Annotated in this window: 49 protein-coding genes, 1 other RNA gene and 1 riboswitch; of the genes, 45 read left to right on the forward strand and 5 right to left on the reverse strand. The window is 58.8% G+C overall.

What is annotated here, in order from left to right; all coding sequences use genetic code 11:
* The first annotated feature begins 466 nt into the window (after positions 1 to 466).
* The 3 genes from addB to F591_RS0102440 all read left to right on the forward strand — a co-directional run bounded on the left by addB (position 467) and on the right by F591_RS0102440 (position 10,742).
* On the forward strand, positions 467 to 4,150 hold the full coding sequence (gene addB, locus F591_RS0102430) for a helicase-exonuclease AddAB subunit AddB (protein WP_019532993.1): 3,684 nt from the start codon (positions 467 to 469) through the stop codon (positions 4,148 to 4,150).
* Positions 4,147 to 8,412 carry a helicase-exonuclease AddAB subunit AddA gene (gene addA / locus F591_RS0102435; RefSeq protein ID WP_019532994.1) on the forward strand — a complete coding sequence of 1,422 codons (4,266 nt, stop codon included), beginning with the start codon at positions 4,147 to 4,149 and terminating at the stop codon, positions 8,410 to 8,412. The genes addB and addA overlap by 4 nt, the downstream gene beginning before the upstream one ends.
* A 92-nt stretch (positions 8,413 to 8,504) precedes the next feature.
* Positions 8,505 to 10,742 carry a stalk domain-containing protein gene (locus F591_RS0102440; protein WP_019532995.1) on the forward strand — a complete coding sequence of 746 codons (2,238 nt, stop codon included), beginning with the start codon at positions 8,505 to 8,507 and terminating at the stop codon, positions 10,740 to 10,742.
* Positions 10,743 to 10,747: 5 nt separating this feature from the next.
* Here F591_RS0102440 and F591_RS0102445 read toward each other — a convergent pair whose 3' ends face one another.
* Positions 10,748 to 12,676, reverse strand: a complete 1,929-nt coding sequence (locus F591_RS0102445; protein WP_019532996.1) for an FAD-dependent oxidoreductase — start codon at positions 12,674 to 12,676, stop codon at positions 10,748 to 10,750.
* 277 nt (positions 12,677 to 12,953) lie between these two features.
* Here F591_RS0102445 and F591_RS0102450 point away from each other — a divergent pair, with 277 nt between their 5' ends.
* The 24 genes from F591_RS0102450 to rnpB all read left to right on the forward strand — a co-directional run bounded on the left by F591_RS0102450 (position 12,954) and on the right by rnpB (position 34,815).
* Positions 12,954 to 13,301 (forward strand): histidine triad nucleotide-binding protein, encoded by a 348-nt coding sequence (locus tag F591_RS0102450; protein ID WP_019532997.1) that lies wholly within the window; start codon positions 12,954 to 12,956, stop codon positions 13,299 to 13,301.
* Between the two features lie 140 nt (positions 13,302 to 13,441).
* Positions 13,442 to 13,615, forward strand: a complete 174-nt coding sequence (gene rpsU, locus F591_RS0102455) for a 30S ribosomal protein S21 (RefSeq protein ID WP_010491812.1) — start codon at positions 13,442 to 13,444, stop codon at positions 13,613 to 13,615.
* Positions 13,616 to 13,625: 10 nt separating this feature from the next.
* The gene (locus F591_RS0102460; RefSeq protein WP_019532999.1) at positions 13,626 to 14,069 is read left to right on the forward strand and encodes a GatB/YqeY domain-containing protein; all 444 of its coding nucleotides are present in this window, start codon (positions 13,626 to 13,628) and stop codon (positions 14,067 to 14,069) included.
* 273 nt (positions 14,070 to 14,342) lie between these two features.
* Complete coding sequence (locus F591_RS0102465; RefSeq protein WP_019533000.1) at positions 14,343 to 15,761, forward strand: NfeD family protein; 1,419 nt, start codon at positions 14,343 to 14,345, stop codon at positions 15,759 to 15,761.
* 8 nt (positions 15,762 to 15,769) lie between these two features.
* Positions 15,770 to 16,759 carry a flotillin-like protein FloA gene (gene floA, locus F591_RS0102470; protein WP_019533001.1) on the forward strand — a complete coding sequence of 330 codons (990 nt, stop codon included), beginning with the start codon at positions 15,770 to 15,772 and terminating at the stop codon, positions 16,757 to 16,759.
* 33 nt (positions 16,760 to 16,792) lie between these two features.
* A complete protein-coding gene (locus F591_RS0102475) occupies positions 16,793 to 17,287 on the forward strand; it encodes a hypothetical protein (RefSeq protein WP_026326324.1) in 495 nt (164 codons plus the stop codon).
* Between the two features lie 743 nt (positions 17,288 to 18,030).
* Positions 18,031 to 18,309, forward strand: a complete 279-nt coding sequence (gene yqfC / locus F591_RS0102480; protein WP_019533002.1) for a sporulation protein YqfC — start codon at positions 18,031 to 18,033, stop codon at positions 18,307 to 18,309.
* A 20-nt stretch (positions 18,310 to 18,329) separates the two neighbouring features.
* On the forward strand, positions 18,330 to 19,517 hold the full coding sequence (gene yqfD, locus F591_RS0102485) for a sporulation protein YqfD (protein WP_019533003.1): 1,188 nt from the start codon (positions 18,330 to 18,332) through the stop codon (positions 19,515 to 19,517).
* A 53-nt stretch (positions 19,518 to 19,570) separates the two neighbouring features.
* Entirely contained in the window at positions 19,571 to 20,533 is a 963-nt protein-coding gene (locus F591_RS0102490) for a PhoH family protein (RefSeq protein ID WP_019533004.1), read from the forward strand.
* Positions 20,534 to 20,553: 20 nt separating this feature from the next.
* Complete coding sequence (locus F591_RS0102495; protein WP_019533005.1) at positions 20,554 to 22,791, forward strand: HD family phosphohydrolase; 2,238 nt, start codon at positions 20,554 to 20,556, stop codon at positions 22,789 to 22,791.
* A gap of 52 nt (positions 22,792 to 22,843) precedes the next feature.
* On the forward strand, positions 22,844 to 23,392 hold the full coding sequence (gene ybeY, locus F591_RS0102500; protein ID WP_019533006.1) for an rRNA maturation RNase YbeY: 549 nt from the start codon (positions 22,844 to 22,846) through the stop codon (positions 23,390 to 23,392).
* Positions 23,389 to 24,093 (forward strand): diacylglycerol kinase family protein, encoded by a 705-nt coding sequence (locus F591_RS0102505; protein WP_019533007.1) that lies wholly within the window; start codon positions 23,389 to 23,391, stop codon positions 24,091 to 24,093. The genes ybeY and F591_RS0102505 overlap by 4 nt, the downstream gene beginning before the upstream one ends.
* A 15-nt stretch (positions 24,094 to 24,108) precedes the next feature.
* On the forward strand, positions 24,109 to 24,525 hold the full coding sequence (gene cdd / locus F591_RS0102510) for a cytidine deaminase (protein WP_019533008.1): 417 nt from the start codon (positions 24,109 to 24,111) through the stop codon (positions 24,523 to 24,525).
* Positions 24,525 to 25,436, forward strand: coding sequence for a GTPase Era (gene era / locus F591_RS0102515; protein ID WP_019533009.1), 912 nt, complete (start codon positions 24,525 to 24,527; stop codon positions 25,434 to 25,436). Before cdd ends, era begins: the two co-directional genes overlap by 1 nt.
* A 275-nt stretch (positions 25,437 to 25,711) precedes the next feature.
* Positions 25,712 to 25,876 carry a YqzL family protein gene (locus F591_RS29925; protein ID WP_083935269.1) on the forward strand — a complete coding sequence of 55 codons (165 nt, stop codon included), beginning with the start codon at positions 25,712 to 25,714 and terminating at the stop codon, positions 25,874 to 25,876.
* A gap of 28 nt (positions 25,877 to 25,904) precedes the next feature.
* Entirely contained in the window at positions 25,905 to 26,654 is a 750-nt protein-coding gene (recO, locus tag F591_RS0102525; protein ID WP_019533011.1) for a DNA repair protein RecO, read from the forward strand.
* Positions 26,655 to 26,911: 257 nt separating this feature from the next.
* A complete protein-coding gene (locus tag F591_RS0102530; RefSeq protein ID WP_019533012.1) occupies positions 26,912 to 27,709 on the forward strand; it encodes a pyruvate, water dikinase regulatory protein in 798 nt (265 codons plus the stop codon).
* A 114-nt stretch (positions 27,710 to 27,823) separates the two neighbouring features.
* The gene (locus tag F591_RS0102535) at positions 27,824 to 28,294 is read left to right on the forward strand and encodes a YaiI/YqxD family protein (protein ID WP_019533013.1); all 471 of its coding nucleotides are present in this window, start codon (positions 27,824 to 27,826) and stop codon (positions 28,292 to 28,294) included.
* 40 nt (positions 28,295 to 28,334) lie between these two features.
* Positions 28,335 to 30,167, forward strand: coding sequence for a DNA primase (gene dnaG / locus F591_RS0102540; protein ID WP_019533014.1), 1,833 nt, complete (start codon positions 28,335 to 28,337; stop codon positions 30,165 to 30,167).
* Between the two features lie 53 nt (positions 30,168 to 30,220).
* Positions 30,221 to 31,342 carry an RNA polymerase sigma factor RpoD gene (rpoD, locus tag F591_RS0102545; protein WP_019533015.1) on the forward strand — a complete coding sequence of 374 codons (1,122 nt, stop codon included), beginning with the start codon at positions 30,221 to 30,223 and terminating at the stop codon, positions 31,340 to 31,342.
* A gap of 172 nt (positions 31,343 to 31,514) precedes the next feature.
* The gene (locus F591_RS0102550) at positions 31,515 to 32,360 is read left to right on the forward strand and encodes a hypothetical protein (RefSeq protein WP_019533016.1); all 846 of its coding nucleotides are present in this window, start codon (positions 31,515 to 31,517) and stop codon (positions 32,358 to 32,360) included.
* A 1-nt stretch (position 32,361) separates the two neighbouring features.
* Positions 32,362 to 33,135, forward strand: coding sequence for a tRNA (adenine(22)-N(1))-methyltransferase (locus tag F591_RS0102555; protein WP_019533017.1), 774 nt, complete (start codon positions 32,362 to 32,364; stop codon positions 33,133 to 33,135).
* On the forward strand, positions 33,102 to 34,217 hold the full coding sequence (locus F591_RS0102560; RefSeq protein WP_019533018.1) for a Nif3-like dinuclear metal center hexameric protein: 1,116 nt from the start codon (positions 33,102 to 33,104) through the stop codon (positions 34,215 to 34,217). Before F591_RS0102555 ends, F591_RS0102560 begins: the two co-directional genes overlap by 34 nt.
* A 176-nt stretch (positions 34,218 to 34,393) precedes the next feature.
* Positions 34,394 to 34,815: RNase P RNA component class A (gene rnpB, locus F591_RS29400), an RNA gene on the forward strand.
* Between the two features lie 149 nt (positions 34,816 to 34,964).
* Here rnpB and F591_RS0102565 read toward each other — a convergent pair.
* Entirely contained in the window at positions 34,965 to 36,863 is a 1,899-nt protein-coding gene (locus F591_RS0102565) for a S8 family peptidase (protein WP_019533019.1), read from the reverse strand.
* A gap of 221 nt (positions 36,864 to 37,084) precedes the next feature.
* Between F591_RS0102565 and F591_RS0102570 the strand changes: the two genes are divergently transcribed.
* The 17 genes from F591_RS0102570 (at position 37,085) to F591_RS0102660 (ending at position 53,579) form a co-directional block, all read left to right on the forward strand.
* Complete coding sequence (locus F591_RS0102570) at positions 37,085 to 37,585, forward strand: YpuI family protein (RefSeq protein WP_019533020.1); 501 nt, start codon at positions 37,085 to 37,087, stop codon at positions 37,583 to 37,585.
* Positions 37,586 to 37,701: 116 nt separating this feature from the next.
* The gene (locus tag F591_RS0102575) at positions 37,702 to 37,908 is read left to right on the forward strand and encodes a DUF1540 domain-containing protein (protein ID WP_019533021.1); all 207 of its coding nucleotides are present in this window, start codon (positions 37,702 to 37,704) and stop codon (positions 37,906 to 37,908) included.
* Positions 37,909 to 37,947: 39 nt separating this feature from the next.
* Complete coding sequence (locus F591_RS29390) at positions 37,948 to 38,385, forward strand: hypothetical protein (protein ID WP_019533022.1); 438 nt, start codon at positions 37,948 to 37,950, stop codon at positions 38,383 to 38,385.
* A gap of 305 nt (positions 38,386 to 38,690) precedes the next feature.
* Positions 38,691 to 39,389, forward strand: a complete 699-nt coding sequence (locus tag F591_RS0102585; protein ID WP_019533024.1) for a response regulator transcription factor — start codon at positions 38,691 to 38,693, stop codon at positions 39,387 to 39,389.
* A complete protein-coding gene (locus F591_RS0102590; RefSeq protein WP_019533025.1) occupies positions 39,386 to 40,858 on the forward strand; it encodes a HAMP domain-containing sensor histidine kinase in 1,473 nt (490 codons plus the stop codon). Before F591_RS0102585 ends, F591_RS0102590 begins: the two co-directional genes overlap by 4 nt.
* A gap of 29 nt (positions 40,859 to 40,887) precedes the next feature.
* Positions 40,888 to 41,964, forward strand: coding sequence for a LolA family protein (locus tag F591_RS0102595; protein WP_245580969.1), 1,077 nt, complete (start codon positions 40,888 to 40,890; stop codon positions 41,962 to 41,964).
* 4 nt (positions 41,965 to 41,968) lie between these two features.
* Positions 41,969 to 43,684, forward strand: a complete 1,716-nt coding sequence (locus F591_RS0102600; protein WP_019533027.1) for a M56 family metallopeptidase — start codon at positions 41,969 to 41,971, stop codon at positions 43,682 to 43,684.
* A gap of 117 nt (positions 43,685 to 43,801) precedes the next feature.
* A riboswitch (cyclic di-AMP (ydaO/yuaA leader) is annotated at positions 43,802 to 43,950 on the forward strand.
* 222 nt (positions 43,951 to 44,172) lie between these two features.
* Positions 44,173 to 45,312: a KamA family radical SAM protein gene (locus F591_RS0102605; RefSeq protein ID WP_026326326.1), complete on the forward strand. Its 1,140-nt coding sequence runs from the start codon at positions 44,173 to 44,175 to the stop codon at positions 45,310 to 45,312.
* Positions 45,313 to 45,401: 89 nt separating this feature from the next.
* A complete protein-coding gene (locus F591_RS0102610) occupies positions 45,402 to 46,112 on the forward strand; it encodes a lytic transglycosylase domain-containing protein (RefSeq protein ID WP_019533029.1) in 711 nt (236 codons plus the stop codon).
* Positions 46,113 to 46,203: 91 nt separating this feature from the next.
* Positions 46,204 to 47,394: a cysteine desulfurase family protein gene (locus tag F591_RS0102615; protein WP_019533030.1), complete on the forward strand. Its 1,191-nt coding sequence runs from the start codon at positions 46,204 to 46,206 to the stop codon at positions 47,392 to 47,394.
* The gene (gene thiI, locus F591_RS0102620; protein ID WP_019533031.1) at positions 47,391 to 48,602 is read left to right on the forward strand and encodes a tRNA uracil 4-sulfurtransferase ThiI; all 1,212 of its coding nucleotides are present in this window, start codon (positions 47,391 to 47,393) and stop codon (positions 48,600 to 48,602) included. Before F591_RS0102615 ends, thiI begins: the two co-directional genes overlap by 4 nt.
* A 440-nt stretch (positions 48,603 to 49,042) precedes the next feature.
* Positions 49,043 to 49,705: a TerC family protein gene (locus tag F591_RS0102625; protein WP_019533032.1), complete on the forward strand. Its 663-nt coding sequence runs from the start codon at positions 49,043 to 49,045 to the stop codon at positions 49,703 to 49,705.
* A 216-nt stretch (positions 49,706 to 49,921) separates the two neighbouring features.
* Positions 49,922 to 51,763 (forward strand): translational GTPase TypA, encoded by a 1,842-nt coding sequence (gene typA, locus F591_RS0102635; protein WP_019533034.1) that lies wholly within the window; start codon positions 49,922 to 49,924, stop codon positions 51,761 to 51,763.
* 131 nt (positions 51,764 to 51,894) lie between these two features.
* Positions 51,895 to 52,173, forward strand: coding sequence for a YlaH-like family protein (locus F591_RS0102645; protein ID WP_019533035.1), 279 nt, complete (start codon positions 51,895 to 51,897; stop codon positions 52,171 to 52,173).
* 6 nt (positions 52,174 to 52,179) lie between these two features.
* A complete protein-coding gene (locus tag F591_RS0102650; protein ID WP_019533036.1) occupies positions 52,180 to 52,671 on the forward strand; it encodes a hypothetical protein in 492 nt (163 codons plus the stop codon).
* A complete protein-coding gene (locus F591_RS0102655; RefSeq protein WP_019533037.1) occupies positions 52,664 to 52,945 on the forward strand; it encodes a hypothetical protein in 282 nt (93 codons plus the stop codon). Before F591_RS0102650 ends, F591_RS0102655 begins: the two co-directional genes overlap by 8 nt.
* A 181-nt stretch (positions 52,946 to 53,126) precedes the next feature.
* Entirely contained in the window at positions 53,127 to 53,579 is a 453-nt protein-coding gene (locus F591_RS0102660) for a pyridoxamine 5'-phosphate oxidase family protein (RefSeq protein WP_019533038.1), read from the forward strand.
* Positions 53,580 to 53,628: 49 nt separating this feature from the next.
* On the opposite strand, the gene F591_RS0102665 is transcribed toward F591_RS0102660, so the two are convergent.
* Positions 53,629 to 54,165 (reverse strand): YhcN/YlaJ family sporulation lipoprotein, encoded by a 537-nt coding sequence (locus F591_RS0102665; RefSeq protein WP_019533039.1) that lies wholly within the window; start codon positions 54,163 to 54,165, stop codon positions 53,629 to 53,631.
* Between the two features lie 104 nt (positions 54,166 to 54,269).
* On the opposite strand from F591_RS0102665, the gene F591_RS0102670 reads away from it, so the two are divergent.
* Positions 54,270 to 55,607: a PhoH family protein gene (locus F591_RS0102670; RefSeq protein WP_019533040.1), complete on the forward strand. Its 1,338-nt coding sequence runs from the start codon at positions 54,270 to 54,272 to the stop codon at positions 55,605 to 55,607.
* Positions 55,608 to 55,877: 270 nt separating this feature from the next.
* Here F591_RS0102670 and F591_RS0102675 read toward each other — a convergent pair whose 3' ends face one another.
* Positions 55,878 to 56,399 (reverse strand): hypothetical protein, encoded by a 522-nt coding sequence (locus F591_RS0102675; protein ID WP_019533041.1) that lies wholly within the window; start codon positions 56,397 to 56,399, stop codon positions 55,878 to 55,880.
* 113 nt (positions 56,400 to 56,512) lie between these two features.
* Entirely contained in the window at positions 56,513 to 57,634 is a 1,122-nt protein-coding gene (locus F591_RS0102680; RefSeq protein WP_019533042.1) for a hypothetical protein, read from the reverse strand.
* Positions 57,635 to 57,671 lie beyond the last annotated feature (37 nt).

Raw genomic sequence — 57,671 nt, forward strand, 5'->3', positions numbered from 1 at the left:
TTTCATTGCGCCGCGACGCTCATTCGGCATGGCCGCTCTGTCATACTAAAGCTTGGGAAGGACTTTTCCAGCCGTTATGTCTGGAAACGAATCGAGGTTCGAGTGGCGCAGTTAGAATGATGATAGCAAAATTTTACATGGAAATAAGGACTGCCTCTTCATTGGGGAGGGGGAAAGACCATCCGCCGCAAGCTTCCGTCTCCATCAGGCATGGGAAACTCCTACATTTTTACATCTTAAGTCGCCATTGCTTTAGCATCTTGCATTGATCTTATGCGCTTTCGAAATTCAGGTTTAGATAAGAATGTACAGATGGAACGAATGTTCCCATCACGGTTGTTCGTATGGTATAATGGGCCCAAAACCTTCCTTTTCCTGTACGGGCGGATTTTGCTAGAATGATAGCATGCAGTCTTATTTTTCCGTCCTCGGAAGACAAACCAATAGGAACCTGGAGTGAGGGCCGATGGCTTTTCGATTTGTGCTGGGAAGAGCGGGGAGCGGGAAGACGGACTATTGTCTGCAAGCGATCAAGAACGAGCTGCTCATGCGCCCGGAAGGCTCGCCGCTGATCTGGCTTGTGCCGGAGCAGGCGACGTTTCAGGCGGAGTATGCGCTCATCTCTTCGCCGGAGCTGGGGGGGACGCTCAGAGCCCAGGCGCTCAGCTTTCGCCGGCTGGCGTGGAGGGTGATGCAGGAGACGGGCGGGACAGCCCGGCTGCCGATCGACGAAACCGGCAAGAAGCTGCTCATTCACCGGATCATACATAAAAACCGCGAGAAGCTGCGTCTGTTCGGAGCCTCGGCAGAGCAGATGGGCTTTCTCGATCATGTCAATCAGCTGTTCAGCGAATGGAAGAGATACTGCGTCACGGCGGAGGAGCTTGCCGCTTTGGCGGGAGAGCAGAGCCGCAGGCTGCCGATATCCGGGCCGTTGGGCGACAAACTGCACGATCTGCGCGTCGTATATCTTGATTTTGAGCAGGAGCTGTCCCGGCTCTATTTGGACGGGGAAGATTATTTGACGCTGCTGGCCGGTCAAATCGAGCATTCCGCATATGTGCGCGATGCGGATATTTGGATCGACGGCTTTCATGGCTTTACCCCCCAGGAATTCGCCGTGCTGGACAAGCTGTCCCGGTTCAGCCGCAGCGTCACCATGACTCTCTGCCTGGATCGGGAATACGGGGCGGGCGAGGAGCTGCATGAGCTCGATTTGTTTCATCCTGCGGCGCGGACGATGAAGCGGATGGATCAGCTGCTTGCCGAGGCCGGGGTAGAACGGCTGCCGACGGTCGAGCTGAACGCCGATCCGCTGGCAAGGTTCCGCGACAATCCGGCGCTCGCTCATCTGGAGCGGGAATGGGGGCGCAGGGTGAAGAGACCTTACCCAGGCGATGCCGAAGACGGCTCGGCTCCCCTGCGCGGCGTTCATTTGACGGCTGCCGCGAATCGCCGGGCGGAAGTGGAGGCTGCCGCTCGCGACATACTCCGGCTCGTCCGCGACGAAGGGCTGCGGTGGCGGGATGTCGCCATATCCGTGCGCAACATCGAGGCGTACGGCGATTTGCTGGCCGTGACGTTCGTGGAATACGGCATCCCCCACTTTTTCGATCAGAAGCGCTCCGTATTGGGCCATCCGCTGATCGAGCTGATTCGCTCGGCGCTGGAGACGGTCTGTGGACAGTGGTCCTACGATGCCGTGTTCCGCTGCGTGAAAACGGACTTTTTCCTCCCGATCGGAAAGGAAGAGGCTGACGGGGACGTAAGGATCGATCGGCATGCGATGGATCAGCTGGAGAACTATGTGCTCGCCTTCGGCATTCGAGGCTCCAAATGGACAGAGCGCGACGATTGGCATTACACGTATCAATCCGATCTGGAGAGCGCGGAAGAAGCGGGGGCGGCCGCGGACTCCTTATGGCTGCGAACGATCAACGCCTGCCGGCGCCGGGTTGCGGCGCCGCTGCACAAGCTGCAGCAAAGCCTCGGCGCAAGCCGGCGAATCCGCGACAAGACGGAAGCGGTGTACGCGCTGCTGACCGAGCTGAACGTCCCGGAGCGGCTGGAAGCGTGGAGCCGGGAGGCGCTTCAGATGGGCCGGCCGGAGAAAGCGCGCGAGCATGCCCAGGTATGGGAACGGGTCGTCGACGTGTTCGATCAGCTCGTCGAGCTGATGGGCGAGGAGACGGCGTCGAACGACGTGTTCGCCCGCCTCGTGGGTACGGGTCTCGAAAGCATCAAGCTCGGTCTCGTGCCGCCGACGCTCGATCAAGTGCTGATCGGGAGCATGGACCGCACCCGCGCGGGGCAGGTGAAGCATTTGTTCGTGCTCGGCGTGAACGACGGCGTTCTGCCCGCGAAGATAAAGGAAAGCGGCGTGCTGACCGAGCAGGAGCGGGAGCAGCTTGCCGCGGCAGGAATGCCGCTGGCCGAAGGGGCGAAGCGCAGGCTGCTGGACGAGTCGTTCCTGATGTACTGCGCCTTCTGCACGCCGCAGGAAGGGCTGTGGCTGAGCTATGCTTTGGCCGACGAGGAAGGCAAGTCGCTGCTGCCTTCCGACGTCATCCGCCAGATGAAGCGGATGTTTCCGAAGGTGCGCGAAAGATTCGCGCTCGGGGAACCTTCGCCGGAGTCGGCGCTGACCGAGCAGATGGAATATGTCGCCAGCCCGGACAAGGCGCTTTCTCATCTGATTGTTCGCCTGAAGCAGTGGATGAAGGGGACGCCGATGAACGGCGTCTGGTGGTCGGTGTACAACTGGTACGCCCGCCAGCCCGAGCTGGCCGGCACGCTGTCTGTACTGCTGAAGTCGCTGACCTATGCGAACGCCGAGGCTCCGCTGCGGCGGGAAACGAGCCTGCTGCTGTACGGGGATACGCTGGAGGCCAGCGTGTCGCGCATGGAGCGGTTCGTCTCGTGCCCGTTCTCGCAGTTCGTCTCGCACGGCTTGCGGCTGAAGGAGCGGCGCATATTCCGGCTGGACGCGCCCGATATCGGCCAGCTGTTCCACGCCGCGCTCAAGTCGTTCATGGACGACCTCGAGCGGGACGGGGCCGACTGGGGGGCGCTGTCGCCGCAGGAGTGCGAGCAGCGGGCCGCGTATGTGATCGACCGGCTGGCGCCGCGGCTACAGGGGGAAATTTTGCTCAGCTCCAAGCGTTACGGCTACATTGCCCGCAAGCTGAAGCAGGTGATCGGCAAGGCGGCGGCGATGCTCGGCGTGCATGCCCGCCGCGGGGCGTTCCGGCCGATCGGGCTCGAGGTCGCTTTCGGCAAGGGGCAGCCGATACCGGCGATGGCTTACCGGCTCGACAACGGCGTGCGCATGGAGCTGCGCGGCCGCATCGACCGGATCGACCGGGCGGATACGGAAGAGGGAACATGGCTGCGCATCATCGATTACAAGTCGAGTGCGAAGCCGCTCGATTTGACCGAGGTGTATTACGGCCTGTCGCTGCAAATGCTCGCGTATCTGGACGTCGTGCTGACGCATGCTCCGGTCTGGCTCGGGAAGGAAGCGCAGCCGGCGGGCGTGCTTTACTTCCACGTACATAACCCGGTGTTGGGCGGGAAAAACCGGCTGACTCCCGAAGAGGCGGACGCCGAGCTGAAAAAAAAATTCAAGATGAAGGGGCTGCTCGTGGCTAATCCCGGCATTGTGCAGCTGATGGACAGCGGCCTGGCCGACGCCGGCGGGCGCTCGGAGCTGCTGCCTGTCGCGATCAAGGCCGACGGCAGCTTCTACAAGACGTCATCCGTAGCGAGCGAGGCGCAGTGGAACACGATTCGCCGTTACGTCAGGCGCACGATCCGCGAGATCGGCACGTCCATGACGGAAGGGCGGATTGACATCGCGCCGTTCCGGATTGGCCAGGAGACGGCCTGCGACCGCTGCGCCTTCCGGCCGGTGTGCCAATTCGACACGCAGCTGGACGGCAACGCCTACAAGCTGCTGCCTTCGCTGGGCAAGGAGGAAGTGTGGGCGATGATGGAGCAGAAGACCGCCGGCGCGGAGCAGGGCATCATTCTGCCGCGCGAGGCGATTGGCGCGGCCGCCGATCCGCTCGCCGCGCTGCGCGCCGAAGCGCCGGAACGAGCAGGATCGGGCGGACAGCGTAAAGCCGCGAAAGGAGGAGACGGCCTGTGAGCGAACGGATACCGAAACCTGAAGGCGTGACATGGACTGACGAGCAGTGGGAGGCGATCGCTGTGCGCGGCTGCTCGTCGCTCGTTGCGGCGGCGGCCGGATCGGGCAAGACGGCTGTGCTGGTGGAGCGCATTATTCGGCGCATCTCCGATCCGGCCGATCCGCTCGACGTGGACCGGCTGCTCGTCGCCACCTTCACCAACGCGGCCGCGGCGGAGATGCGCCACCGGATCGCGGAAGGGCTGGAGAAGGCGCTGGCCGCGGACCCGGCGTCCGACCATTTGCGCCGCCAGCTGGCGCTGCTGCCGCGGGCGTCGATTACGACGCTGCACTCCTTTTGCCTGGAAGTGGTCGAGCGGCATGCGCAAAAGATCGGGCTCGATCCGGGCTTTCGCATCGCCAATGAAACGGAAATCGCGCTGCTTCGCCAGGAGGTGCTGGAGGAGCTGTTCGAGGAGGAGTACGGGGCCGAGGGCGAAACGGGCGGCTTCTGGCGGCTGGCGGACATGTTCAGCGGCGACAAAAACGACGACGCCTTGTTCGCCCTGGTTCAGCGCGTATACGACTTCAGCCGCAGCCACCCTTGGCCCCGGCTGTGGCTGCGCGAGGCGGCCGAGGCGTTCGCCCGCGGGCTGACGGAGGACGATCCGTGGACCCCGCAGCTGCGCCGCCATCTCGAGCTGACGCTGGAGGGCGTCAAGGCGCTGCTTGCGGACGCGCTTCGTCTGACCGGTCTTCCCGGCGGACCGGAGCCTTATGCCGCGACGCTGGAGGACGATTTGCAGACGATCGCCTATTTGCAGGAGAGGTGCGGGGCAGGAACGTGGGAGCAATTGTACCACGCGTTTCAAGGAGCCGGCTTCGGCAAGCTGAAGGCATGCCGAGGCGATCAATACGACAAGGAGCTGCAGGAGAAGGTGAAGGAGCTCCGCAGCGACGCCAAGGATAAGCTCGCCGCCCTGAAGGAGGAGCTGTTCGGCCGGACGGCGGAGCAGTTCGACGAAGAGCTTAAAGCGATGGCGCCGCTGATGGACGCGCTGGTTAAGCTCGTCGAGACGTTCGACTGCAAGTTTCGCGAAGTGAAGCGGGACAAGCGGCTGGTCGATTTCGCCGATCTCGAGCATTATTGCCTGCACATTTTGCGTGTGGAAGGCGAAGAGTCGGGGCGGCTTGTTCCTTCCGCCGAGGCGCTGGAATACCGCGAGCAGTTCGCCGAGGTGCTGCTCGACGAGTACCAGGATACGAACCGCGTGCAGGAGGCGATCGTTGCGCTCATTTCCCGCTCGTCGCCTGGCAACCGGTTCATGGTCGGCGATGTGAAGCAGAGCATCTATCGCTTTCGGCTGGCCGAACCGACCCTGTTTCAGGAGAAATACAAAGCGTTCGTGCCGGGAGGCGGCGAACCGGGAGCGAGGATCGATCTGGCCCGCAACTTCCGCAGCCGCAGGCAGGTGACCGACGGAACGAACTTTATTTTTCGGCAGGTGATGCGGGAAAAAGTCGGCGAGATCGATTACGATGGGCAGGCGGAGCTCGTTTTCGGGGCCGCATACTATCCCGAGGATGCCGGAGACGAACGAAGATGGGCGCCTGAGCTGATTGTGATCGACCGCTCGTCTGCCGATTCCGATTCGGAAGCAGAGCCGCGCGCGGTCGAAGCGGGGGAGGGCCGGGAAGACGAGACCTCCGGGTTCGATCCCGCGGCGGAGCTGAAGGAGCTGGAGACGGCGCAGCTGGAGGCGCGGCTCATCGCGGCGCGGATTCGCGAGCTGACCGGCATGGACGGCGGGCGCCGCTTTCAGGTATTCGATAAGGACGCCAAAGGGATGAGAGATATCGCCTTCCGCGATATCGTCATTTTGCTGCGCGCCACTCAGCAGTGGGCTCCGGTGCTGATCGAGGAGCTGAAGCGGGTCGGCATTCCCGCGTACGCGGAGCTTAGCACCGGCTACTTCGAGGCGATCGAGGTGCAGGTGATGCTGTCGCTGCTGAAGCTGATCGACAACCCGTATCAGGACATTCCGCTGGCGGGGGTGTTGCGCTCGCCGATTGTGGGGTGCAGCGCGGAGGAGCTGGCGCTTATTCGGTCGGCCAGCCCTGGCGGCGCCTACTACGATGCGGTGAGGAAGTTCGTCCGGGCCGGAGCGGAGAAAGACAGCGACTTGCAGGCCGACGGCCACTCGAAGTCCGACGGCAACCTGCGGGCCGACGGCAGCCCGCAGAGCGGCGGTCGCCCGCAGGCCGACGATTCGCATACCGGTGGCGGGCCGGAAGGCGATAGCGGACTACTAGCTGCCGCAGGGCCGGAGGCAGAGGTTGGCCTGGCAGCGGCAGAGGGGAGCGGGGCACCGGCGGAGCAGGATGGAGCTTTAGCGGCGAGCGACAGCCCGGGGCAAACCGGCGCGCCGGTAACCGTGGCCATTCCGGCTGAGACGGCCGCCCGGGACGACGCGCACGGCTTGCTGCGCGCCAAGCTGCGCCGCTTCCTCGAGCAGCTGAAGCTGTGGCGCATGGAGGCGCGTCAAGGCTCGTTGGCCGAACTGATCTGGCGTATTTACCGGACGACGGGTTACTTCGATTTCGTCGGCGGATTGCCCGGCGGCATTCAGCGGCAAGCCAACCTGCGCGCTCTGTATGACCGCGCCCGGCAGTACGAAGCGACGTCATTCCGCGGGCTGTTCCGCTTCCTGCGCTTTGTGGAGCGGATGCAAGACAGCGGCGGCGACCTCGGCACCGCGCGGGCGCTCGGGGAGCAGGAGGACGTCGTGCGCATCATGACCATTCATAAGAGCAAAGGGCTGGAATTTCCCGTCGTCTTCGCGGCCGGTCTGGCCAAATCGTTCAACCGCCGCGATTTGACGGCGTCCTTCCTGCTGCACAGGGAGCTCGGCTTCGGCCCTAAATTGCTCGAGGCCGATACCCGCGTCAGCTACCCTACGCTGCCGTGGCTGGCGATTCGCCGCAAAATCGAGCTGGAGACGCTGGCCGAAGAAATGCGGGTGCTCTATGTCGCGCTGACCCGGGCCCGGGAGAAGCTGTATTTGATCGCGACCGTCAAAGATGCCGGCCGGCAGTTTTCCGCCTGGGAGCGGTTCGCGAATCATGAGGGGCCCGCCCTGCCCGACGATGCAATCGCGGCCGCAAAATGCTACCTCGATTGGATCGGCCCCGCGCTCGTGCGCCATCCCGAAGGCCAGCCGCTGCGGGCTGCCGGCGGCATGGCGGCAGGCGGACTGCGGCTGGCGGCAGGCGATCCTTCCATATGGACGGTGCGCATCGTCCGCCCGGAGCAGTTCGCCGCCTTGAGCGAAGCGGCCGCTGCCGGCGATGCGCTGGACGAGCGGCTGCAGTCGGTGCTGCGGCTGGAGCCGGTGGACGAGACCGAGCGCTGGGAGCATGAGATATGGCGCAGGCTGTCCTGGACGTATCCGTACGAGGCGGCATCCGGCATGCTGTCCAAAACGTCCGTCACCGAGCTGAAACGGCTGTCCGAGCATCACAAGCTGATGGCTTCGCTGTCGGAGGGAGGCGATGCCGACCTGGCGCTGCCGGAAGGCGGGCTGCTGCTGCCCGGGGGTCTGAAACTGGCCGGATCGCCGGCACAGCCGAAGGCGCGGGAAGGCGTTGCCGCTGCCGGGGGCGGTTCCAATTCCGCGCCAGGGCAATCCGGGCCGGCGAAGGCCGCTGCGGAGTACCGCCCGGCGATCGTGCGCCGGCCGCGGTTCCTGGAGCAGCGGAAGATGACGGCAGCCGAGCGGGGCACCGTCTTCCACTCGGTCATGCAGCATATTCCGCTCGATCCGCCTCCTACGGAGGAGACCGTACACGCGACGCTTCAGCGGATGGTCGAGCGGGAGCTGCTGACAGAGGAGCAACAGGATGCCGTGGATGCGGCTGCGATCGCCGCGTTCTTCCGCACGGAGCTGGGGCTTCGCCTCGTCGGAGCGCGCCAGGTGCGCCGGGAGGTGCCTTTCAGCTTCGGCTTGCCCGCATCCGATGTTTACGGATTGCGGGCAGGACCGGAAACCGTCGATGTCATCATGCTGCAGGGCGTCATCGACTGCGTGTTCGAGGAAGAGAGCGGGCTGGTGCTGCTCGACTATAAGACCGATCAGCTGAAAGGCCGCTCCCCGCAATCGATCGCCGAAGGCTATCGGCTCCAGCTGGAGCTGTACGCCCGGGCGGTCGAACGGATCTGGAAGCGCCCTGTCATCGGCAAATTCATTTATTTGTTCGACGGTTCGCATATCGTCGAGCTGTGACTTGGCATACTTGTCCGGGCCGCGGCGTATGTACATTATTAAAGAGGAACATGCGGCTTGCTGCGCAGGCCGTTTGCGAGGAGGCAACAACGTTGAATCACGACATCGGAGCCCGCCCGGCGCAGGGGGGCCGGACTCGTCCGTTTTTCGCGGCCGGCATGGCGCTCAGACGGCTGATCTTATGCGCTGCCGCGTCGGTCCTCCTGGCGTCGTCCCTTGCGCCGCTGCCAGCGCAGGCCGACGCCATTTGGGACCGCTGGAAGGCGGCGGACGCGGCCGTAGCTGGCGGAAAACCCGCCGAGGCGGTACCGCATTGGAAATTTCTCGTCGAGCATTATGCCTCCGCCGGCGAATGGGAGAATGCGGCGCTTTTCTCCGGCCGCTTGAATCAATATTACGATAGCGTGCGCGACTACGAGCAGGCGATCCATTATTACGAGCTGGAGAACGAATATTGGCTGAAGCTTGGAAAAGACTGGGGCGCAGTCGATCTGCAGCGGGCCGATCAGCTGCGAACGATCGTGGAGGCTTACATGACCGTAGGCGAGTCGGAGACGCTGCGCCGGCAAGCCGCCTCGTCGGCGGCGAAGCTGGCCAAATTCGAGCCGGAGTATGGCCTTTATATCGGCATGTACTCGGAGCTTGATCCGAAGATGGGCAATTACTATACCCGTTCGGAATCGATATATGGCAAAAACCACGCCATGTATTTGGCATACACGCAGGTCGGCAAGCCGTTTCCGCGGCAGCATGCGGCCAGGGCCAAGGAGGCCGTCGCCGCGCTGCAAATCGGCTGGGAGCCGGAAGGCGGCCTCGAGGCCGTGACTGAAGAGGTCGTTACGGCATGGGCCAAGGAAGCGAAGGCCGCAGGCATCCCGATCTTTCTGCGCTACGCCAGCGAAATGAACGGAGCATGGGTCGTATGGCACGGCGATCCGGCGCTATATATCGAAAAGTTCCGTCTAGTTCACGATATTATGGAGCGGGAAGCGCCGAACGTCGCCATGGTGTGGAGTCCGGGGGACGTTCCGATGTATTCGATCGACGCCTATTATCCGGGCGACGAATACGTCGATTGGGTAGGGGTCAGTATGTACACGTCGCCTTACGAGAACGGCGACCCGGCGCAGGGCAGCATGCTCGCCACGTCGCCTGTCGAAAGGCTCGATTATTTGTACAAGACCTATGCCGATCGCAAGCCCTTGATGATCAGCGAAACGGCCGTCTCGCACCGGGCGAATATGACCGGCGAGTCGTTCGCGGAGTACGGCCTGATGAACCTTCAGCGGCTGTACGAGGTGATGCCGGCCAAATATCCGCGGCTGAAGGCGATCACTTATTTTAACGTCAACCTGGAAATGCGGGAATCCAAAAACAATTACTTGCTTCAGGATAACGAAGAGATGCTTGCGCTCTACAAACGGATGATCGCATCTCCGTTTTATTTGACGAAGGTCGAGCAGGGAGCGCGCCCGCAGGACGGGATCGGCCATGTGCCGCTCGCTGCCGGGGAGTCGTTCGCGCAATCGACGAAAATTACGCCTTTTGTCAAAATCCCCGAGGTTTATATCGGCAAAATCGAATACCGCCTCAACGGCAAGCTGCTGGCCGAGCAAACCGAGCTTCCGTACGGCATCGAGCTGCAAGCCGGGGACGTGCCGGAAGGCTCCGTGCTGGAGATCAAGGTGTTCGATCAAGCGGGCGAGGAAAAAGCGCTCCGCCGCTTCCCGTTATCGTCCCGCGTATCTGTCGAAGTGAACGGAAAGGCGATCGCGTTCGATCAGCCGCCGATAGTTCAGGATGGCAGCACGCTGGCGCCGCTAAGAGCCGTCTTCGAAGCGATGGGCGCCGAAGTCGAGTGGGATGCCGCGACGAAGACGATCGCCGCTCGCAAAGGAGAAGCGCAGATTACGCTGCAGATCGGCAGCCGGACGGCATACCGGAACGGCCGGCCCATCGAGCTCGAAGCGCCGGCTCAGCTTGTCGGCGGCTTTACGATGGTGCCGGCCCGGTTCGTGGGGGAAGCGTTCGGCGGCTCGGTCGAATGGGACGGGCGCAGCCGGACCGTGCGGATCACGCTGCAGGATGAGGAGGCAAAGCTGCGTTCATCCGCGGCCGGCTCCTCCGCCGCGCCCGCAGGAGCCTCCGCTGTGGCGGAGAGCGAAGCGGCTTCCGCAGCGGAAGCGGAAGCGCCCGCAACTGCTGCGGGCCAAGCTGCGGGACGCAGCAACCCCGGTTCCATTCCGGAACCGGGGTGGTTTCACCGCCTGCTGACGGCGCTCGCCGCGTTGGCGCGCGGGCTTGGAGCATGGCTTGCAAAGCTGCTCTGAAGCGGTCAGGCGCGCAGCCGCTCCTGCTGCTGCAGCTCTTGAACAATGGCCATCGCAGCCTTCCTGGCGCTGGAGAACGCGCGTTCCGCCAGCTCGCCCTTGCCTTGACAGCCGTCGCCGCAGAAGTAAAACGGCACATTTTCCACGCGCGTCGGCAGCAGCCGGTTGCTGACGATGTTTTTGACGCTCGATACCATCGCTTTCTTCGATACCCGCTTCACTTCCGTTTCCTCTCTCCAGCCGGGGTAGTACTTGTCGAACAGCGACTCCATCTGGTTCGTCCGATCTTCCAAATACGTCTTTCGATCGCTCTCGTCCGCAAAGTTATCGTTCAAGTAAGCGATGCCCTGCAGCAGCTGGCCCCCTTCGGGAACGAGCGTATGGTCTGTGGCGGATACGTCGGTGATGAACAGCTTGTTGTCCATATCGCTGATATAGCTGAACGGCCGGGCGACGACCTTGCGCAGCCCGACATCGTAGACCATGACCTCTGTCGCGGTATTGTTTTCGTACGGGGCAAGGAACGGCTCCCAGGGCGTGCCTTTTAGCAGCTTGCACACCTGCTGTACCGGCATCGCAAATACGACCCGGTCGAACGCCGACTCCTGCGATTTCGTCTTCAAAATAAACTGGCGGTCGGCATACCGGATTTCATCGACGCCTTCCCGCAGCGCAATGTTCCATCGGCCCGACGTTTCGATTTTTTGCTTCAGCTGGTTCGTAATGACGGCCCAGCTTCCGAGCACGTAGTTGACGGGACGGCTGGACAGGAACAGGTTATGGTAATAGCGGCTGATTTCCTCGCCGGGCACCTTGCGGGCTTCTTCGGGCGTAATGAAGAAGTTCGAGCAGACGAGATGCTCCCACAGCTCCTTGACGTCTTCGTCGGCATCGGAATGGGCCAAATAGTCGCCCAATGTCGCGAAATTTTTGACGTGGTGAATATTGGCGATAATCGCGGCAATTTCGCCGACGAAGCGCACTTTTTGCTTCGTGTTCAGCAGCTCCGTTTTCATCAGATTGACGAAATCGAGCGGCGCTTCCGTCAACTGGCCGTTTTTGAAATACAGCACCTTCCGCTTGTCGACCTGCCGCGAGCTGAAGGACAGGCCAAGCTCTTTCTCCATGCGCGACAGCTCGTGACGGTCGATGCCATAGACTGCATGAGCGCCGTAGTTCAGCGTAAATCCCGCCTTTTCGTAAGTAAACGCGCGTCCGCCAAGCTGCGGACTTCTCTCGAACACGACACCTTCCACGCCGCTTTGCTCTGACAAATATGCCGCCGCGGTAAGACCGGCAAGTCCTCCTCCAATAACGGCAACCTTCATTTGAGTAGCTCCTTTCGCTTCCGGCTTCCAATCCACCGGTTCGATCGATTGATTCGTTCGGATTCCCGACCAGGCCCAGGCCAGCTGCCGGCGCATCAGCTCCGTCAAGTCCTCACCCGGATGCGTGCTCCAATAGAGCAGCGAGCCCGTATATACTGTCGTCAGCATCCGCACCTTGTGGGGCTCCGGTAACCAGCGCAGCAAGCTTTCGTGCATCAGCCGCTGCTCTTCCTCGAGGGCGCTGCGGAGGCTTTCCTGCTGCAGCGACAGCGCCAATATGCTGCGCAGCAGCTTCGGGCGGCCGCGCAGCTGTTCGGCCAGATCGAGCAGCAGAGCGTTGATATGGCTTTCCAGCGACGGCACCCGGGAAGGGGGGATGCTTGCCCATTCGCGAATGACAGCGCACTGCCTGCGGGGAATTTCCTGCAATATTTCATCCTTGCCTTTAAAATAATGATAGAATGTGCCTTTGGAGGTATTGGTGGCCCCGATGATGTCGTCCACCGACACCTGCTCGTAGCCCCGTTCCACAAACAAACGGAGCGCGACTTCCATCATGTATTCCCGTTTTTTCTGCGTCGCTTCGCGCATGGAACGGCTGCTCATGACGATCGAATCTCCTTCTCGCGTTCGGGAAGCGTCTGCTGACGCGTACCTCTCTCATGTATTATATGACGAAATTAGACCGTGAGTCTATCTTGAAAATTTGGCGGTATACGCCGACAAAATTTCAACACCGAAGGTGACGACCGATGACGACAGGAATCGCTCGTCATAGGCGGGTTTATATTTGAGAATGGCCGTTTAAGCCGATATTTTCCTTTTGGAAGCAAGTCATGTATATTATTTATATAGAAAGTAAACTATTTCGGGGAGGATAAGCATGGATTGCATCTTTTGCAAAATTGTCGAGGGCTCCGTTCCTTCGAAAAAAGTGTTCGAAAACGAGCATGTTGTCGCTTTTCATGACATTCAGCCTGCGGCGCCCGTACATATTTTGATTATTCCGAAAAAACATATCGCTTCTATGAATGATGTGCAGCAGGAAGACTGGCATTTGCTCGGAGAGGTGCACCGGGCCGCGCAACATATTGCCGCCGAGCTGGGGATCGCCGAAAGCGGCTACCGTCTGGTGAACAATTGCGGCAAGGACAGCGGTCAAATCGTGTTCCACATTCACTATCATCTGTTAGGAGGCAAGCCGCTCGGCCCGCTGCTTGCCGGGGCGTGATCCAGGCGAAGGGGCGGCCGGCTGCGAGGTTCGTTTTTGCTTCGTATTCAGTTGACACGTCGTTTTGTTTTCGCCTATAATGGAGCTTGATGAATGTCTTTTTTTCGTCTTGGACGGTCGTTCGGAGGGAGGGAAAACTGGTGTCAGAAACTCGAGTTCGCAAGAACGAAACGATAGATGCTGCACTTCGTCGCTTTAAGCGTTCCATCGCGAAAGATGGCGTATTGGCAGAAGTGAAGAAACGCAAGCATTACGAAAAGCCAAGCGTCAAGCGCAAGAAGAAGTCTGAGGCTGCTCGCAAGAGAAAGTTCTAGGAGGCTTATCATGAGCTTAAGCGACAGATTGAATGAAGACATGAAGCTTGCGATGAAGAGTCAAGACAAGTTTAAACTCTCCGTAATCCGTATGGTTCGTGCAGCGATCAAGAATCTTGAGATTGATCAACGTAAAACCTTATCCGAAGATGAAGAGCTTGACGTCTTGAGTCGCGAGATCAAACAGCGCAAAGATTCCCTCCAGGAATTTGAAAAAGCAGGCCGCGATGAATTAGCGGCAAATTTAAAGCAAGAAATTGCGATTTTGATGGAATATATGCCGCAGCAATTTACGGAAGAAGAAGTAAAAGCCATTGTATTGCAGACCATCCAAGAAGTGGGAGCTTCTTCCAAGGCGGAAATGGGCAAAGTCATGAGCGCTTTAATGCCGAAGGTCAAGGGACGGGCGGACGGCAAGCTGGTCAATCAGCTTGTCCAGCAGTCTTTGTCATAGTTCGGTCAGGGAACACTCCTTGTACAAGGGGTGTTTTCTTTTTTTTTTTGAATCAAATCGGCCGTTTCTGCGTATTAAACATTGTACGACTCTCCGAAGTTGAGCAGTTAAGGGAAAGCGCATGTTTTTTATCGTGACAGAAAGTTCACCTTCGCTAAACGTTCAAGCAAAGTGCGACTTTCTGTACCAGGGAAAACTACCGCTAAACCGCGGTCGCTCATCTTTGAATGGACGTCGATAGACGTTTTTCTTATTGCAAGGGGGTGAAATCGTATGCGGGAAAGACATTGCCAGGTATCGGCTTCTTGGCAGGGAAGTCGTTTCCGGATCGTCATTTGTGTATGGCTGGCTTGCCTGTTGCTTGCAGCTCTGCTGCCGTTCGGCGGTATGGCTAAGGCCGAATCCGCGCCTGCTTCGGTGGCGCAATCGGCGCCCGTTGTCGTCATACCCGTGCATCAGACGATCAACACGGGGCTTTACAGCTTCATGCAGCGGGCTTTCCGCGAAGCGGAAGAAATGAGCGCAATGCTTATCGTGCTGGATATCAATACGTTGGGCGGGGAAGTCGAGGCCGCGGAGAACATCGGGCAGCTGATCAGCAATAGCTCCATCCCGACGGTGGCCTATGTGCATGGACGGGCCGTTTCGGCGGGAAGCTATATTGCGTTGAACGCGGGCCGGATCGCCATGGAGCCGGGCAGCACGATGGGAGCGGCGGCGGTTGTCGACATCGCCGGAGCGGAGGTGGAAAATCCGAAGGTCTTGGCCCATTGGACAAGTGAGATGCGCGGAGCGGCAGAGCTGCGCGGCCGCAACCCGCTTATTGCGGAAGGCATGGCCGACAAAAATATCGTTGTAGACATGCCGGAAATCGGGCGCACCGTGCAGAAGGGCGAGATCGTATCTCTGACGGCGCAGGAAGCTTTGAAGGTGGGATACGCGGAGACGGTTGCCGAAACGCTGGATCAGGTTATCGATTTTGCGGGAGCAAGCGGTCATCCGGTCGTATCGCTCGAGCCGAGCGCGGCGGAGAAGCTGGCTAGATTTCTGACGCAGCCGTGGGTTGCGACGCTGCTGCTGATTATCGGGCTGGCGGGCGTCGCCATCGAGCTGTTCGTCCCTGGCTTCGGCGTTCCGGGCATTCTCGGTCTGCTCGGTTTCGGGCTCTATTTCTTCGGGCATTTTATCTCCGGCTTGGCGGGAATGGAGGCCATCGCCCTGTTCGTCGGCGGGGTGCTGCTCCTGGTGCTCGAAATTTTCGTGCCCAGCTTCGGTATTCTAGGCATTTTGGGCACCTTGGGGCTGATTGGCGGCGTTGTCATGGCAGCCCAGGATACCGGAAGGGCGGCGCTTAGCTTGACCGTCGCTTCGCTGATCGCTCTGGTGACGGTGATGATTTTCGTCAAAATATTCAAGCGCCGGGGCGTCTGGAACCGATTTATTTTGCGCGAGCGGCTTACATCGGAGGAAGGCTTCAATTCGTTCAAGCCGCGCAGCGAATTGGTCGGACGCACGGGCAAGGCGCTAACGCCATTGCGCCCATCCGGCATGGCGCTGCTCGGAGACGAGCGGATCGACGTCGTTACGGCGGGCGAGTTCATCGCGGCCGGGCGTCCGGTTGAAGTGATTCAGGTAGAAGGAGCTCGGATCGTCGTTCGCGAGCTGCACCAAGATTCCAAGGAGGGAATGTAAAATTGGGTATGGAAACAATTTATTTCCTGATCATCGTGGCCATCGCTATTGTGGCGCTGTCCGTATTCTTTAGCTTTTTCCCGGTGATGCTGTGGATATCGGCGCTGGCGTCCGGCGTCCGCATCGGCATCATTACGCTGGTGGCCATGAGGCTGCGCCGGGTTATCCCGAGCCGCATCGTCAATCCGCTTATCAAAGCGACGAAGGCGGGCATGGATTTGTCGATCAATCAGCTGGAAAGCCACTACTTGGCCGGGGGGAACGTCGACCGCGTCGTCAATGCGCTGATCGCTGCCCATCGGGCCAACATTCAGCTGGAATTCGCCCGCGCTGCGGCGATTGATCTGGCCGGGCGCGATGTACTGCAAGCCGTGCAGATGAGCGTTAACCCGCGCGTCATTGAGACGCCGATCGTATCGGCCGTCGCCAAGGACGGCATCGAGGTCAAGGTCATCGCCAGGGTGACTGTCCGCGCCAACATCGACCGCCTGGTCGGCGGCGCCGGCGAAGAGACGATTATCGCCCGCGTCGGCGAAGGCATTGTCACGACGGTCGGCTCCAGCGGCTCGCACAAAGATGTGCTGGAAAACCCCGACTCGATCTCGCAAACGGTGCTTGGCAAAGGTCTGGATGCGGGAACCGCTTTTGAAATTTTGTCGATCGATATCGCCGACGTGGACGTGGGCAAAAACATCGGCGCCTATCTGCAAACCGAACAGGCGGAAGCCGACAAGCAGATCGCCCAGGCGAAAGCGGAGGAGCGCCGCGCCATGGCCGTTGCCCAGGAGCAGGAGATGAAGGCGCGCGTCGTCGAGATGAAGGCGAAGGTCGTCGAGGCCGAATCGCAGGTTCCGCTCGCTATGGCCGACGCGCTTCGCAGCGGCAAGCTCGGCGTCATGGATTACATGAACCTCAAAAACATCGATGCGGATACGCAAATGCGCAGCACGTTCGGCAAGCTGGGCGGCGATTCCTCCAAGGATGGAGAAGATGCTTAAAGTCCCGGGAACGTACGGAAGGAGGGGTGAAGCGTGAAACTCATCGAGCTGGTGCTGGACAACTGGTACCTTCTTGTCATTCTATACGTTGTTGTAACCAGCTTGGCCGGCAAGATCAAATCGCCGGGCGGCGCCAAGCCGGCCGACCCGCATAAGGGGCAGCCGGCCAAGCCCGCCGGCGGCATGCCGCCGTTCGGCGGCGACTCCGGCGGCTGGCCGGCAGGGCCGGGCACCGGCGCGCCGCAGCCTGCCTCCAGGCCGCAGGCTGCCCCCGCCGCTGCAGAGCCGCGCCAAGCCGCTGCGGCGGCCTCTGCGCCGGCGGAGCCGCCGCGCCGCCCGGCGGCGGATAGCGCAGCGCCGGCTGCTGCGGCGCAGCATCGGCCGCAGGCGCAAGCCGCGCGCCCCCGGCAGCCTGCAGCCGCTTCGCCCGGCCCGCTCGGGCGCATCAGCCCCGGCGACGCCGCCCGCGGCATGATGTGGGCCGAAATTTTCGGCCCGCCGCGGGCCAAGCGGCCTTACCGGCGCTGAACGCCGCCGGCATCGCACACCGCCGGCGGGGCAATGCCGGCGATCCAGCAAGCCGTCCCGAAGGTTGGCATACAGCCAGCGGGACGGCTTGCTTATTATGCCGGCGGTCGCATCGCCGGTAGCGTCCGATGGCTCCCGAGGAGCTGCGGCATCTCTATGGCTTTGCTTTTGCTCACCTCACACGTTCCCGCTGCGCTATGCCGCAAACCATCTACCCGCATGAGATCCGTCCGTCCGGACAGCCTTGACACCGCATGTTAACTGCCTAAAACGATTTGCGACTTTTCGCCGTTCTCCGCTTAGGGCCCGCTGCTGCAGCCGTATGCCCCCCTGCATCGCTCCGCTCCTGCCGGTCGTTCGCCCTCGCTGCAAACAAGCTGAAGCCAGTCTCCGGCAAGTCGCCCTCGCTGCAAACAAGCTGAAGCCAGTCTCCGGCAAGTCGCCCTCGCTGCAAACAAGCTGAAGCCAGTCTCCGGCTAGTCCCTCCCGCCTCACAAGCCCCGCGCGGCCCTCAAGGCCGCCTGCGGCGAATTGCCGCCGCCAGCGTTCATTTGCCCTGTTCGCGCAAGCTCCTGCTCTCATCGCGCTGCCCTGCTTCCGGCTCCCCCCTCGCGCCGCGGCGTCCCGTCCGAAGCATCGATGCGTGAACGCCGGGCAAGCCTCGTCCCGCTCATAAATCCGCATCCCGGCGCATATGGTGTAAATAGCCTGCTGTAGGCATATTCGCACTGGGGAGGTAACGTATGCGCAGCCTAACCCGCAAAATCAATCAATGGACCGCCAAACTGCTCGACCTGCCTCAGGATGTCGTTTCCGATCTGCCGCGCGTGACGATGATCGGCAATGTGCAGCTATATATCGAGAATCACCGCGGGGTGATCGAATTTTCGAACGAAGCGCTGAAGCTGGCGCTGTCCAAGGGACAGCTGGAAATAGCGGGCAAGGATCTGGTCCTGCGGGCGATATTGACCGAGGAAGTATTCGTCGAAGGCGTTATCCACGATATCAAGTATATTCCTTAGAACCGGAGGGGGAAGCGAACGTGAGTCATTCTTGGATTCAAAGCGTGCGGGGCTATGTGCTTGTCGAAGTAAGGGGACGCGGACTCGAGCAATTAATCAACCGGATGATTCAGCAGCGGATGTATGTGCGGGATATTCGCTATACGGCGGAGGACCGGGCGGAGATGAACGTGGTGGTCGGCGATTTTTTTCGCATGCGGCCGCTGCTGAAAGAGACAGGCTGCCGCATTCATGTCGTCAAGCGGTTCGGCCTTCCCTTTTTGTTGGACAAACTGGAGAAACGCAAGTTTTTCGTCGTCGGCCTGGCCGGGTTCATCGTCGGCTTGTACTTGCTTACCTCGCTGGTGTGGCAGGTGAGGGTGGAAGGGAACGAGCGCATATCGACCGACGCGGTGCTGCAGGCCGCCCGCAGCGAAGGGGTGTACAAGCTCCAATGGAAGTTCCGGCTCCCGGACGAGGAGCAGCTGGCGCGCAAGCTGCAAAGCCGGCTTCCGGGCACAGCGTGGATCGGCGTGGAGATGCGCGGCACGCACGTCGTGATCAAGCTGGTGGAAGCTACCGTGCCGGAAACGAAGCCGTTGCTCAGTCCCCGAAATTTGGTCGCTGCCAAAAGCGGGCTTGTCACGAAAATTATCGCCGAGAAGGGAAGGCCCGTCGTGCGGCCGAATACATATGTCCGGCAAGGGGACGTGCTTATTTCCGGCGTGCTGGGGGACGAGCAGAACAGCCAGACGGTCGTCGCCAGCGGCGAAGTGAGAGGGATCGTCTGGTATGCGCCGAAAATCGAGGTGCCGCTGACGCTGCAGTACAAGGTATATACCGGCGAGCAGAAAAAACGGTTCTATCTCGTATTCGGCAACCGCGCCCTGCAGGTGACGGGCTACGGAAAGCTGGCGTTCGAGCAGTTCGAAGCCATTCAGGAGCGAAAGGCGCTGCAGTGGCGAAACTACAGACTGCCGCTTGGTTGGATCAGCGAAAAGGTGCTGGAGACCCGAATGGCCGAGCAGCCGCTCGATCCGGCGGAGGCCAGGGCGATCGGGCTCGAGCGGGCGAAGTCGGAAATTTTGGCTGTCGCAGGCGAGGGCGCGCGGGTCGTCGGAGAAAAGATTTTGCATGAAAAGACGGAGAATGGTAAAGTTTATATGGAAGTGCATTTGGAGGTGGAAGAATCGATTGCTGCCGAGCAGCCGATCGTTCCGCAGCCCTGAAGCAAGCGTGCGAACTTATAGACATTATTTTTTGGAGGAGAGAGCGGCTGTTGATGGATCAAGCGACAACGGTGAGAGTGGCTTTGCACAACACGGCAGAGGGGCTGGCCCTGTTCGGCCCGCAGGACAAGTTTTTGCGGCTGATTGAACAGGAGACGGAGGCGAAGATTTATACCCGCGACGCCGAGCTCGTCATTCAGGGCGACGCCAAGGAAACGGGCAGGCTGAAGGAGCTGTTCGAGGTGCTCCTGGCCCTGATCCGCAATCAGTATACGCTGGCCGAGCGGGATGTGTTATACGCCCTCGAGCTGTCCAGGCAGCATGCGGTCGAGCAGCTGCTTGAGCTGTTCAAGGGAGAAATCGCCGTCACCTATAAGGGTAAGCCGGTGCGCGTGAAGACGATCGGCCAGAAGCAGTATGTGCAGGCTATTCGCAAGAAGGATATCGTCTTCGGCATCGGTCCCGCCGGCACAGGGAAGACGTATATCGCCGTCGTATTGGCCGTCGCGGCACTGAAGGAGAACCGCGTGAAGCGGATCGTGCTGACCCGTCCCGCGGTGGAAGCGGGCGAAAGCCTGGGCTTCCTGCCGGGCGATTTGCAGGAGAAGGTTGACCCGTATTTGAGGCCGTTGTATGATGCTCTTAACGACGTGCTCGGCCCCGATCAGGTCGCGAAATCGCTGGAGCGGGGGCTGATCGAGATTGCGCCGCTCGCCTATATGCGCGGCAGAACGCTCGACGATTCGTTCATCATTCTCGACGAAGCGCAGAATACGACGCCCGAGCAGATGAAGATGTTTTTGACCCGGCTCGGCTTCGGCTCCAAGATGGTCATCACCGGCGATGTGACGCAGATCGATCTGCCGCGCGGCAAATCGTCGGGGCTGGTGGAGGCCGAGCGCATTTTGCGGCACATCGACGAGATCGGCTTCATTACGTTCGCCGAGCAGGATGTCGTCCGCCATTCGCTGGTGCAAAAAATTATTATGGCCTACCAAGAGGACCAAGAAGGCTGAGAAAGGGCTGACCTTTCGTCATGAATAATCGCGTTACTCTTCAAGGCAAATTTCAATATCGCTTGAACGGATGGAAATATAGCGCCTTCGTGCGCTTTCTTCTGTTTTTAGTTATTGCCGCCGTTATTTATTTTTCGCTCATGCCGAGAATCGTGCCGCAGACGTACGACATTCAGCTTGGCTCCGTCGCCGAGCGGGACATTTTGGCGCCGAAGGCGGTAGAGAACGAGGCCGAGACTTACCGGGCCAAGGAAGAGGCGGCCCAGCGGGTGCAGCCGGTGTACCAGGTCGTAGCGCTGCGCAACGAATCGGCAATCGACGCCGTCTTCGAGAAGCTGCAGCAAATCAATGCGGATGCGGAAGTATCCCAGACCGATAAAGTGAACATCTTCAAGACGGTCATTCCGACGATCATTCAGGATCATCTGGACCGCCAGCTAAAAGCATTTACCGACAGCGGGCAGTACGGCGAGCTGCTGGTGACCGAAATGCGCAACAATCTTCGCGAGCAGCAGTACCGCATGCCGGAGGAAGTGTATTACAAGATTCCCAGGCTGACCAAGGAAGATTTGACGGCCATGGAAGAGGTCGCCAAAGAGATTGTCGGCAAGCTGATGAACGAGCAGATTTTGGACGCCCAGACGGCGCGGACGAAGGTGCCGGAGCTGGTCAACGCTTCGACGCTGTCCAAGAGCTTGTCCAGGGAGATCGTTCAGGAGCTGATCCGGACGGCGCTGACTCCGAACAAGTTCTACGATCAGAAAGGAACGGACGAAGCGAGAGAGCAGGCCCGGGAAAATGTCAAGCCGGTGATGATCAACAAGAACGACGTGCTCGTCGCCAAAGGCGAGCCGATTACGCAGGACGTCTATAAGCGGCTGGCCGAGCTCAATTTGCTGCGCGACGAGACGAGCTATTGGCCTCATGTCGGCTTGCTTCTCTTCGTGCTGCTCTGCGTCGCCGTGCTGTTCATCTTCGTGCGCCAAAGCCGCCTGCCGGTCAATCACAACAACGCTCAGCTGCTCATGCTGGCGCTTGTGATCGTCATGACGATCGCCGGCATGAAGGTATTTTCGCTGGCGCAAAGTCTCGAATATCCGTTTATCGGCTTCCTGGCGCCGACGGCAATGGGAGCGATGCTGATCGCCATCCTGCTCGACATGCATCTGGCCTACGCGGCGGCGGTGCTGCTCGCTGTCATCGCCAGCGTCGTCTTTAACGTCGATCATACTTACCCGTTCGATTACCGGTACGGAATCGTGGCGCTGGGCAGCTCATTCGCCGCCATCTTCTCGATTCAGAGAGCCAGCCAGCGCTCGTCGATCCTGCGGGCCGGCATCATGGTTTCCTTGACCGGCATGGCGCTGATCGTGTCGCTGCTGCTGATGGAGGAGCTCCCGTCGCGGACGGACATGCTGTTTGCCGCCTCGTTCACGCTCGGCAGCGGAATATTGACCGCAGTCTTCGTCATCGGGCTGCTGCCGTTTCTGGAGGTGGCCTTCGGCATCCTGTCGCCGCTGAAGCTGGTGGAGCTGTCCAACCCGAACCATCCGCTGCTGCGCAAGCTGCTGACGGAGACGCCGGGGACGTACCATCACAGCATCATGGTCAGCAACTTGTCCGAAGCCGCCGCCGAGGCGATCGGCGCCGACGGTCTGCTGTGCCGGGTCGGCGCTTATTATCACGACATGGGCAAGACGAAGCGGCCGAGCTATTTTATCGAAAATCAGAACAACATGGGCAATCCGCACGACCAGATCGATCCGGCGCTCAGCAAATCGATCATCGTCGCCCACGCCCGGGACGGCGCCGAAATGCTCAAGGAGGCGAACATCCCGAAGCCGATTCGCGATATTGCCGAACAGCATCACGGCACGACGCTGCTGCAGTATTTTTACCACAAAGCCCGCAAGCAGGCCGAGGAGCGGGGAGAGGAGCCGCCGGAAGAGCAGGAATTCCGCTATCCCGGTCCGAAGGCGCAGACGAAGGAAGCGGCTATCGTCGGCATCGCCGACTGCGTCGAGGCTGCCGTTCGCTCCTTGCGCAATCCAACGGTGGAGCAGATCGATTCGATGGTGCGCAAAATTATTAAAAGCCGGCTGGACGACGGCCAGTTCAACGAATGCGACCTGACGCTCAAGGAGCTCGACCAGATCGCCAAGACGCTGAACGAAACGCTGCTCGGCATCTTCCATTCGCGCATCGAATATCCCGGCGACATCGCGGAAGCGAAGCCGAATGCGGCGAAGCGGGCGTAGCGAGCTGCCGCCGTCCGGGCCGAATTTTCAGGAATAAAAGGAGAGCTGTCCCGTGGCACTGACACTGACATGGACCGATGAGCAGGACGAGTATTCGATTTCGCACGAGCTGATCGCCAGACTCGAGGAGCTGCTTCGCCTGGCCGGCAGCGCCGAGCAGGTGAAGGACGGCGAAGTCGCGCTGACGTTCGTCGATGACGAAGCGATTCGCGAATTGAACAAGCAGTACCGGGGGATCGACAAGCCGACCGACGTGCTGTCCTTCTCCATGCTCGAGATGACGGAGGATGAGCTTACGATCGTCTTCGGCGACGAGGAGTTCGCGGACGACGATTTCGCCCCGGACGCCGGCCACGACGAAGCCGAGGATGAGGAGGAGGGCGAGTCATACGAGGAGCCGCTGGGGGACATCGTCATATCCGTGCCCCGGGCGATCGCCCAGGCGCAGGAATACGGACATTCTATTGAACGGGAGCTCGGGTTCCTGTTCGTTCACGGCTTCCTTCATCTGATCGGCTACGACCACAATACGGAGGAAGAGGAGAAGGCGATGTTCAGCCGGCAGGAGGACATCTTGCAGCAGGCGGGACTGACGCGGTGAAGCAGCCGGTCAAGTGGCAGCGCAGCTTCCGGTACGCGTACGAAGGCGTCAAGTACGCGCTGGCGACGCAGCGGAACATGAAGTTTCATTTCGCCGCCGCTTTGGTCGTTTTGACGCTGGCGCTCTTTTTCCGGCTGACGAAATACGACATTCTGTTTCTGCTGCTTGCCGTGACGCTCGTCATCGTGACGGAGCTGATCAATACGGCCGTGGAGAAGGCTGTCGATCTGGCGATGCCGGAGCTTCATTCGCTGGCCAAAATCGCGAAAGACGTCGCCGCAGCCTCCGTTCTCGTGACGGCGGCTTTTGCCGCTGTGACGGGCATGATCGTCTTCTATGAGCCGGTTGACCGGTGGCTCAGGCAGGCGAGAGGCCTGGAGGGCGCCGCGCCGCCGGAAGGGACGGTATGGCTGTTGCTCAGCCTGCTGGCGCTGGCCGTTATTGCGGCTCAGACACGCTTCGCGAAGAGCGGCTTCCGCTGGAAGCCGAGCCTGTTGGCCGCCATCTCCTTTGCCGCCGCGGCGCTGATCGCCTGCCGGACGGAACAGACGCTGCCTGCGCTGCTCGCTTTTTTTCTGGCCGGTCTCTTGTGCCTGACGCTGTGGGAGAAGGGCGAGCGCTCGATATCCTCGCTGCTATTGGGCGCCGCGCTCGGTAGTTTTACGGCCTATTTGGCATACTATTTATATTTGATCCGCTAAAACGGAGGGGCTTGAATGAATGAGGCAGAGCTGATTCGGCTGGCCAGGGAAGCGCGGGAGCGCGCTTACGCGCCGTATTCCCGCTTCAAGGTAGGCAGCGCGCTGCTCGATGCGGAAGGCAGGGCGCATCTGGGCTGCAACGTCGAGAACGCGGCCTACGGACCGACCAATTGCGCCGAGCGCACCGCGCTGTTCCGGGCGATCGCGGACGGCGCCGCCCCCCGCTCGTTCCGGGCGCTGGCCGTCATCGGGGATACCGAAGCGCCGATTGCGCCCTGCGGCGTCTGCCGGCAGGTGATGGCGGAGCTTTGCGCGCCGGATATGCCGGTATATATGGCGAATCTGCGCGGAGAAGTCGCCGTCAGGACAGTGGCCGAGCTGCTGCCGGGCGCATTTACACCCAAAGACTTGGACGGAGGAAAGCAATCGTAATGTCAGCAACTCATGAGAACGCTCCTTTTCGCTCGGGCTTCGCGGCCATTATCGGCCGGCCCAATGTAGGCAAATCGACGCTGATGAATCAGATGATCGGGCAAAAAATCGCGATCATGAGCGACAAGCCGCAAACGACGCGGAACAAAATTCACGGCGTATATACGACGGAGCATGCGCAGATCGTGTTCCTCGATACGCCGGGCATACACAAGCCGAGCTCGAAGCTCGGCAATTATATGATGCAATCGGCCGAAAGCGCGCTGAGCGAGGTCGATGCGATCCTGTTTCTCGTCGACGTGGCCGAAGGGCTCGGCGGCGGGGACCGCTACATTATCGAACAGCTCAAGAAGACGAAGACGCCGGTTATTCTGGTTATGAACAAGATCGATCAGGTGCATCCGGAGGCGCTCCTGCCGATCATCGCGCAGTACAAGGAGCTGTATCCGTTCGCCGAGATCGTGCCGATCTCCGCCATGTACGGAAACAACGTGCCTACGCTGCTCGAGCAGGTCATCCGCTATTTGCCGGAAGGACCGCAGTATTATCCGGCGGACCAGGTGACCGATCATCCGGAGCAGTTCGTCTGCGCCGAGCTGATCCGGGAGAAAATTCTTCATTTGACCCGCGAGGAGGTCCCCCATTCGATCGCCGTCGCCATCGAGGATATGCGGGCCCAGGACAACGGCGTCGTGCATATTTCCGCGATTATCTTCGTCGAGCGGGACTCGCAAAAGGGCATCGTGATCGGCAAAAACGGGGCCATGCTGAAGGAAGTGGGCCGCCAGGCGAGAGCGGACATCGAGGCGCTGCTCGGTTCCAAGACGTTCCTGGAGCTGTGGGTCAAGGTCAAGAAGGATTGGCGCAACCGGGAGCATATTCTTCGCGATCTCGGCTTCCGGCACGAATAACCGGCGCCGCATAAGCCGTCCGCCCGGTTCGACGCCGCAATCCCGGAGCAAGCATTTCATACCTGCCAATTTTTTTAGAGCATATTTCCAGTCGAAACATCTCATCCTAATCCTATCTTGAAAATTTGGCGATATACGCCGACAAAATTTCAACACCGCAGGTGACGACCGATGACGAAAGGAAGCGCTCGTCATAGGCGTATATCTTGACGTAAGGAATTGCTCGTCATAGGCAACCAAAGCAACTTATGTCCCATGGAGAGGATGAACTGAAGTTGAGAGATTTTTCCTGGACGTATTTTTCGATGACTGGCGATGTGGATGCTTACCTGCTTTACAAAGAAATCGCCCGCAGTGAAATGGGCGAAGGCGAGGAACTGGCGGACGCGGGAACGAACCGGACGGAAGCGGCGCTTCATTCGACCTTATCTTCATCATAAACGATCTTCCGGAGGAAGCGATTCGACGATGCAGTATAGAGTACACGGACTCGTCATCCGCAGCATGGATTACGGGGAAGGCAACAAAATTTTGACGCTGTTTTCCAAGGAGCAGGGAAAGGTCAGCTTCGTCGCCCGCGGCGCGAAGAAGGTCAAGAGCCGCTTCGGGTCGGCGGCTCAGCTGTTCACATACGGCGATTACTCTTATTTTCAATCGGGAGGGTCGCTCGGTTCGTTGAATCATGCAGAAATCGTCGAAGCGCACCATCGCATCAGAGAAGATCTGCACTTAGCTGCCCGGGCGTCTTATCTGGCGGAGCTGACCGACCGGATGATCGCCGATCAGGAGGGACAGCTTTTTTTGTTTGAACAGCTGAAAGCGAGCTTCGCGGCAATGGAGGAGGGCAAAGACCCGGCGATCGTCGGCCATCTGTACGAGATGAAGATGCTCGCCCACGCCGGCGTCGTTCCCGAGCTTAACGCCTGCGTATCGTGCCGTTCCGATGCGGGCTTCGCCGCCTTCAGCGTCGGGATGGGCGGCATCCTGTGCGAGCGCTGCCGAATGAAGGACCCGCAGGCGTACCCGCTGACCGCAGGCGTACATAAGCTGCTCAGGCTGCTGCTGCATACGGACGTGCGGCGGCTCGGCGCGATCAATGTCCGGCCGGAGACGAAGGCGTTCGTCCAGGGCTTGATTCGGACCTATTACGATGCGCATGTCGGCATCGCGCTGAAATCGCGTTCGTTTCTTGAGCAAATGGACAAGTACGGGATATAAAGTAAACATGGAATGATCTGTTTTTCAATATAATGAAGAAGGCGGGAATTCCCGTTTCACCATGCGGCAGGCGATGGCGGACGGGAATTTTCCGTTTCCACAACCGAATCGGCATTTTCTGCGTATATACTTGTATAAGTGATCTGGGAATTGGATGCTCGTGCCGGCCAATGTCCGGCGAGCCGAAGGAGACGGCCGATGATGGAAGGAAGCTCGTTCCAGGCGTCTATACAGTCGAATAGGGAGTGAAGCTATTCTTGGTACCGGTTATTTATGCGGTGTCGGATGCGGCGGGAGATACGGGGGAAGCCGTCGTGCGGGCGGCTGCGGTTCAGTTCTATCCCCAGCCGGTCGAGATTCGGCGCGTGCCTTTTCTTCAGGACAAGCAGGGGATCAAGCGGCTCGTTGACGAAGTTGCGGCAGGAGGCGGACTGATCGTCTTTACGCTGGTCGTGTCCGAGCTGCGCGAATATTTGCTGGAGCTGTGCGAGCGCAGGCGCATTCCGGCAGTCGACCTGCTCGGCCCGATCGTCAGCGCGCTGGAGCAGGCGCTCAACCGGTCGGCGCTGCGCGAGCCGGGCATGAACCATAAGCTGGATGCGGACTACTTCAGGAAGATGGAGGCGGTCGAATTCGCCGTCAAATACGACGACGGCCGGGATTTTAATGGCATTTTGCAGGCTGATATCGTGCTGATCGGCGTATCCCGCACGAGCAAGACGCCGCTCTCGATGTATTTGGCCCATAAAATGTTCAAGGTGGCGAACGTGCCGCTCGTTCCGGAAATTTCGCTGCCGGAGCAGCTGTTTACCGCGCCGAGCCGCAAAATCGTCGGACTTCGCATCGATCCGATCAAGCTGAACCGGATTCGCTCGGAGCGGCTCAAGGCGCTCGGACTTCCCGGCAGCGCTATGTATGCCAATGCGGAGCGGATCGCCCGCGAGCTGGACTACGCGGACAGCGTCATGAAGCGGATCGGCTGCATCGTTATCGATGTATCGGACAAAGCGGTCGAAGAAACGGCCAGCCTCATTATCGAAGCGTACGGAAAATGATCGAAGCTGGAACGAAAGACGCAAAGACAGCGCCGATCTTCGCGAGGATAGCAGGATTTTTTCCAAATTCATCGTATATAATATTACGGTAGAACTTTCAAGCGGAAATCGGTGATGCTTACTATGCGGCCCACAATCATTGTCGATGCCGACGCTTGTCCGGTGAAGACGGAAATTGCCGAGACGGCGCAGGCCTTCGGCGTTCCTGTGCTGATGGTCGCCTCCTACGCTCACAGGCTGCCGGAGCGGCCCGGCGTCAGCATCGTGCAGGTCGACCGTTCGGCTCAATCCGCAGACCTGTATATCGCGAACCGCATTCGCAAGGGCGACGTTCTCGTGACGCAGGACTTTGGGCTGGCCGCGCTTGCGCTGGGAAAGCAGGCTGTCGTCCTCTCCAATAGAGGACAGCTGTACAGCGACAAGACCATCGATTTTTTGCTGGAGCGGAGAAACGAACAAAGCAGACAAAGACGCGGGGGAAAGCACGGCAAAGGCCCGAGGGCGATGACTGACGCAGATCGACATTTTTTTCTACAATCTTTGACAAAAGTTTTGCTTCACTTGCAGGAGAATGGGGCCGAATAGCGAATAATATTACTGTTTAATTCGAATGAAGGTGGAAAGGATGAGTAACGGACGCATACCTGACGAGATCATCGAAGCAATTCTGCGCGCTCACGATATCACCGACATTGTGGGCAGATACGTTCAATTGACGAAGCAGGGGCAATACATGAAGGGACTGTGTCCTTTTCATTCCGAAAAATCGCCGTCATTCACTGTAACACCGGAGAAGCAGATTTATTACTGCTTCGGCTGCGGAGCGGGCGGCAATCTGATCCGCTTCGTCAAGGAAGTGGAGGGCATCAGCTTCGGCGAAGCGGCGCGCAGACTGGCCGCGGAAGCCCACATTTCCATCGGCGAAACGCTGGACGGCATGCCCGAGACGCAGGAGCAGAAGGACCGCCGGAAGCTGCTGGAGGCTTACGAATGGGCGGGAAAGCTTTATCAGTATATTCTGATGAATACCGAGCAGGGCAAGCCGGCGCGTGAATATTTGCATAAGAGGGGATTGAACGACCGGCTGATCGAGACGTTCGGCATCGGCTACGCTTACGCCCACTGGAGCAAGCTGGCCGAGCTGCTCGAGAAGAGAGGCTTTCCGATGCCGCTGATGGAGCAGGGAGGACTCGTCTCCGCCAGGCAGGAGGGCGGCGGCTATTACGACAAGTTCCGCGACCGCATCATCTTCCCGATCCACAACGCGCAGGGCGGGCTGATCGCTTTTGCCGGCCGGGCGCTCGGCGAATCAAACGCCAAGTATTTGAACAGCCCGGAGTCCATACTCTTCCACAAAAGCCGGACGCTCTACAATCTGAACCGGGCGCGAGCCAAGATCCGCAAGACGGGGGAGCTTGTGCTGATGGAAGGCTATATGGACGTGATCAAGGCGTGGGAGGCAGGGGTGGAGAACGTTGTCGCCACGATGGGCACGGCGCTGACTCCGGAGCATGCGGGGATCATTCGCAAATTGGCCCAACGGGTCGTGATCGTCTATGACGGAGATCATGCGGGTCAGACCGCGGCTTACAAGAGCATCCCCATATTGGAAAAGGCCGGCCTGCAGGTGCGGGTAGCCGTTCTGACGGGGGGGAAAGATCCGGACGAGTTCATTACGGCCTACGGTTCCGAACGATTCGTACGGGAAGCGATTCACGCTGCCGTACCGTCGATCAAATATAAATTAATCTATTTTCGCAAAGACTATCGATTGCAGGAGGATGGGGAGAAGCTCAGATATATTCAACAAGCGCTGAGGCTGATAGCCGGATTGCCGCTGCCGATCGAGAGAGAGCATTATGTGCGAGAGCTGTCGAGCGAGTTCAATTACGCATTCGAAACTGCGATGCAGACGATGAATGAATTCAGGCTTAAAGCGGAAAAAAACGCGAAACCCGGGGATAATCTAACCGATTCGTGGAATAATGTTATGAATGACGGAAGAGCCCGGAAACGTACTCCTTCATTGTTTCCTGCTTATCATAATGCGGAACGCCAGCTGCTGGCGGCAATGATGACGGATCGGGATCTATCGCTTTATGTCGAACGTCAGCTCGGCGATCAATTCAACGTTGAAGCGCATGCCGCGCTGGCAGCTCATCTGTACGCATATTACGCTCAAGGGCTTGAGCCCGGCGCAGGCGCCTTCATCGGCACCTTGCAGGATGAAGAGCTGGAGTCGCTGGCCAGTTCCCTGCTCTTGTCCGACTTCGGGCAAGCGATGAACAGCCAGGCGATCGACGATTGCATACGCGAGATCAAGAAGGTTCCGCTGCAGCGCGCAATAGAGAATAAGAGAGAAGAAATGATCAGTGCTGAACGTTCGGGGGATATACGGCGTGCCGCACTCATAGGCAGTGAGATTATTTCCCTAGAAAGGCAGCTCAAAACATCCTGATTCCGGTCGCGGGAATCGAGGGTGCGTTCTAGGGAGGAGGGAGTTTAGGTATAATGGCGAACGATCAACGTACGGATATAGAGACAGAATTGACGCTGGAGCAGGTTAAGGATTTGCTGATTGAACAAGGGAAGAAGCGTTCTTCGTTAACGTACAAAGAAATTATGGAGAAGCTGGCTCCCTTCGATCAGGATCCGGAGCAAATCGACGAGTTTTTCGAGCATTTGCAGGAAATGGGCATCGATGTCGGCAATGAATCCGATGACGACGAACCAGACATGGGGGCGCTGGACGCGGAGCACGACGACTTCCATTTCGATGACGATTTGTCTCTGCCTCCCGGCATCAAAATTAACGATCCGGTCCGTATGTACCTGAAGGAAATCGGGCGGGTGCCTCTCTTGTCGGCGGAAGACGAAGTGGAGCTGGCGAAGCGGATCGAGCAGGGCGACGAGGAAGCGAAGCGCCGCCTCGCCGAAGCGAATCTCCGGCTTGTCGTCAGCATCGCCAAGCGTTATGTCGGCCGCGGCATGCTGTTCCTGGATCTTATCCAGGAAGGCAACATGGGGCTTATTAAAGCGGTCGAGAAATTCGATCAGTCCAAGGGGTTCAAATTCAGCACGTATGCCACCTGGTGGATTCGTCAGGCGATTACCCGGGCGATCGCCGATCAGGCGCGGACGATCCGTATCCCGGTACATATGGTCGAGACGATCAACAAGCTCATCCGCGTATCCCGCCAGCTGCTGCAGGAGCTGGGGCGCGAGCCTACGCCGGAGGAAATCGCCAAGGAGATGGAGCTGAGCACCGACAAGGTGCGGGAGATTATGAAGATCGCCCAGGAGCCGGTTTCGCTGGAGACGCCGATCGGCGAGGAAGACGATTCCCATCTGGGAGATTTCATCGAGGATCAGGAGGCGCTGGCGCCGGCAGATGCGGCGGCCTACGAGCTGCTGAAAGAACAGCTGGAGGATGTGCTGGATACGCTCACCGAGCGGGAGGAGAACGTGCTGCGGCTTCGCTTCGGGCTGGATGACGGCCGTACCCGGACCTTGGAAGAGGTCGGCAAGGTGTTCGGCGTTACGCGGGAGCGCATCCGCCAGATTGAGGCCAAGGCGCTGCGCAAGCTGCGCCATCCGAGCCGCAGCAAACGGCTCAAGGATTTCCTCGAATAAGCATAGCGAGCTCAAGTCTGAAGACCTTTCCGCGTACCCGCGGCAAGGTCTTATTTATTGCCGCCATGAAGCCGATAAATTATGTATGGCAGGCGATGACCGATGACGAAGGAATCGCTCGACAAGGCGTCTAGCCTGATTTTCGACACAGAGGGAAAGTAGGGATCGTCCCATGGATTTATCGGATGAGAAAAGAAAAATGATCGCCCGCGAAATCGAGCATTGGCGCAATAATCGGCTGCTTCCCGAGCATTACTGCGATTTTTTGCTGAATCTGTATATGGATACGGACAAACCGGACAAAACCGTCAGTCTCGGTCTGTTAAAAATCAATCCGGCGCGCATTCGCAACAGCCACTGGATTATGTGGATTTTGGTTGTTTTTACTTTATGTGCCATTTCGTTCGCTGTACTTAATTTTAGCGCTTTTCCGCTGCCAATGCAAATCGGGCTGTCGGTGCTGCTATTGGCGTTTTGCTACGGCTGGGCCGCAAGGAAGCGCGGGAGCGAGCCGCTGGCGGCGTACATTTTGCTCGGAACGGCTTCGCTTTACATCCTGTTTATCGGCGTTTATTTGCTCAAGGAGCGCGGGCTGGATTCGGCGGTATTTATCGTCGGCTACGTCGTGTTTTGCAGTGTCGTCTGGCTGCTGACAGGCCTTGTCTCCAGGCTGGCGCTGTTCCAAATATGCGGCTGGATCAGCCTCATCTTTTGCTATGGCTGGCTGCTGCATCAACATTTGGGGACGGTCGATTGGCTGTCGCTGGAGCTGAGCTGGCTGCCGCTGGCTGTGCTGTTTTGCTGGCTGGCCTGGATGATTCATGAAAAAAGCCGCCAGGGCGGTCTCGTCTTCTTCGTGATTAGTTTGATCGTTTGGTATATGCCCGAATTGTATGGTATGCTTTATGCCGAAGTGTACGGCGGAATGACGGTGCAGTGGATGCTGCTGATCAAGCTGGCGGCGGAAGGCGCGCTGCTCTACGCCGGGCGAAAAAAATGGACAGAATGGGTTGTATAACATGCTGCGATTGTCGAAACGGTTGGAAATGATCGCCGAAGAAGTGCCGCCGGGAAGCCGTCTGGCCGACATCGGCTCGGATCATGCTCTGCTGCCGATTTATTTGGCCGAACGGGGGGCGATCGTGCGGGGAATCGCCGGCGAAGTGAACGCCGGTCCGCGGGATGCTGCCGACCGCAACGTGCGGGCTCACGGCATGGCGGGGCTGATCGACGTTCGGCTCGGGGACGGGCTGAGCGTCGTCAAGGCCGGCGAAGCCGATGTCGTGACGATTGCCGGCATGGGCGGAGCGCTGATCGCTTCGATCCTCGGCCAAGGGCTCGATAAGCTGAGCGGCGTGCGAAGGCTCGTGCTGCAGCCGAACGTCGGCGAATTTATCGTCAGAGAGTGGCTGTATGCGCACGGCTGGGTGCTGACCGGCGAGCGGATTTTGGAGGAAGACGGGAAAATTTACGAGATTTTGACGGCCGTCCCCGAAGGGGATGCGCCGCTGACTAACAGTAAGCTGTACCGGGAGCGCCGCTGGCCGGGAGAACAGGCGGCTGCAGGCCGCGAGCTGCTGCTTAAGCTGGGCCCATATTTGACGGATCAAGCGCCGCCGGTTTGGGCGGCCAAATGGGAGCGGGAGCTGGACAAGCTGCAGATGATCGCGGATCAGCTTGGCAACTCCAATGCGGAGGCTTCGCAGCAAAAACGAACGGAGCTGCTCAATGAAATGGAACAAATCAGGGAGGTGCTGCGATGTTCGCAAAAGGTCAAGCCGTCGTCCAATTGATGGAGGAGATCGCGCCGAAGGCTTATGCCGTGCCGGACGATAAGATCGGCCTGCAGCTCGGCACATTGAACAAGGAAATCCGCAAGGTGCTGGTGACGCTGGACGTTACGGACGCGGTGGTCGAAGAGGCGATCCGCCAGCAGGCGGATTTGATTATCGCGCATCATGCGATTATTTTCCGTCCGCTGCCGCATATTCAGACGGATACGCCGGCGGGGCGGCTGTACGAGAAGCTGATCAAGCACGATATTGCCGTATACATAGCGCATACGAACCTCGATGTGACTAAGGGCGGCATCAACGATATGATGGCCGATGCTTTGGAGCTGGGCGGTACCGTGCCGCTGGACGAGGTTTATACCGAGCGCTTGAAGAAGCTGGTCGTCTTCGTTCCCGTTACGCATGCCGACAAGGTGCGGGATGCGATGTTCCAGGCCGGCGGCGGCTGGATCGGCAATTACAGCCACTGCAGCTTCAATCTCGAGGGAACGGGCACCTTCATGCCGCGCGAAGGGACGGATCCGTTCATCGGGGAACAAGGCAAGCTGGAGCACGCTTCGGAGGTTCGCATCGAGACCGTCGTCACGCAAAGCGTCGAGCGCAAGGTGGTGCAGGCGATGATCAAGGCGCATCCTTACGAAGAAGTGGCGTATGACCTGTATCCGCTGGAGCTGGCCGGCCCGACGCTCGGGCTGGGCCGGGTCGGCAAGCTGCCGGAAGCGATGACGCTGCGAGCGCTGTGCGAGAAGGTCAAGAAGGTTTTCGACGTGCCGGCTCTCCGGCTCGTCGGGGAACCGGAACGCGTGGTGCGCAAGGTGGCGGTATTGGGCGGTTCGGGCAGCCGTTATGTGCGGCACGCTCTGTTCGCCGGGGCGGACGTGCTGGTGACCGGCGATATCGATTATCATACGGCGCATGACGCGCTTGCGGCGGGCATCGCGCTGATCGACCCGGGGCATAATGTGGAGAAAATTATGAAGCGGGGCGTTGCCGAGCTGCTCCGCGCCAGGCTGGCCGAGCGCAAATGGAAGACGGAAGTCGTCGCATCCGAAATTCATACCGAGCCGTTCCTCTTTATATAAGGAGTTCTGTATATAAGAGATTCTGGAAATATAAAGAATCCCGGGAATATAAGAAGTTTTGGCAGTATGTAATGGATTCTAGCAGTCTCGCGCAGGACTGGAAGCGCAGGAAGCAGAAAGACGGTTGTTTTTTTGCCCTGCTCGCGGTATACTAGCTATTGCATCTGTTGCAAAGGAAAGTTTGACAGACAATCGCTGGCGGCCGCGAGCCGCGAGAGGAAAGTCCGGGCTCCATAGGGCAGGATGCTGGATAACGTCCAGTCAGCGCGAGCTGAAGGCTAGTGCCACAGAAATGGACCGCCGATGGCCTGCCGTCTCTTGTCCAGGAGAGGCAGGCACAGGCAAGGGTGGAACCGTGGTGTAAGAGACCACGAGGGGCTATGGTGACATATCCCCTGGTAAACCCCATCTGGAGCAAGACCTAATGGAACGCCGTTCCCGCCTGGGAACAGCCCTTGCCCGGGGTGCGTTCGGGTTGGTCGCTGGAGCCGGTCAGCAATGGCCGGCCTAGATAGATGATTGTCGCTTCAACGGTGGGAGGGTGGCTCCCGTTAGCACCACTGGAAGTACAGAACCCGGCTTACGGCAAACTTTCCTTCGAGCCTTATAACCATATGCAGCAGAGGGTGTACTTACCTCGTAACCGCTTAATGTGAAGCGGTTTTTTCTGTTTTCAAGTGGCAGCAAGACCTGATTCGCCGTGGCGTCGATCGCCGGCGTCTCAGGTCTTGCTGCTATTGAGGGTCTTCAATAACCAAGCAGCCGCTCCAGCAGGCGAATCAGGCTGCCGCGACGGTCTTCCGCCCGGTCGTTGTTCGTTTCCACGGCCTTCTCTTCGCTCAGCGAGCCTTTGCGGGCCGCTTCCAGGGCGCGGGCGACGTCGATTTGGCCGAAGCCGTAATATTTGTCCTTGCCTTGAGGTCCGAGATCCGTAGCGGTATTGCGCATGATCTGCATCACCTCTTTGTTGCTCAGCTGCGGATTGACGGAGCGGATGAGCGCGGCCAACGCCGTCACGTGCGGGCTGGCCATCGATGTTCCCGACAAGGCCGCATACTGGCTGCCCGGATAGGTGCTGGCAATGCTGACTCCCGGCGCCGCTACATCGATGTAGTCCCCGTAGTTGGAGAACGGCGCCTTGTTCCGCTGCGCGTCCGTCGCCGCGACGGCGAATACTTCCGGATAAGCGGCCGGGTATCCGGGCGTTTCCGTATTGTCGTTGCCGCTGGCCGCAATCAGGACAACGTCCCGGTCGTAGGCATACTTGATGGCCTCGTGAAGGAACTCGGCATCGGCGTAATTGCCCAGACTCATATTGATGACCTTGGCGCCGTTGTCGACCGCCCAGATGATGCCTTGCGCGACGGCATACGTGCTGCCTGCGCCGCTCGAATCCAGCACCTTGACGGGCATGATGCGGCTGTACCAGTTCATGCCGGCGACGCCGAGATGGTTGTTGACGAGCGCGCCGATCACGCCGGCCACATGCGTGCCGTGCCCGACATCGTCATTCGGGGCGGTGTCGGGATTGACGACATTGGTGCCGCTCGCGAGCTGGTCCCGCAGATCGGGATGGTTCAGGTCGACCCCGGTGTCGATGACCGCTACCGTAACGTCGGACGACCCTTTGCTCACATTCCAGCCTGCCTCGGTCTCGATCAGCGGCAAATTCCATTGATACCGCTGGTACAACGAATCGTTGGGCACAACGGTATTCGGATTGTCCTGCGCCAGACGGACCGGCTTTTCGTTCGTCAAATACAGGAAGTGAGGCTCGGCATATTCGACGTTGTGCGCCCGAAAATAATTCATCAGCTGCTTCGCTTCCAGCTTGTTCGATTCGAACACGTACGTGTAGCCGAGCTTTTTCATATGGGTAGCGTCGATGTCCTGGCGAATGCAGTCGATTTCCGCTTGGGTCGGCTCCTTCTTGAACTTGACGACAATCTGGTTTTTATGATAATGGCTTGTTCCTTCGTTTTCTTCCGGGTGATCGGCATGAACATCGCGAAGCGTCCGGGAGTCGACCGATTCGATCTTATAGTTGCCTTCGGCGGGGTATGTGACGATCCGCAAGTTTTTTTTCTGATGATCGGCGACCTGCTGCAAAATATGCTGTCTGACGATCCCGATCATCGCATGCTCCCCGTCCCCGGAAGGCTCGGTCAATACAAAATAGGAACCGCCGTCCGCCTGGAACGTATCCGACTGGTACGTCTGGCCGTTATCCGCCCGCCGTTTCGCTTCCGTCAGCATCGGCGCCGCCGCCTTGCTGACCTCCTCCTTCAGACTTCCTATCGCCGTCGCACGGTCGAGCGGCTCTCCGCGGCGCGTCCAATACAGCCGCTCCATATGAGGATGCTGCGCCCGCACCGCCTCCATCGTTTTGCGCTGTTCGTCGCCGGATTTACCGCTCATTGCCTGCGCGTTCCGGCGAAGCTCGGTGCTGCATTGGCTGCGGCACAGCACGCCGGTCAGGGCAACGTCCTGATTCAGCGTCGCTTCCTTCATGCGCAGCTCGGACATGCGCAGCTCGGACGCCGGGGTGACCGTTTCCGGATTCGGAGCGGGAGTGTTTCCTTCGCGAGGCAGAAGCATGAAGGCCCCTGCAATCACCGCAGCCAGCGTGACAATATATTTCCACATCAGCAAATCCCTCCGTAGCTCGGTTCGTGATCGATCCCTAAGGCTTAAGATTCCCGGACGAAGGGAACTTATCACATGCGAAGAACGGCATGAAAGGGGAATTGTGGGAATGGTTTTTTTGTATATTACTTTTGCCTCTATTTTGTGGTAGGATGAAGGGAGAGCGTCTTTTACAACATTATCGAGGTTTTGGTTTTAATAGCCGAGGAGGTCTTTGGGGAATGGCAGTATTTAATGTGAAGAATATTTGCGAAACGACAAGATCGAAGCTGAGCGAGGCGATTGCCAAGTTGGAGCAGTTCTTGAACGCATACTCCTTGCAGCAGTTGAACACGGAAAACGATCAAGCCATGGATGAATTTTATAAAAACTATTTAACGGATATGAGGCATCTGCTTGTATTCAGCGAGGTGGCGTATGAGAAATTGGGCGTTGCCCTGCGCCGGCCCAATTTCAATGTGGATTATTCCGAGAAAGTGCTATATGAAGTATATCACAGCTGTGTGAACAGCTTCTTCTATCCGAAAAACGAGTGCTACTCCGAAGACGGCCGCTACGCTTATACCGGCCAGGATGCCATCCGCTTCCGCAAAAAGCCGAACCGCGCCGTGCGCGATTTGACGATCGAGCTGTCCAAAATTTTCGAGCTGCTGCGGGAAGAGCTGGCCTATTACGAAACGGATTATATTACCCAGAAGAGAATGCAGGGGGAGAAGGTTTAGCCCAAGCCATAAGCAGGCTTTAACTGCGTCGTCAGGCCGTTTGCTGTCATGTTCTGCTTGCTTTGCCGGGTATATATGCCGAAGCCCGCGGGCAAGATGATACAGGGGTGATGACGATGCCTGATGTAAAATGCAGCGTGTCCAACTGCAAATTTTGGGAGCAGGGGAACAACTGCAACGCAAGCACCATCATGATCGAGATCGACAAGCATGCTTCCATGAAGTACGACACGGAATTCGCCGCTGACTTCAAGGACCATCAAGACGTGGCGAAGGCACCCAGCGCAACCTGTTGTCACACGTTCGAGCCGAAAAAATCGTAAGTATCGCTGATTCACTTGCGTCTCGGGGAGGTTCATGACATGAAGCATGAACGCAGGAACCGCGAGCGGCTCGAACGTGATGCGAATGACGCGCTTCCTAAGGAGAACGCCCGGGAGCGCGGCAGCCGGAAGGAGAGAAGCGGCTTCGCCGAGGAATACGCGGCCGAAGTTGCTTTTCCTTATTCGCGTCAGCGGGCGGCGGAAGCGGTCAAGGAAGGCTTGCGCGCAGAGCCGGCACAAGCGAAGGAGCGCCGCTCGCAGGCGGCCGCGCCGGACGCATACCGCTGGGTGGGCCTGACCTCGCTTGCGCTGTCGGTGCTGTCGCTGTTCGTGCTTCCGGCTGTATTCGGAAGCGCTGCTTCGCTGCTCGGTTTTTTCGCCTATATGGTGGGCCAGCGCTCGCTTGGCATCTGGTCTGTCGTGATCGGGCTGCTGTCGCTTGCCGGTTATTTTGTGCTCGTGCCGCTTTACGCTTGAAGCTGCTGCAGCAGGTCCTTCGGGGCCTGCTTTTCTATTTCCGATAGACAAGCGATTTCTTCGTCATCGGTCGTCACCTGCGACTGTTGAAAATTTGTCGGCTTAAACCGCCAAATTTTAAGGATAGACGCCCATGCCGCCTTGCACGGCACCACCAGAAAATGAAAATGGGCCGCACGCTCCGGGGGCTATTTCCAAGATCCTCGGGAATTTCCGCCAATGAGCGGATCAATTATAAAGAAAGTATATAATTTGCGAAGAGCCGAACGCGGTTATGTTACATTGGGACACAGGAGGGATCGAACATGAAGGGCAGACTGCTTTTGGTGGAGGATGATCCGGAGATCGCCCGCGTCGTTCGCGATACATTAAGGAGGGACGGGTATTACGTGACGTGGTCGACGAGCGGCCTGGAAGGGTGGCAAGATTTTTTGCAGCAATCGTACGATCTGGCGCTGGTCGATTTGATGCTGCCGGAGATGGACGGATTCGAGCTGTGCCAAAACATTCGCTGGAACAGTGACGTCCCGATTCTGATCGTCAGCGCCCGCAAGGAAGACGAGGTCAAGGTGAAGGGGCTTCATCTCGCGGACGACTACTTGACGAAACCGTTCAGTCTGGCGGAGCTTAAAGCGCGCGTGGAGTCGCTGCTTCGCCGCTGGCGGCGATATCAAGGAAAGCCGGCGCAAGAGAACAAAAGCGAGTACGCGGGCGGCCTTACCTTGTATTGGGAGCGGCAGAAGGCCGAGCGGGACGGCTCGGAAATTCCGTTAACCGCCAAAGAGTTTGATTTGCTGAAGGTGCTTGCGCAGCATCCCGATCAGGTCTTCTCCAAAAACGAGCTGTACCGGCACGTCTGGCAGCAAGCGGACGCCGAAGGCCTGCATACCGTCACGGTGCACATCAAATCGCTCCGGGAGAAGCTTGGCGATCCGGTGAAGCATCCGCGGTTCATCCAGACCGTGTGGGGAAAAGGCTACCGGTTTATCGGTGAACCGACATGAAAATCAAAACGTGGCTTTTGCTGTCCTACTTCATCGTCATGATCCTTCCTTTGGCCGCTGCCTACGTCCTGTTCGTCTGGGTCCAGGCCTACCACAAAGATTTGAACGTGGAAGAATACGTGCGTAAACGGGCTCAGCTGCAGCGCCTAATCACCGTGCTGGACGATCCGAGATGGTATGCGATCCACGCGGAACGGAAGCAAGTCGACGAGCTGATTCAGCCGCAAGTTTCGATCGTTCTCTACAATCGCGACGGCGTCGTTCTTTACACATCGGACCCGCTGCGCGTTTCGCCGCAATTTTCGCTCGGCAGGACTCAGCTGTACGAGAACTTGTACTCCCTGCAGCAAGGCTACCGCGCCTACAGCTACAGGCAGCCGGTATTTTCGGGGCGCGAGCTGGCCGGTTTTTTCGAGATTCAATTAAGCCGCGATGAATGGATTGCGGGCGTGTCGCAGCGCAGTTGGCTTGTCGCCGCCGCTTTTATCGCTTTGTTCGCGCTCATCTATGTCGCCGTGGCGTTCGCCGTCAATCGCAAGCTGAACAGCCGGCTGACGCATTTGATGCGGCAAATGACCGCTTTCGCCCTAGGCGAAGGGGTCGAGGAACGGCCCGAGGGGAAGGACGAGATCGGCCAATTGACCGGCCACTTTCACAAAATGCGCAGGCAGATCGAGGCTGCTAGAAGCAAGCTCGCGCACGAGCAGCAGCAAAAGCAGTTTATGATCGCGGCCATTTCCCACGACCTGAAAACGCCACTGATGTCGATCAGCGCTTATGCCGAATCGCTCGCTGCGGAGCAGGAGCTGACCGCGGCGGAACGGGACGAGTACCGCGGCGTTATCGTCGATAAAGCCAATTATATGAAGCAGCTGCTGGACGACCTGCTCATGTATGCCTTGCTGCAGACGCCTACCTACGAGATCGAGCGGGTGGAGGTGGACGGCGGCGAATTTTTCGACATGCTCGTTTCCGATTATGAACCGTTGTGCAAAGAGAAGCAGGTTCAGCTGCTGGTGCGAAGCGACGTGCAGGGCGTAGTCCGGGTCGATCCGAATCAGATGATTCGCGTAGCGAACAACCTGATGAGCAATGCGCTGCGGCATGCGAAAACGGGAAAGCGGATTTGGCTTGCCGCCGCTTCGACCGGTCGCGTCCCGCTGGATTGGCTGTTCGATTTCGTGAAGGAAGAAGCGTGCCTGGATACGCCGGACAGCGTCTTCTTCATTGTACAGAACGATGGCGAGGGCATCGCCAGGGACAAGCTTCCTTATCTTTTCAATCCGCTGTATCAGGCCGACCCGGCCCGGGGAAAACAGGATGCCCGCGGAGCCGGACTCGGACTTAGCATCGCGAAACAGATTCTGCAGAAGCATGGCGGCGACATCGCGATTTATTCCAGGGAGACCATCGGAACCTGCGCAATCTGCCGCCTGCCCTTAATCAACGAGGAAGGTGAATCCGCATGACCAAGTTTCGGAAAAATGGGTGTTTGACTATGTTGGGACTTATGATCGTGCTTTTCGGCTGCTCGAGCCATTCGGAATTTTTGCCGGAGCAAGCTCTGCAAAACGCGCTGAATGAATCGCATGAACCTGCCGCATATTACGCCGAGGCTGAAATAAAGACGATGATCGGGGAAGGAAAAGAAACCGAGCACCTGTTCATCAAAGAATGGATCAGCAAGGACGGCAAAAGGCGAAGCGAAGCGGAGGCCCGGGACGGAAGCGGCAAGACGGTAACCGTCCATGACGGCGCCCGGCTTATTATTTACCAGCCTGAGCTTAGGCAGGCTATGGTCAGCGAAGATCCGGAGCTGCTCGAACTCGGACTCACGTCGCCTAAAAAGCAAGCCGAGCAGCTGCTGCAGACGATTCAGCAATCTCATGAGATCGCCCTGCGCGGCGAAGAAGACATCGCCGGCCGAACGGCATACCGGCTGACGGCCAAGGCGAAAGACAGCACGGCGCTCATCGGGGATCAGGAGCTGTGGATCGATAAGGAAAATTGGAAATTGTTAAAAATCGTTTCGATCTCAGGGAATACCCGCTCGGAAACGACCTATACGAAGGTAGAGCTGAACCCGGATATTCCGGCCGAAACGTTTGCGCTTGAGCTCCCTGCGGATGTTGCGGTTCAAAGATTGGACGAGATGAATTCCGGCCGCGAAATCACTATGGAGGAAGCGGTGGACCGCATCGGAGCAGCATTCCTTCATGTCCCCGAGAAGGACGGCATCTCCGTTTCCCGCATTGAATTAACCGAATTGCGCGGAGAACTGAAACGCAGCGAGGTTAATCTGGATTACCGGAAGAACGGGGTTCCTTATTTCACGATGACCGTATTCCCTGCTCCGAAAGATGCGGCAGGGGATGAGGCCTCCGCGGCACTTCCCGGCGAGACGCCTGTCGCGATCCGCGGCCAGGCGGGAGTATGGATGGAAATGAACGATTTCCGTTCGCTCGTATGGCAGGAGCAGGGGCTGAGTTATTCGGTCCTGTTTATCGATCCCAACTTGTCGCTGGCTCAGTTCAGCGAATTGGCGGATACGATGATTCCGGTGCAACAGAGGTAACGGGATGGACATTTTGCCCGATGCGCCGGTTTTGCTGACGATTGTCGCGATAACTATCGTCATGAACGCTGTTTCGATCCGGCTGCCGAGCAAGGTTGCCGCCGCTGCCAGCATGCTGTTGGCGGCGGCAGCGCTGACTTGGGTGTTTGTCCGCTATCCGCTCGGACAAGCGATATTGCTGGCGGCTATCGGCTGCCACGCCTATTTCGCTTTGGCGGAGCTGCTCGACCGGGACAAGCGGGAGATGAATGCGGCTTTGCAGCAAAAACTGCGGCAGGCTCGTTCGGTCGAAATCGTTCAGCGCCAGGACGCGAAGCGTTTGGCGGCGGACCTTGCATTAACCGCCTTGGCCATGATGGGGGCGGTGCTGTTTTTGGGGCTGGCGCCTGAAGCTTATGCGGCGTTAAAGGTGCTTGTCATCTTTATGATGATCTCCGTAACGCTGCAGACGGCAGAGAGGGTAGGCGACTTTTCCGCGGCCCGCCTCTATTGGCTTCCGGAGGAGGAGCGTCTGATCGTCCTGTCCCGCTTCCAGCCGCGAGATTTTCCGCTTTGCGAATTGAAGGAGGCTGCCGTCTGGCCGTCTGTCGATCTGCTCAGGCTGCATCCGCTGTTTACCTTATTTTCCTCGTATCAGGATTATACCCGTTCGTTCGGACAAACGCTGAAGCTTTCCTTTCCGGGGGAGACGGTTTACTTGGCGCCGGACGACGCGGTTTATTGGCATCGGCTGCTTGCCGCCTTCGCTTCGCACCGGGCCGGCGGGAAAGAGAACAAGGTGCTGCCCTTGTGGCATCCCGCCGTGCTGAAGCGTTTGTTTTGGAAAGGGTATTTTGCCGCAGCCGTTAAAGGCGTTTCCGCTTACACCGGACTTCTGGCCCTGTTGCTCTGGCTTCAAGCGCCGGCATGGATGATGGCTCTGCTTCCCGTGTTATGGTGGCTTTTGAATATGTTCATCTCGGATCGCGTGCTGATCGCTGCGATGGATGCCGAGCCGCTCGCGGAAGGCGTCGCCGCCGAGCGGGCGCAAGCGATTTTCCGCAAGGCGGGCATTCCCCGTACCCGGCTGTTTTCCGTCGATTCGCCGGACTATAACGGCTTCGCCGCCGGAATGAATATCGGGCACGGCGCGATCATCCTGACGACAGCCACGCTGCGGCTGCCGACTCCGTCCGTCGAAGCGATACTGGCGCACGAAGCGGCCCATATCAAGAAGCGCGATGTGCTGACGGTTCAACTGGCGCGGTTCCTTTTTATCGGATTGCTGGCCGGCGCGGCGTATCTGTTTTACGATCCGCTGAAGTGGTTCGCCACGCATTACAAGCTTGCGATGTTTGCGTTGATTTACGCGGTCATGCTCATCTTCCCTATGGTTCTCTCCTTCGTCGCCCAGTGGACAGAAGTGAGAGCGGATTTTACCGGCGCCGCCTGGCTTCCTGGCGGGCAGCGGCAAATGGCGCAAGGATTGACCGATTTGGCGGAGGCTCAAGACCGCGATCTCGAGAAATCGTTAGCGCACCGCATGGCCGATAGCCGAGCGCCGGCGAGCCGCGCTTCCATCATTGAGCGGGATTCATGGTTTTGGCGATTTCTCGAATTTCAGTTCATGGCTCACCCGCCGTTGTACTGGCGGATCGACAGCCTCGCCCGCGAGCGGGATTGGCCTGAGGCGCGAAAACGGTGGCTGAAGGACCGCTTCAAGGAATCGCTGCCCGGCTAACCATTATCGCTGCCTGGCAACCATTGCTCATTCCGTCAATGAAGGGCCGTTTTCCCGTTTTGAACGCTGCATCGCAAAAATCGGGAAAGGTTTGACAGGAGCGAAATAATTCGTTATATTAAACATACGCTTAATTCCCGGTTGCTCGACCGGGAAGCGGGGGAACCATTTTCGGGGCGAATAGGCGCTGTTGGTGCAAGAAGCGTCTTAGGATACCATCGATCCGAGTCCGTCAGCTAACCTCGTCAGCAGTGGATGGGTCAAATGCATATCATTCGGTGTGTAAACTTGCTTCCATGAGACCCTGGCTACAGGGTCTCTTTCTAGTCTGTAGAGCCCCCACTGCGGTAAGCGTATGCCTGTGACCGCCCGGGGCTCTTTTTGCTGGCTTTGGCGCCACCGCTCCCCTGAGAGGGCTGCCCTGCGGCGGCACAGCGCACGACGGCTAGATGAGAGCCGAATTCATTACGGAAAGAGGAGGAATGAATGTGCCGCAGCCGAAGTACATTACGGACATTCGAAAAATTGCCGCCCTGCCGGAGAGCGAACGAGAACGTCTGAAAGCGATTACCGAAAAGTTCGTTTTTCGCGTCAACGATTATTACTTGAGCTTGATCGACTGGGACGATCCGAACGACCCGATTCGCAAGCTGGTCATCCCGAACGAAGGAGAACTGCAGGAATACGGGCGCTGGGATGCCTCCGACGAAGAGACGAATTACGTCGTCCCCGGCTGCCAGCACAAGTATGCGACCACCGCGCTGCTGATCGTTTCCGAGGTATGCGGTTCGTACTGCAGATACTGCTTTCGCAAGCGGTTGTTCCGCAATGACGTCAAGGAAGCGATGGCCGATGTCACCCCGGGCATCGAATACATTGCGAAGCATCCCGAGATCAACAATGTGCTATTGACCGGCGGAGACAGCCTGATTCTTGCGACAGCCAAGCTGCGCTCGATTATTTCCAGACTGCGCGAGATCGAGCATGTCCAGATTATTCGTCTCGGCTCGAAAATTCCCGTATTCAACCCGATGCGCATCTACGAGGATCGGGAGCTGCTGGCCATGCTTCGCGAATATTCGAGTGCCGAGAAGCGCATTTACGTGATGGCGCATATCAATCATCCGCGCGAAATTACCCCTCAGGCCAGAAAGGCGTTCCAGGCGCTGCACGATGCGGGCGTGATCGTCGTCAACCAGACGCCTGTTCTGAAGGGCATCAACGACGATCCGGACGTGCTGGCGGAGCTCCTCGACCGTCTGTCCTGGGCTGGCGTGACGCCGTACTATTTCTTCATCAACCGCCCGGTTGCGGGCAACAGCGATTTCGTCCTTCCTCTCGAACAAGTGTATCGAATCGTGGAGCAGGCCAAGGCACGCACTTCGGGGCTCGGCAAGCGGGTGCGTCTGTCGATGAGCCATACGTCGGGCAAAATTGAAATTTTGGCTATTGAAAACGGCAAAGCGTATTTGAAATATCACCAGTCGCGGGAAAACCGTTACGGCCAGTTTATGGTGCTGGACTGCCCGGACGGGGCAGCATGGTTCGACGATTTGCCCGGCAGCGAGCAGTACTGGAGCAAGCCGTCCAAAAAGCTGCAAGCTTCAGGTCATGGCGTAACGAACTAGGTAATCTTGCCCAAACGAATAGTTGGCGGCTGACTCAAAACGGTGTACAATAGAAGAATCACTGATATTGGCAAGGAGTTCTGGTCAGCATGACAACCATCGACCCGAGAACGCTCAAACAACTGATTGAGCTTCAGATGCTCGGACAGTCCGGTCTTCTTTCTTCCGCCGCGACGGCCGACGAAGGAAGTGGCTTTGCCGAGGTGCTGGGCATGCTGCTTTCGTCTGCGGCAGATTCGTCGGATGCCAAGGCGATGGCTGCAGGCTCGCGGGCGCCGTTCCCGCCGGAGACAGCCCTGCTGCCGCTTGCCTACCGATTCTCGGCGACGCCCGTGCGATATGCCGAAGCGGCCGTCGGGGCGGAGGAGACGAGCCGCCGGGCAGCCTTCGAGCCGATCATTCAGGCGGCCAGCCGCCGTTTTGGCGTAGAGGCGAGCCTCATCAAGTCGGTGATCGCCGTCGAATCGTCCTTCAACGCCAATGCCGTATCCCGCGCCGGCGCCAAAGGCCTGATGCAGCTGATGGATGCGACAGGCCGGGCGATGGGCGTGAGCGATCCGTTCGATCCCGCGCAGAACATCGAGGGAGGCACCCGCTATTTGTCCCGCCTGCTGCTGAAATACGGCGGCAACGAGATGATGGCCTTGGCCGCGTACAACGCCGGTCCTGGCCGTGTCGACCGCCTCGGAGTCGCGAATGACCGGGAGCTGGCGGACAAGCTTCATCTGCTGCCGGAGGAGACGCAGCGTTACGTCCGCAAGGTGTTGGAGATGAAGAGGGGTTACGAAGCAGAAGCATAGCACAACGCAAGACCAACAAAGCCCAGCGCTTATGTTGGTCTTGTTTTTCGTCCATGATCCGTCGGGAACTTAAGAAGGGGGTTGAACATCGATGCTGTATTTTGACCACGCGGCAAGCTCGCCCATGTACGAAGAAGTGATCGAGACGATGGCCGAGGTGATGAAGCGGTATTACGGCAATCCCTCCTCGCTCCACAAGGCCGGCCTGGAGGCCGAACGGCTCGTGCGGCGGGCCCGGGAAACGATCGCCGCCGCGCTGCACGCCTCGCCTGGGGAAATTGTGTTTACGTCCGGCGGAACGGAGAGCAACGTCCTCGCCATTCGCGGCGCGGCCGCCCGATTTGCGGGACGGGGGAAGCACCTCGTCACGACATCCATCGAGCACGCATCCGTGTACGAAACGTTCCGCTGGCTGGAGAAGCAGGGCTTTCGCGTCACTTATTTGTCCGCGGACGAAACAGGCCAAGTCCGGCTGGACGAGCTGGAGAAGGCATTGACCGACGAGACGATTCTCGTCAGCGTCATGTATGTGAACAACGAGACGGGGCGCATCCAGCCTGTCGCAGAGATCGGCCGCATGCTGAAGGATCGGCCCAAGACGCTGTTTCATGTCGATGCCGTACAGGCGGTCGGCAAGCTGGGCGTGAACCCGGCGGCGATCGGCGCCGACCTGCTGTCCGCTTCGGCTCATAAGCTGAGGGGGCCGAAAGGGGTCGGCATTTTGTACTGCCGCGAGGGGCTGGAGCTTGAGCCGCTGCTGCCGGGCGGCGGGCAGGAGGGCGGCCTGCGCTCCGGCACCGAGAACGTGCCGGCGATTGTCGGCATGGCCAAGGCGCTGCGCATGGCGATGGACGAACGGCAGCAGTTCCTGCAGCGCACCGCCGCCGTGCGGGCCAGGCTGGTGCAGTGCATCGACAGCCTGCCGCAGCTTGCGCTGACCGGGTCCCGCAGCCCGGAGGAGATGGCTCCGCACATCGTCCATTTTTCGTTTCCCGGTATGAAGGCGGAAGTTATCGTCCATGCTTTAGAACAGCATGGAATCTATGTGTCCACCCGTTCGGCCTGCTCGTCGGCGGACAACAAGCCGAGCCGCGTGCTGAGTGCCATGGGGCTGGATCGCAGCCGCGCCGCGAGCGGGATTCGGATCAGCTTCTCGGCCATGGAGACGCTGGATGACGCGGATCGCTTGTGCGATGCGCTGCGGCGGACGATCGAGCTTTTAAGTCTGAAAGGCGCAGCAGCGCGGGTAAAGGAGAAGAATGGAGGTCATTTGTGCACATGAATCCGGAGCTTGTACTCGTTCGCCTGGGCGAGCTCACCCTGAAAGGAAGAAACCGGCAGCGCTTCGAGAGAGCGGTGCTGCAGCATATAAAGCGGGCTCTGGGAGAATTCCCGGAGCTCGAATACAAGCCCGAGTTCGGGCGCGTGAAAATTTATTTGAACGGGAGAAGCTATTCCGACATAGCCGGTCCGCTTGCGGCCGTGTTCGGCATCTCTTCCTTCAGCCCGGTATATGCCGCCTCGCTGGAGCCGGAAGCTCTGCAGGCGGCGGCGGTCGGCTTGATGCAAGCGCTCGAGCCCGCTCCGCGCACGTTCAAGGTCAGCGTCAGGCGGGTCAACAAGAGCTATCCGTACGATACGCACGAGCTGAACAGGCTGCTGGGGGGCTGCATCCTGCGGGCGCTGCCCGGCATCAAGGTGGACGTGCATCGTCCGGATATCGAGCTGAAAGCCGAGATTCGCTCCGAGGGAGCGCTGTTTTATCATCAGGTGACGGAAGGCGCCGGAGGCTTTCCGGTCGGAACGAACGGCAAGGCGGCGCTGATGCTGTCCGGCGGGATCGACAGCCCGGTGGCCGGCTATTTGGCCATGAGGCAGGGGCTGGAGCTTGAGGCCGTGCACTTTCACAGCTACCCGTACACGAGCGAACGCTCGCAGGATAAGGTAAAGGATTTGGCCCGCAAGCTTTCGCAATACGCCGGCGGTCCGGTCCGGCTCCATATGGTGCCGCTGACCGACCTGCAGACGGCGATGCACCGAGCTTACGGCGGCAACCTGTATATTACGCTGCTGCGGCGGTCGATGATGCGCATCGCCGCGCGGATCGCCGAAGCGAACGGGGCGGGCGCGATCGTCACCGGCGAAAGCCTGGGACAGGTGGCGAGCCAGACGCTTCCGAGCATGAATGCGATCAACGCCGCGGTCCGGATACCGGTTATTCGGCCTTTGGTCTGCATGGAGAAGCGGGAAATTATCCGGCTGTCGGAGCGAATAGGCACTTATGAGATCTCGATACTGCCGCATGAAGACTGCTGCACGCTGTTTTTGCCGCCCAATCCGAGCACGAATCCGAAACTGAAGGTCGTGGAAAGTATGGAAGACAAAATGCCGTGGCTGAAGGAAGCGGAGGATAGCGCCATTTTGCGCACCGAGACGGTGCACGCGGACGCCGAGCGCACGGAGGATGACGCATTGTCCGCCTTTTTTTAGCGCTGCAATTTAACTTTGCTAGGGCATTTTAAACCGCGCCCGCCCAGCCTTGATGGACTTTGGGTCCTCTTGTGCCAAAGGTAAGGAAAATGTTGCATTTTTTGCAGGATTCGCCGCTTCGTGTGCCCGGGGAGAGGCTGCGCTGACGTAGAGCTTGACGCCGTTGCACAGTTTGCGCGCTGACGCCCATAGTTTGAATGCTAGCGCGAAGTTCGAATACTAGCGCGGGGTGAGGGGGCCGCCGACCGAGCACCGCATCCCCTGTCGCAGCAAAGTATAGGTTTGCACGATCAAGAACCATTGCCGAAGGCAAGGCTCAGCCTGTTGAAAAAAATTTCAACAGGCTTTTTTCTTAAATCTTGCGGATTAGCTGTCATGCCGGGGAGGGCCTGGACAATAGGATAGTAGTGGCGTACTTCTCGGATGGAGGTTGAAGGACGATGGTGGAATGGCTATGGCTCTTTCTGCAAATCATGCTGATCAATATCGTGCTGAGCGGCGACAATGCGGTCGTCATCGCCATGGCGAGCAAAAATCTTCCCAGGCCTCAGCGCCAGCAGGCGATCTGGTGGGGGGCGTTCGGGGCGATCGGGCTGCGGGTCGTACTCACGATTATCGCGGTATACATTCTTAAGGTGCCGTATATTCAGTCGGCCGGCTCGCTGCTGCTTTTGTGGATCGCGGTCAAGCTGCTGACGGACGACGAAGGGCATTCCAATATCAGGGAAGCGCCGACGCTCGGCAAAGCGATCTGGACGATCATTGTCGCCGACTTCGTCATGAGTCTGGACAATGTGCTGGCGATCGCAGCCAAGGCGAACGGCGATCTGGCGGTGATCATCATGGGGATCGGGCTGAGCATTCCGCTCATCATCTGGGGCAGCACGATGGTCGTTCAGCTGCTCAGCCGATTTCCGGTGCTCGTGTATTTGGGGGCGGCAATCCTCGGCTATACGGCCGGAGAAATGTTCATTGCCGACGAGCAAGTATCCCGCATCGTATTGCAGGCCGTTCCGCACCAGGTCGTGCCGCTGGTCGGCGCCATGCTCGTGATCGCCGCCGGGCTGGTGAAGAAGTGGATCGCCGGGCCGAAATCGGCTTGATCGGTCTGAAGCGAGTGAGCCAACCGGGCAGAGCCGCTCGCCGCCGCATGGATTTCTTGTAAAGTTCAGCCGTTTTCTTGCGTTTTGCCGCGTTCCGCCTTATAATATAAGAAGTAAAGCGTCGGAGCTGAACATCCGGCGCTTCTTTTGTGGAAGCCGGACGTGACCTTCAAGGTAGCTTTGACTAAACCGTACAGAAAGGAACTCCTTACTTATATGCATGCTAGAGATCACATCCGCAATATTGCCATTATCGCCCACGTCGACCACGGCAAGACGACTCTGGTAGACAAGCTGCTGCAGCAATCGGGTACGTTCCGCGACAACGAAGCCGTGCAGGAGCGGGCGATGGACTCGAACGATTTGGAGCGCGAGCGGGGCATTACTATTTTGGCCAAAAATACGGCTATTACGTATAAGGACTATTTGATCAACATCGTCGATACGCCGGGACACGCCGATTTCGGCGGCGAAGTCGAACGCATTATGAAGATGGTCGACGGCGTGCTGCTCGTCGTCGATGCCTTCGAAGGGACGATGCCGCAGACGAAGTTCGTGCTGCGCAAGGCTTTGGAGCAAAATTTGACACCCATCGTCGTCGTCAACAAAATCGACCGCCCCAATGCCCGTCCGGCCGAAGTCGTCGACGAGGTGCTGGAGCTGTTCATCGAGCTTGGCGCGAACGACGATCAGCTCGATTTTCCGGTCGTGTACGCCTCCGCTCTGATGGGGACGGCCAGCCTTGATCCGGAGCGTCAGGACGACAATATGCTGACGTTGTATGACACGATCGTCGGCCATATTCCTTCCCCGCAGGAAAGCGTGGACGAGCCGCTGCAGTTTCAGGTGACTTTGCTCGATTACAACGAGTATTTGGGACGCATCGCCATCGGCCGGGTCAACCGCGGCAAAATTCGCCAAGGCCAGCCGGTCGCCGTCGTCACCCGCGAAGGGCAGACGAAGCAGGCGCGCATCGAGAAGCTGTTCGGCTTCCAGGGCTTGCGCCGCCTGGAGATCAATGAGGCCGGAGCCGGCGACATCATCGCGATTGCCGGCATCAAGGAGATCAATATCGGCGAGACGATCGCCGACCCGGCTCATCCGGAGCCGCTGCCGCTGCTGAAGATCGACGAGCCGACGCTGCAGATGACGTTCCTCGTCAACAACAGCCCGTTCGCCGGCAAGGAGGGCAAATGGGTCACCTCCCGCAAGCTGCGCGAGCGGCTCATGAAGGAGCTGGAGACGGACGTCTCGCTGCGCGTGGAAGAGACGGAGAGCCCGGATGCGTTCATCGTATCGGGCCGGGGCGAGCTGCATCTCGGCATCCTGATCGAGAATATGCGCCGCGAAGGCTTCGAGCTGCAGGTGTCGAAGCCGGAGGTCATCATCCGCGAGATCGACGGGCAGAAGATGGAGCCGATCGAACGGCTCATTATCGACGTGCCGGAGGAGAGCATGGGCTCCGTTATGGAAAGCCTCGGCTCCCGCAAGGCCGAGATGGTCAACATGATCAACAACGGCACCGGCAGCGTGCGGCTGGAGTTTCTGATTCCGGCGCGCGGGCTTATCGGCTACCGCACGCATTTTTTGACCATGACGCGCGGCTACGGCATCATGAACCACGCTTTCGACAGCTATGGGCCGTTCGCGGGCTCAAGCCTCGGCGGTCGCCATCAGGGAGTGCTGATCGCCAGCGAGGGAGGCACCTCGACCTTCTACGGCATGCTGTCCGTCGAAGACCGCGGCGTGCTGTTCATCGAGCCGGGCACCGAGGTATATGAAGGGATGATCGTAGGCGAGCATAACCGCGACAACGACATCATCGTCAACATTTGCAAGGAGAAGCAGCTGACGAACGTGCGGTCGGCGACCAAGGAAGAGACGGTCAAGCTGAAGACGCCGGTGCTGTTCTCTCTGGAGCAGGCGCTGGAATATTTGAACGACGACGAATATTGCGAAATAACGCCGAAGTCGATCCGGCTGCGGAAAAAAATTCTGAACAAAGGCGAGCGCGACCGTTACGAGAAGCATCGGAAGATGGCGGAAGCGGGCGTGTAATTGGCTCTTACGGCGGGAAGCTCTGGCATGCTCAGAGCTTCTTTGCTTAACGAAGCCCGAAATGCGGCGGTATCGGAAAAGGAGTTCATGCCAGCCAGCATGCGGCCGGCACCGGAAAAGGAGGTTACGCCATGAGAGAATGGTTCCTGGATCACCCGTGGATTACGTATCTGATTATTTTCGTTCTGATTACATACGTTTACAATAAAGTGTTTCGCGCGCGCAAGCTGCCGCTGTTGAAGGACCTGATTATTTACCTGCTGCTGGCGCTCGGCTCCATCATGCTGCTCTTCTTTCAGCTTGCCGGACTGCCGATCGTGCCGAGCCTCAGCATCGCGGTCATTTTGATGCTGATCGTGCGCATTCGTTATTTCATTCAGGAGCGTCAGACGAAAACGCGAAAGGAATGAGGCGGCATGACGGTATATTGGCTGGCGCCGCTCCGCTGGGAGGGGGACAATGCCGTTATCGGCCAAGAGCGCATAGCGCTCGCTCCGGATGCCGCGCGGCAATCGCTTCAGAAGCTGCTGCAGTCGGTTCATCCGCGCTTTCTCTTAACCTTCAAGGCGAGCGCTTTATTAAGCGAGGAGGATGGGGCTTGCTGCACAGCGGAGAACGGCTTGCCTTTTTCCTTCTCAGCCGCATCGCCGATTGTGCTGGCTTCAGGCGCGCCGCAGGCGGAGGAGGGGCGCAAGTCGAGGTGGCCGATGTCCCATTGCGCCCTCGCTTATTTCGAGAAGCTTCCGTCGCCGCGAAGCGAGCTGCCGGCATGGCTTAAGGAAGCGGAACGCAGACTGAGCGCTGAGCGGGAATGGCCGCACCGGGCAAAGCTTGCGGAATGGCTCCGCCTTATGACAAGCTGGCAGGAGCAAGGCTGTTATCTTTTGCTGCTAAGGGAGGATGGATGACGTGCAACTGAGGGATGCGCTGTTCAATTGGCTGCAAATCGCGATCGTCGCCGAGGCGAGGCCGACGGACGGGGCGGCTCAGGAGACGCGGGCTTTTTTTGAGGAAATTTTGCGAGACGATCACGGGCTGACGGCCTTCTCCAAGGAAGCGGACGAGACGATGTACCACATCCGTTACGAGATTGGCGGGCGCAGCTTGAAGCTCATGTTCGACCGCGAGTCTGCCGAGCAGCTGCTTGCGGACATCCATGCCAATCCGAAATATAATGAGTGACATATAACCTCTCTTCCGGAGATAAAATAATAATATCACCTTCGAAGGGAGTGCATGACCGCTTGCCGCCTGGACATCCGCCCGTGGTTCACCGACTTCTCGTGTGGTATAATGAGCATACGAAACAGACAACCTGTTCCCTTGGAGTTCCCTGCAAGGCGGACAAACTGGAGGGTTATTGATGGCCGAGACAATCACAGCTCTTTCAGAACAACAGATATCCATCCTGCAAGACAATCCTTTTGCGCTGCTGAACACCATTGATCACGAGAGCGGAGCGCCCAGCGTGAACGCCATCTCCTGGCTGCTTGCCAAGGATGAGCGGACGGTTCGCCTGGCGATCGACCAGCGTTCCCGGATCGTCGCGAACCTGAAGAAGCAGCCTTTATGCACCTTGACCTTGATCGGCGCAGGAAGCGTACATGCCGTATATGCTTCGGCGAAGGTCGTGAGCGAGGCGCTCGAGGGCGTTCCATTCAAGCTTGCCTGCTTCGACCTTAACATCAGCGCCGTTCGCGACGCGATGTTCTACGGCGCGCGCATTTCCGCCGCCCCCCAATACGAGAAGACTTATGATCAGCGTGCCGCGGAGAAGCTGGACACGCAGGTTTTCGAAGCCATGAAAAAAGCCTAGAATTCGTTCGTTTTCTAGGCTTTTTTGCACCTTATACGAGGGGCGGCGCCTAACGGTTGTTATGCACCGGATCTCCGGGGTTGTCCCCGCCCCCGTCCACGACGTCGCGCGGCACCTGCGGCATAATGCGGCCGACGATCGCCGCCATCTCTTCGGCGAAGCCGTTAATCGGCCTGCCGCTGCGGATTTGATCGCGAATGTTGCCCAGCCTTTGGGCCAAATCCATATCGGCCGTAACGAGCGCGTTCACGCCGTAAGGATCTTTTTTCAGCGCTTCCGCTACGGAAAGCTTGATCGTGCCGACCTTGGAGCGGTCCATTTCCGGCGGGACGTTGACCCCGACAACCGCAGTGTTGCCGAATACAACGCAATTGGCGCTTTGTACGTTAGGGACGCTGAGCGCGAGCTGCTCCAGACGGCTGGCTACCTCCTGCGGGTTATCGATCGTTTTTTTCTCGGCGGCTGTCTGATTCACCTGAATCTGGCGGTCCGTGCCCGTCTGGGAAGCCGCAGCTCCGCCGTTCGGTGCTTGGCCGCAGCCTGACAATGCCGCCATCAGCAAGATGCATGCGACAAACATCCTCATCAGCCATCGTTCCTTTCTTGATATCACTGCTTCCGTTAGTTTGTCCTCGCAGGCAAGTTCCTATGTACATTTCGGTCAAACACCTAATCTGGGAGGGACTCCGAATGAAAAAAATTTTCGTTCTGGATACGAATGTGCTGCTCCAGGATCCGAACGCGATTTACGCTTTTGAGGACAATGAGGTGATCATCCCTGCCATTGTGCTGGAGGAGATCGATTCGAAGAAGCGCAATGCGGATGAACTCGGGCGCAATGCCCGCCAAATCTCCCGGATGCTTGACGGTTTGCGCAATCAAGGCAAGGAACGATTGTTCGAAGGAATTCCGCTTCCGAGCGGCGGCAGCTTGAAGGTGGAGCTGAATCATCGCAGCTTCGCCAAGCTGCAGGAGGTGTTCATGGAGGCGACGAGCGACAATCGTATACTGGCTGTCGCCTTGAATTATCATTTGGAAGAAAAAGACAAGCCGGACCCGCGTCCAGTCGTTCTTGTCAGCAAAGACCTGCTCGTGCGCATTAAAGCCGACGTGCTCGGCATTAACGCCCAGGACTATTTGACCGACCGCATCGTCAACATGCCTGATATGTACACGGGGCACATTACGCTGCACGTGCACCCGGCGCTGATCGACGAGTTTTATACTTACCGCTATTTAAGCGTCGGTTCGCTCAATCTGGCGTACCCTCTTCATCCGCATGAGTTCGTCATCCTTCGGGACGAGATGGGCACGAGCAAATCCGCTTTGCTGAAGGTGAATGCGGACGGCAAAAAGCTGGAACCGCTGTATTTGAGCAACGACCCGGTATGGGGAATCGCCGCCCGCAACGCCCAGCAGCGCATGGCGCTGGAGCTGCTGCTGAGCGACGATATTCCGCTGGTGACGATGACGGGCAAGGCCGGCACGGGCAAAACGCTGCTGACGCTGGCCGCGGGCCTGATGAAGGTGGAGGACGATCACAAGTACAAAAAGCTGCTGATCGCCAGGCCCGTCGTGCCGATGGGCAAAGATATCGGCTATTTGCCGGGCGAGAAGGAGGAGAAGCTGCGGCCGTGGATGCAGCCGATCTACGACAACCTCGAATTTTTGTTCGATACGAAAAAATCAGGCGATATCGATAAAATTTTGGCCGGCCTCGGCAGCATTCAGGTCGAAGCGCTCACCTATATTCGCGGAAGGTCGATTCCGGGGCAGTTCATCATTATCGACGAGGCGCAGAACCTCTCCAAGCATGAGGTGAAAACGATCGTCTCCCGCGTCGGCGAAGGCAGCAAAATCGTCCTGCTCGGCGACCCGGAGCAGATCGACCATCCGTACCTGGACGCTTCCAGCAACGGCTTGACTTATGTGGTCGAGCGCTTCAAGGACCAGACGATCAGCGGCCACATCACGCTCGAGCGCGGCGAGCGCTCTCACCTGGCCCAGCTGGCGGCGGATTTGCTGTAGCGCCTCGCGCGCAAAGGACCTTCAACCCGGGTGGTGCGAAGCGGGTCGAAGGTCCTTTGTTTGGCCGCGGGCCCCTCGGCCGGATAGCGGCTGTTGAGCTTTGATTGGCTGCACATAATGCAGCATTAGCCCGAGCGGCTTCCGCGTTCGTCTGCAAGCTCCTATTCCCGCGGCGTTTCGCTGCCGCTTGGCCGGGCGCGGCGATGCGGCAAGCCTATGCAGCTCCCGCAGGAAACAGCGGCCCAAAGCCGCGCAACCTTGCCAGGCCGCTCACTCGATCCACTCGATCGAGCAGCCGTACGCTTTGCCGATGCCTTCCGCCAGCTCGCGGTGCTGCGTCTCGATTGCGCCGCCGGCGATATAGAGCGGATCGCCGCCAGCAGGCGAAAACTTGGCGATCATGTGCTCCTCCAGCTGCAAGAGGGCAGATGAGGCATCGCTGCAGCCGGCGCTTCCTCCGCCCGGCTCCGCCGCCTTTAGCAGGAACAGGCTGACGAGCTCGGCATAGACATAAGCTCTCTCCAGCCGGCTGACGAAGCCGTAATCGTCGAAGCAAGGAGCGAGCTTCGCTGTTTCGGGCAGCAGCCAAAGCGGCATTTCCTCATAAGGAATGCCGTATTGCTCCATCACCCGGCAGGCGGCGCTGCGCTCCTCGGGCGAGGAGAATACGAGCAGTTCTTTGTCTCTGTCAAAGGGCGGAGCTTGGCTGGCCAGCGCTTTGACGATTTGCGCGTAATAGCCGGCTCGTTTGCCTTCCGGCATATTCATCAAGAGGCCGTATTTGCGTTCCATCGATAACATCCTTTCCAGGGCGTCTTGTTCTGGCAGTGAATCCGCTTCGAGCTATGGCCAACGCCCGCAGCAATCCGCAGAACGGCCGCGATAGCCGCGGCGACCTTGAGGAATCAAAGCGCCAGCTTCAGCATAACGCTCATTGTGCCTTCCTCCAGATCGATGCCGGTTACCTGCAGGAAGCTGGCGATATTTTGCGGGTAAATGCCGAGGTCGAATTCGGATTCCAGTGCTCGGATGGTCGTATCCGGCAGCATGTAGCCGTTGTATTGCAGCTCATCGATCGAATATTTGGCATATTGGACCGCTTTGCCGTCCGATGCGTTTTTCGTCTCCAGCCGATAGTTTCCTTTGATCAGGACGGTCGTATTCTCATGCATTCCTTCGGCGATCACCTGATCCGCAGTAAATCGGAAGGTCAGGCGATGAAACAGCTCGTTTTTTTGCCGCAAAAATTCGTTCAGCTCTTCATCGGTCAGCTGGAACGTATAATTAAACCCGTTCAAAATGAGCCTGCTGTTCCCGCCGCTGCCGGCTGTGACCATTTCGGGCAAGTCTTTCATCGCCTTGGCCAGTTCCCGGAAGTACGTCTTAAACAGCGGGACGCCCTCCTCCTGCCACTGCGCGTTCAGCGCCTCCATCTGCTGCCTCAGCTGATCTGCCTGGCCGCTTGCCGCCAGCGCCTCGTCCAGCTCCTTCTGCAGCGCGACCAGCCGCTCGCGCCCGCTGAGGTATCGCTCCTTGCTCTCCTGCAGGGCAAGTCTGGACTGCGCCAGCTCCTCCGTGATCCGGCTTAGCCGCGCCTGCTCCTCGCTGTGCTGCCGCAGGGCGCGCCGGTCGGAGCTTAGGATCATTTGCAAATATTCCAGCGTCGACAAGGCGTCGGACAAAGAGCGGATGGAAAACAGCAGCAGCCAGATCGTATCGCGGTCGCCCATATAGTATGCGCGGATCACTTTGCCGGCGTGCCGTCTCGCTTCATCAGAGGAAGCGCGGGCGCGCTCCAACTCTTGTTCGGTCGCGGAGATTTGAGCGTTCAGCTGCTGTTCGAGCTCAGCGATGCGGCTTAACTCCTGATCGATTTCGTATAAGGTCAACCCTTTTTGCAGCACCTGCCGCGAAGCTTCCCTTAAAGCGTCTCCCCCCGATTGTCTGGCCGTCTCGCCGATTGCCGCACAGGGCGCTGCCGTCAGAGCGGCAACGAGCAGGCAGACCAGCATCACATGTCGCTTCATGGGCGCGAATCCCTCCATTAACTCTCTTAAACTAACA

It is taken from the genome of Paenibacillus ginsengihumi DSM 21568 (assembly GCF_000380965.1).
Taxonomy (GTDB): domain Bacteria; phylum Bacillota; class Bacilli; order Paenibacillales; family NBRC-103111; genus Paenibacillus_G; species Paenibacillus_G ginsengihumi.

Excerpts from the sequence above, each read along its gene's own strand:
- F591_RS0102675 (WP_019533041.1), bottom strand. The coding sequence starts at position 56,399 with ATGGAACGCAAATACGGCCTCTTGATGAATATGCCGGAAGGCAAACGA.
- rpoD (WP_019533015.1), top strand. The coding sequence starts at position 30,221 with ATGGCGAACGATCAACGTACGGATATAGAGACAGAATTGACGCTGGAG.
- F591_RS0102670 (WP_019533040.1), top strand. The coding sequence starts at position 54,270 with ATGAAAAAAATTTTCGTTCTGGATACGAATGTGCTGCTCCAGGATCCG.
- F591_RS0102680 (WP_019533042.1), bottom strand. The coding sequence starts at position 57,634 with ATGAAGCGACATGTGATGCTGGTCTGCCTGCTCGTTGCCGCTCTGACG.
- F591_RS0102660 (WP_019533038.1), top strand. The coding sequence starts at position 53,127 with ATGGCCGAGACAATCACAGCTCTTTCAGAACAACAGATATCCATCCTG.
- F591_RS0102495 (WP_019533005.1), top strand. The coding sequence starts at position 20,554 with ATGAATAATCGCGTTACTCTTCAAGGCAAATTTCAATATCGCTTGAAC.
- era (WP_019533009.1), top strand. The coding sequence starts at position 24,525 with ATGTCAGCAACTCATGAGAACGCTCCTTTTCGCTCGGGCTTCGCGGCC.
- F591_RS0102610 (WP_019533029.1), top strand. The coding sequence starts at position 45,402 with ATGACAACCATCGACCCGAGAACGCTCAAACAACTGATTGAGCTTCAG.
- F591_RS29390 (WP_019533022.1), top strand. The coding sequence starts at position 37,948 with ATGAAGCATGAACGCAGGAACCGCGAGCGGCTCGAACGTGATGCGAAT.
- F591_RS0102570 (WP_019533020.1), top strand. The coding sequence starts at position 37,085 with ATGGCAGTATTTAATGTGAAGAATATTTGCGAAACGACAAGATCGAAG.
- F591_RS0102555 (WP_019533017.1), top strand. The coding sequence starts at position 32,362 with ATGCTGCGATTGTCGAAACGGTTGGAAATGATCGCCGAAGAAGTGCCG.
- F591_RS0102650 (WP_019533036.1), top strand. The coding sequence starts at position 52,180 with ATGACGGTATATTGGCTGGCGCCGCTCCGCTGGGAGGGGGACAATGCC.
- F591_RS0102590 (WP_019533025.1), top strand. The coding sequence starts at position 39,386 with ATGAAAATCAAAACGTGGCTTTTGCTGTCCTACTTCATCGTCATGATC.
- F591_RS0102465 (WP_019533000.1), top strand. The coding sequence starts at position 14,343 with ATGCGGGAAAGACATTGCCAGGTATCGGCTTCTTGGCAGGGAAGTCGT.
- F591_RS0102445 (WP_019532996.1), bottom strand. The coding sequence starts at position 12,676 with ATGAGCAGCCGTTCCATGCGCGAAGCGACGCAGAAAAAACGGGAATAC.
- F591_RS0102655 (WP_019533037.1), top strand. The coding sequence starts at position 52,664 with ATGGATGACGTGCAACTGAGGGATGCGCTGTTCAATTGGCTGCAAATC.
- F591_RS0102595 (WP_245580969.1), top strand. The coding sequence starts at position 40,888 with ATGTTGGGACTTATGATCGTGCTTTTCGGCTGCTCGAGCCATTCGGAA.
- F591_RS0102450 (WP_019532997.1), top strand. The coding sequence starts at position 12,954 with ATGGATTGCATCTTTTGCAAAATTGTCGAGGGCTCCGTTCCTTCGAAA.
- F591_RS0102585 (WP_019533024.1), top strand. The coding sequence starts at position 38,691 with ATGAAGGGCAGACTGCTTTTGGTGGAGGATGATCCGGAGATCGCCCGC.
- cdd (WP_019533008.1), top strand. The coding sequence starts at position 24,109 with ATGAATGAGGCAGAGCTGATTCGGCTGGCCAGGGAAGCGCGGGAGCGC.
- F591_RS0102600 (WP_019533027.1), top strand. The coding sequence starts at position 41,969 with ATGGACATTTTGCCCGATGCGCCGGTTTTGCTGACGATTGTCGCGATA.
- recO (WP_019533011.1), top strand. The coding sequence starts at position 25,905 with ATGCAGTATAGAGTACACGGACTCGTCATCCGCAGCATGGATTACGGG.
- dnaG (WP_019533014.1), top strand. The coding sequence starts at position 28,335 with ATGAGTAACGGACGCATACCTGACGAGATCATCGAAGCAATTCTGCGC.
- F591_RS0102625 (WP_019533032.1), top strand. The coding sequence starts at position 49,043 with ATGGTGGAATGGCTATGGCTCTTTCTGCAAATCATGCTGATCAATATC.
- F591_RS0102460 (WP_019532999.1), top strand. The coding sequence starts at position 13,626 with ATGAGCTTAAGCGACAGATTGAATGAAGACATGAAGCTTGCGATGAAG.
- floA (WP_019533001.1), top strand. The coding sequence starts at position 15,770 with ATGGAAACAATTTATTTCCTGATCATCGTGGCCATCGCTATTGTGGCG.
- F591_RS0102560 (WP_019533018.1), top strand. The coding sequence starts at position 33,102 with ATGTTCGCAAAAGGTCAAGCCGTCGTCCAATTGATGGAGGAGATCGCG.
- typA (WP_019533034.1), top strand. The coding sequence starts at position 49,922 with ATGCATGCTAGAGATCACATCCGCAATATTGCCATTATCGCCCACGTC.
- F591_RS0102575 (WP_019533021.1), top strand. The coding sequence starts at position 37,702 with ATGCCTGATGTAAAATGCAGCGTGTCCAACTGCAAATTTTGGGAGCAG.
- F591_RS0102490 (WP_019533004.1), top strand. The coding sequence starts at position 19,571 with ATGGATCAAGCGACAACGGTGAGAGTGGCTTTGCACAACACGGCAGAG.
- F591_RS0102665 (WP_019533039.1), bottom strand. The coding sequence starts at position 54,165 with ATGAGGATGTTTGTCGCATGCATCTTGCTGATGGCGGCATTGTCAGGC.
- thiI (WP_019533031.1), top strand. The coding sequence starts at position 47,391 with ATGAATCCGGAGCTTGTACTCGTTCGCCTGGGCGAGCTCACCCTGAAA.
- addB (WP_019532993.1), top strand. The coding sequence starts at position 467 with ATGGCTTTTCGATTTGTGCTGGGAAGAGCGGGGAGCGGGAAGACGGAC.
- F591_RS0102535 (WP_019533013.1), top strand. The coding sequence starts at position 27,824 with ATGCTTACTATGCGGCCCACAATCATTGTCGATGCCGACGCTTGTCCG.
- yqfC (WP_019533002.1), top strand. The coding sequence starts at position 18,031 with ATGCGCAGCCTAACCCGCAAAATCAATCAATGGACCGCCAAACTGCTC.
- F591_RS0102550 (WP_019533016.1), top strand. The coding sequence starts at position 31,515 with ATGGATTTATCGGATGAGAAAAGAAAAATGATCGCCCGCGAAATCGAG.
- F591_RS0102615 (WP_019533030.1), top strand. The coding sequence starts at position 46,204 with ATGCTGTATTTTGACCACGCGGCAAGCTCGCCCATGTACGAAGAAGTG.
- F591_RS0102645 (WP_019533035.1), top strand. The coding sequence starts at position 51,895 with ATGAGAGAATGGTTCCTGGATCACCCGTGGATTACGTATCTGATTATT.
- F591_RS0102565 (WP_019533019.1), bottom strand. The coding sequence starts at position 36,863 with ATGTGGAAATATATTGTCACGCTGGCTGCGGTGATTGCAGGGGCCTTC.